The sequence below is a fragment of the Nitrospiria bacterium genome (assembly GCA_035498035.1).
Lineage (GTDB): Bacteria > Nitrospirota > Nitrospiria > JACQBZ01 > JACQBZ01 > JACQBZ01.
In genome coordinates this window covers 1-57671 of the sequence record DATKAN010000035.1, presented here as the reverse complement: position 1 = coordinate 57671, position 57671 = coordinate 1, and the positions used below count along the sequence as shown (strand labels likewise).

Sequence of the window (57671 nt, the reverse complement as noted above, 5' to 3'; positions counted from 1 at the left end):
AAGAACGGAATCGCAAACCCCGGCATATGGCCTGGCATGTTGCGTATGATGCCGAAATAATCAAAGGCGCCCCAAAGCATTCCAACGATCAGAATGGGTATGCCGGTGGCGACGAACGGAATCAAAGCCGGCTTCCCCACCCAGTAGATCTGCTCATCTTTATCTTTTACGGCGTCAAACTTGGAAGGTACGGTCGTGCTGGGCCACATGCTTGGGAGCCCCCCTTTCAACGGGCCGGAATTCCTATCGCTAAATATACCACCCAACCCGGACTCTGACAAGGAAGTCCAGGAGATGAGGTCGGTTCTCGCGAAGGGGCGACGAGGAGGGGGTGATTACCGAACCTTCCTTTGATGAATCATCAGGGAATTCCCGTCCGGGTCGGAGATCACCGCCATGTAACAAACGGGAGTCTCGGTTGGCTCTGACACGAATGGGCAGTCGTTTTCCCGGAGACGGCCCACCATGCCGCCGAAGTCGTCCAGCTCAAGCGCCGCGCAACCGCCCCCCGGCGAGGGCATAAACTGCGAGACGCCCCAGCCGATGGCGAGCGTCCCCGGGCCGATATCGTACTCGATCATGCCTTGATCTTCATCCCCGAAGAACCGAGATTGCGTGAGGCCCAAAATCCCTTCGTAGAAAGCCGTTGCGCTTTCCAAGTCGGTCACAGGATAGACGACAAATGCGATCTCGGTGACTTTCATCTTTGATCTCCGTCATCAAAATCCGGAATGGATATGCTTTTAATCCAATGACCCTCGGCATCGATGTGCCATGGCGATGAATAATTTTCTCAGTCCGCTCCCGTTTTTTCGCGATGCATCAGCCCGTATACGAGGCCGCCCAGTCCCCCGAGCAAGAATCCCAGCGGACCCGTGATGAAAATCCCGAGCAGCGGGCCTTGGTTCGCCTCCGGAGCAAAAATGATCGGCCCGAAGAAGCCCGCTGAAAAACCAATCCCGCCCACCACGACGCCCCCATAAAAAATGGACGAAACCACGCCGTGGGGTGCCTTTCCGGTTTTGACCCAGACATACCGCCCCGCGACGATGGCGCAAAGCGACGACACGACCGGGACAACCCACCGCTGTTCCCCCAGAGGGATGAACGAAAACGGCATCCAAATGACGAAGAGGCTCGTGGCGGGAACCACGAACAACACAGCCAGGATGCGAATCGCGGTCTTCATATTGGGCGTCCCTTCTTTCGGCTCATCATCTTCAATCCATGCCCGTTCCCCGCCCTCGGCACCGGCAGGGGGTTATGTCGAACTTTATAGACAAAGGATAAAAAAGTAAAGGCCGACAAAAAAAATGGCGCCCCAAAACTATTTTCTTGTTGAATAACCGGAATGGCGAGGGCTAACATAAAACTACGCAATAATCATGCTATGGGATGAACCCAAGGCAAAATGGTTATCCCATAGGGAATCGGAGGTCTATATGTCTATGCTTGAGGCTGCAAAAATTCCGATCGTTAAAATCGCGGCCATAGCCGTCATTATCTTCTGTATCGTAGCCGTCGGCTCGATGACGGGCCTGATTCACAGCGCGCTCCCGCTCGGCAAGAAATGTGTAGACTGCGGCGTGGTGGAATCGGTCAAGGCCGTCCAGGTTTCCGGCCAGGGAACCGGACTGGGCGCGGTTGCCGGAGGCGTGGTCGGCGCAGTAGTTGGAAGCAGGATCGGCGCGGGTCAGGGCCGGACGCTCGCCGAGGTTGCTGGCGCGGCCGGCGGGGCGCTTGCGGGCCACCAGATCGAGAAGAACGTGAAGAAGACCCTTCGCTACCGGATCACCGTCCAGATGAACAACGGCGCGATTCGCACCGTCACGCAGTCGACCGATAACGGCCTCAATGCGGGCGATCGTGTAAAGATCGTCAACGGCACCGTGGTCAAAGCCTGACGACGACCCGTTCCGGTTTGGGTTGCCGAAGCTGGGAAAGCGCTGAATGGCACTCGGCGACAGCGCGGGTTATGCGCTGTGGCTCTTTTTTCTTACTGGCAATCGGGCTCCGAAATTCGCACCGCATCTTGAACAGCAATCCCTAACTTCCGCAGCGGACCTGAGCAGATACTCCACGTGTGGGCTTGCCATATTCCGCGTGTAACGACCTCGACCGTGAATAAGGCGGTTTCTGGCATCGAATGCGTCCGTGACTGCCTTCCAATCAGAAACTATTTGCGGAATAGACCGGGCTTGCGGCAAGTGCCGAAGCCCGTCACGCCAAAAATCTTTGTAACGTTCAAGACCATAAACCTTTTCAAGATCGAGCCGAATTTCCCTGTTTGTTCGGTTACTCAATAGGATACACAACAGGAGGAGGGCGCGATGAACCGTCCATTCGAAATGAGCTGCGGAAACGAGGAGGGCTATCGACGGTTCCTTGTCGAGCCAACACCTAATTTTCGCCTTACGAAATTTCGGTGGTTCGAGCGCCAGGAACACTCCAAGCCTCCACAGCAGCGGGGACAAGAGTTCGGCTGTTACGCTTGTATGCTATACGCCTTCGGCGCCGGCGCGGGTAAGCAATATCATAATTCAAGTCCTCGCTCCGGGACTTTCTTCGGCCAATCCATTTTTTCAGGCAATTCTTTAATATGTTGATAAATTATACTGTCTTCAGAAACGTCAATTTATGAGAGGAAAAGTAGGGTTGAAGTAAAACCAAAGCTCAGAACACGTGGTAGAATTGCCGGAGTCGTCAAAGATGCAATATGCCATATAACCATTGGGTCTCTACTGCTCAATGCTGCATTCCTCACCTTTGTTTTTAACAAATCAAGAAGTATTTTTTTCCCCGCATCGTAAAGAGCGTCAGGATTGTCAGTCACAATATACGAATCCGTTTTTATCTTTTCCAAAACAATCCAGTCCAATGAAAAAGCAATAAGCCCGTTAACACAGCTTTTTTTAATTTGCTTTTTTGCTTCGGAAAATCTAGCGTCGAGCTTTAGTTCACCCCTGATCCGTTTAGCTGCAACCGAATATGCGGAACCTTTATATACAAATTTAAAATATAGATACAGAACGAATATTATGCTCCATTTCATGCGCTCACGGGTTATTTCCAGACGAGAATCTCCGGCTCCTTTCGGGAGGTGGGCGGCGTTTCCCCGGTCGGATGGCCGACGATGACCGGGGCGACGGCCGTGAAATCGGCCGGGATCCCGATCTCTTTTTTTACCCCGCCGTCGTTCAGGGCCGGAAGCGCCGAACCGATGACGCAGCTTCCGAGTTTAATCGCGGCGGCAGCGAGCATCAGGTTCTCGGCGGCCAGCCAGCAATCGGCCGCGATGAACGGGCCGGTCGTAGTGGCGCCAATGACGATGAGGGTGCTGGCATTGTAAAATATGTTGAAGTCCGGCCGCCGAAAAATCTCGAGCGCATGGCCGCCCCGGTCGAGATGGGCGCGGTGCACCTCCTCCGCGAAGAGGGGCTTGGCCCGATCCGAGATGCGCTTCAGGGCATTGGTGTCCTGGACGATCACAAAGGCCCAGGGCTCCTCATGCACCGCTGTGGGCGCGCACACCGCGGCCGCGAGCAGCGTGCGGACGGTCGCCCGGTCAAGGTTCCGGGGCGAATAGTCGCGCACGGACCGGCGGTGACGGATCACCTCCATGACACTCATGACGGTAATGGATCGGGCCATGATATCCTCCCTTCATCGATAAATCGTTTCAGTCTGGGGTCTGTGATCGAATGCAAGAGGAGCGCGTGAGCATAAAATGGACCTCCGGAACCCAGGTCGAGAATTGGCGGTAACTTAGTCGAGAATATACCGGAAATGGGAGAGCGGGTCAAGAAACGGGAGGGACTGTTACTTCGCCCGGCCAGCGCGTTCGGCGATCTTCCGACGTAGGCGGGCCTTTTCCAGGCTGATCTGGGCTTCTTTGAGCTCGGAGGGGAGGCCGCCCACCTGGAGACGCTGCTCGGCCCGCTCGACGGCGGCTTGCGCCCGTTCGACGTCGATGTCCTCCGCCTTTTCGGCGATCTCGGCCAGGATCGTGACCTTTGTAGGCGTCACCTCGGCAAAACCCCACAACACCGACATGTAGTGGGTCTGATCGCCCACTCGGTAGCGCAATTCGCCGATCTTCAGCATCGACAGAAAATGGGCGTGCCCGGGGAGTACGCCGAATTCGCCCTCGCTGCCGGGGGCGATCACTTCGTCCACTTCCCGGCTGAGAAGGAGGTGATCGGGCGTTGCGACTTCAAGAAGGAGTTTTTTCGTCGGCAATTATTTCTTCCCTCCCAGTCTCTCGGCCTTGGCGACGACTTCCTCAATTGTGCCCACCATATAAAACGCCTGTTCGGGAAGATCGTCGTACTTCCCTTCGACAAGCTCCTTGAAGCCCCGGACGGTGTCTTTGAGCTTAACATACCGTCCCGGGGTCCCGGTGAACACTTCCGCCACGTGGAAGGGCTGGGAGAGAAACCGCTGGATCTTCCGGGCTCTCGACACCGTCAGTTTGTCGTCCTCGGAGAGTTCGTCCATCCCCAGGATCGCGATGATATCCTGAAGGTCTTTGTAGCGCTGGAGGATCGACTGGACCGATCGCGCGACCCCGTAGTGCTCTTCCCCGATGACTTGGGGGTCCAAAATCCGGGAGGTCGAGTCGAGCGGGTCCACGGCGGGATAAATCCCGAGCTCCGCCTGCTGGCGTGAAAGCACGGTGGTCGCGTCCAGGTGCCCGAAAGCCGTGGCCGGCGCCGGGTCGGTCAGATCATCCGCGGGAACATAAATGGCCTGGACCGACGTGACGGATCCTTTCTTCGTGGAGGTGATGCGCTCCTGGAGCGCACCCATCTCGGTGCCCAATGTCGGCTGATAACCCACGGCGGAGGGCATGCGGCCCAGCAAGGCGGACACCTCCGAACCGGCCTGGGTAAATCGGAAAATATTATCGATGAACAGAAGCACGTCCTGGTTTTCTTCGTCCCGAAAGTACTCGGCGATCGTCAGGCCCGTGAGTCCGACGCGGAGCCGGGCGCCAGGCGGTTCGTTCATCTGTCCAAAAACCAGCGCGGCTTTAGACTTGGTGTAATCGCCGGGATCGATGACCTTCGACTCCTGCATCTCGTGCCAGAGGTCATTGCCCTCGCGCGTGCGCTCCCCCACGCCGGCAAAAACGGAAAAGCCACCATGGTGGAGTGCGATGTTGTTGATCAGCTCCAGGATGATGACGGTCTTTCCGACGCCCGCACCGCCGAACAGTCCGACCTTTCCGCCCTTGCTGTAGGGCTCCAGGAGATCCAGGACCTTGATTCCGGTCTCGAGGACTTCGGTCTTCGTCTCTTGTTCCTCCAACGCGGGAGCCGGCCGGTGGATGGGATAGGTCTTCTTCGCCATGATGGGTCCCTTTTCGTCCACGGGTTCGCCGAGCACGTTCAGCAACCGGCCGAGCGTTTCCCGCCCGACCGGAACCGAAATCGGAGCGCCTGTATCCTTGACCGGCATGCCTCGAACCAGGCCATCCGTCGAAGACATCGCCACGCCCCGGACGCGGTTTTCCCCGAGGTGTTGCGCGACCTCGAGTGTCAGCCGAATCTTGGGCGTCCCCGCCTTCCGATCCTCTTCTTGTTCAATACGAAGGGCATTCAGAAGGTTGGGGAGCTTCCCCGGAGGGAACTCCACATCAACCACCGGCCCGATGACTTGAATCACTGTGCCCATCTCTGTGTTCATACGGCTCCCTCTCTCGCTTATTCTGAAGTCCGAGTTTGGCGGTCCGCCGCGCGACGGGTCAGGGCTTCCTTCGCCTGGCATTCAGAACGCCCCGCTCGACACTATCCTTTCAGCGCCTCGGCGCCTCCCACTATATCCATCAACTCTTTGGTAATCGCAGCTTGCCGTGTTTTATTGTAATAGAGTGTCAGCTTCTTGATGAGTTCGCCGGCATTCCGGGTCGCCCCATCCATGGCCGACATCCGGGCGGCCTGCTCGGCGGCGGATGACTCCAAGAGGATCCGGAACGCCTGGGCATGCAGATGCTTCATCAACAAGTTGTCCAGGAGTTCACCTTCATCGGGTTCGTAGAGGTAGCTGCCGCCCAACCCACCCCCGGCGGCTCCGTCGTTCTCAAGAGATTCGAAAGGAAAGATTTGCTCCACAATGACCCGCTGTTGCATGGCCGACTTGAACTCGTTATAGATGATGTGCGCTTCGTCGAACATCCCGTTTGTATACTGCTCGCTGGCGGCCTGTGCGATCTCGATCCCATGCTCATAGCTAAGCCTCTCAAAGATATCGATGTACGGCTCATGGATTTTCCAATGGCGCCGACGAAAAAAATCCCGACCCTTGCGCCCCACTAAACCGATTTCCACCTTCACGCCACGCGCCTCACACTCGCGAATGAACTCCAGGGCTCGGCGTACAATATTGGCGTTGAAGGCTCCGCAAAGGCCCCGGTCGCTCGTTACAACGACGATCCGAACCATTTTGGTCGGGCGCTTTTGGAGTAGCGGATGCAGGTCGCGATTGACTCGACGGCTCAGACCGGCTACAACCCCGCGCATCTTCAGTCCGTAGGGCCGAAACGCCAAGATGCGGGTCTGCGACCGTTTGAGCTTGGCCGAGGCCACCATTTTCATGGCCTTGGTAATCTTCTGGGTATTTTTGACGCTGCCGATCTTGCGCCGAAGGCTCTGAAGACTGGGCATGGACGAACAAAAGAGGCCCTAGGGTTGAGCCCCGTATCCCCCTTTTTGTTTAAACGTCGTAATGATCTGCTTGAGCTGGGCGGTAAGGGCCTCGTCGATTTTGGGTTTCGCCCCCAACTCTTTCTTCATCTCGGGATGATGCTGCGCCACGTAATACAGCAGATCTTCTTCGAACTGGCTGACCTTGTTCACCGGCACGTCATCCAAAAAACCCGATACGCCCGCAAAAATAGAGAGCACTTGATCGGCCACCGCCATCGGCTTGTATTGGCCTTGCTTGAGCAGTTCCACCATGCGGACTCCACGGTTCAATTGCGCCTGTGTGGTCTTGTCGAGCTCACTGCCAAACTGGGCGAAGGCCGCCATCTCGCGATACTGCGCCAGGTCCAGACGCAGCGTACCGGCGACCTGTTTCATCGTCTTGATCTGGGCGGCTCCGCCGACACGCGACACCGACAAGCCGACGTTGATCGCAGGCCGGATGCCGGAGTAGAAGAGATCGCTTCCGAGATAAATCTGCCCGTCCGTAATTGAAATCACGTTGGTCGGGATATAGGCCGACACGTCGCCCGCCTGCGTTTCGATGATCGGAAGGGCCGTCAGGGAGCCGCCGCCCAACGCATCGCTAAGCTTGGCCGCGCGTTCCAGCAGCCGGGAGTGAAGATAGAACACATCGCCCGGGTAGGCTTCCCGGCCCGGGGGCCGCCGGAGCAACAACGAGAGCTGGCGGTAGGCCACGGCATGCTTGGAGAGGTCGTCATAGACGATCAGGGCATGCTTGCCGTTGTCCCGGAAATATTCTCCCATGGCGACGCCCGAGAACGGGGCCAGGTACTGCATGGGCGCGGCGTCGCTCGCCGTCGCCGCCACCACCAGGCTGTATTCCATCGCCCGGTGTTCTTCCAGAGTCTTGACCACCCGTGCGACGGTGGACCGCTTCTGGCCGATGGCCACGTAAATGCAGAAAACGTTCTGGCCCTTTTGATTGATTATCGTGTCCACGGCAATGGCGGTCTTCCCCGTCTGGCGGTCACCGATAATCAATTCGCGCTGGCCCCGGCCGATCGGGATCATGGCGTCGATCGCTTTGAGCCCGGTCTGCAGCGGTTCCCGCACCGACTGGCGGGTGACCACGCCCGGGGCCGACACTTCAACGCGGCGGGTCGCCGTGGCCTTGACGGGCCCTTTGCCGTCCACCGGATTTCCGATCGCATCCACGACGCGCCCGACCAAGTCTTCGCCCACCGGAACCTCCGCAATGCGGCCGGTCCGTTTGACCATATCCCCTTCTTTGATTCCGACATCCGACCCCATCAGGACCGCGCCGACATTGTCCTCTTCCAGGTTCAGGACAATCCCGTAAACCGACCCGGGAAACTCCAGAAGCTCTCCGGCCATCGCATTTTCCAGTCCGTAGATCTTCGCGATGTTATCGCCGACCTGGAGAACCGTTCCGACTTCCTGGATGTCGACGCCTTTCTCAAATTCCTTGATTTGTTTTTTGATGATCTCGCTGATTTCTTCCGCACGCATCTGCATTGTTTATGCCCCCGACCTTACTTTACCAATTCCCGGCGAAGTCTCTGAAGTTGTCCCTTCACGCTCCCATCATAAATCCGGCTTCCGGCGTAGACCACCATTCCTCCGATCAGGGCGGGATCCTCATCAACGACGAGGTCCACATCGCGCCGGGTCAAGGTTTCCAAATGTCGCTTCAATTCCGACCGCTGGTCTTTTGACAAGGGCCGGGCCACCCGCACCTGGACGTGTTCCACCCCTTGCGCTTCGTCCACGAGGATCCCAAATGCTTTTGTAATATCGGGCAACTGCGAGAGCCGGTTTTTCTTGACGAGGAGCTCCATGAAGCGCTTCAGAAGCGGCGGACTCCCGATTCGATCCGCCAGCGATGCCAAGACTCGCTTTTTCTCTTCCTGGTGATAGCGAGGGTTCTGGCAGAGATCCCGCAGCTCGTTCTGCGTGCGGATCATCTGCTCGACCTGTTCGAGCCGCTCGCGAATCGGCACCAGCTGTTTTTCCTGCTGGGCCAATTCGAAAAGCGCTTTCGCATATCGTCGTGCCGTTCCGATGTTCATGGTGTTATACCGAACCCCTCGCCTAATGTCTAAACAAAAACGTTAACCTAACATAGGGCCGCCGTGTTGTCAAGACGCAGATTTCCGGTCTTAGAGGGGGGAGGAAGCACCGATGGTCCGCTTCGCGACGTGCTCCGGATGATGCCACCGCCCAACAATTCATCGCCCCGGTAGAAGACCGCCGATTGCCCGGGAGTCACGGCACGCTGAGGGGTCCGGAGCCGAATGCGGAGGATTTCTTCCCCCAGAGGCTCAATCCGGCCCGGGGCGCAGGCGTTACGGTATCGTATTTTCACATCGACATCCAGCCCCTGTCGAAGCGGCCGCTCCACAAAAAGGTTCAGGTTGCCCGCGAACAGTTCGTCGCAATACAAATCGGATGCCTCCCCCACAACGATGGTATTCTCATCGGGACGAATGTCGACCACATACAAACGCTCCCGGGCCGAGAGGCCCAATCCCCGCCGCTGTCCGATGGTGTAGAAGGCCACGCCCCGATGCTCCCCGACGACCTTTCCTTGGGTCGTGACGATCGGTCCGGGACGAGCGGCCCGAGGCGTCTGGATGGTCAGAAACTGACGGTAGTCCTGTTGGGTCACAAAGCAGATTTCCTGGCTCTCGTGCATTTCGTCGGGCGGAAGGTCCAGGGATTCCACCCGCCGCCATACCTCGGATTTGTGCAAAGATCCAAGAGGGAAGATAACATGGGGAAGGATTTCCGGCCGAAGCCGGTAAAGAAAGTAACTCTGGTCCTTTCGATCATCGACCGCCCGTTTCAATATGTACCGGCCCGTCCTCTCATTCTTCTCCAGCCGCACATAATGCCCTGTTGCCAAATAATCCGCCCCGAGCCCCCTGGCGATTTCGAACAGTCGGCCGAACTTGATCCGCTCATTGCATCGCACACAGGGATTCGGTGTCCGGCCCCCGAGGTATCCCTCCACAAAGTCGTCGATGACGGCCCGCCGAAATTCCGGCTGGACGTCAATGACATGGTGTTCAATCCCGAGCCGTTGGGCCACATACCGCGCCACCCCCACCTTACAGCAGGACCGGTCCTGCCACCGCTTATCCGCGTTCTCCTCTTCCTTCCAGACCTTGAGGGTCACGCCGATGACCCGGTGACCCTGCTCTTTCAAAATCATCGCGGTGGCGCAACTGTCCACCCCTCCGCTCATGCCGACCACAACCGTCTTGTATTCCGTCCCGGTCATCCAGATTTCCGCTCCGCCTATCCTTCAGCGTGCTTCCTGCACCGCCTGCGCTTCCTTTCCTTGAGCCCGTTCCGCTCCTTGCAATTCCTTTTGCCCGGGCAGCGCCGTCCCGCTCATTTGACAATGGCCGTTAAATCGAACACCTTCTTCTATAATGAGCACCGGCGTTTTGATCGACCCGTCCATGACGGCGGTCGGCAGGAGCTGGATTTTTTCCAAGGCGGTGACGTTGCCGATGATTTTGCCGCCGGTGATGACCGTGCCGGCGCTGATCTCCGCCTGGATGACGGCGTCTTCGCCCACGACCAGCGTCCCCTCCGTGACAATCTCTCCTTCGACGTGGCCGTCGATCCGAATCGTGCCGTTGTAGGTGATCATGCCCTTGAATTCTGTGCCCTTCCCCAAAAAGGCAATGACCTCGTCGCCGGCTCCGTCTCTGCGGTCTTTATCGTCTTTACGCAGCATGTTCATCCTCCTTGTCGGCCCCTCGATGGCTTCAAACCGCCGCCGCTACGAACTACTTTATGATGAGTTCCAGTAACCGGTCCAAATCCGGCGGATTATGATAATGGATCGCGACCTGTCCGCCTTCCTTAGCCCCGGTGATCCGAACCCGCGAACCGAGGTATCGAATCAACCGTTCCTCCGCTTCCGTGAGCGCATTTTGGATTCCGGCCGGCCTGCTTCGACCCCCGCCGGGCGCTCGCTTGGCGGCGGCTTCGGCCGCGCGCACCGAGAGGCCTTTTTGAAGGATCCGCCGGGCCATTCGGAGCTGGGCCTGAAGTCCGGACAGGGATAAGAGGACCTTCGCATGACCTTCGGACAACCGATCCAAGGCAACGGCCTCCTGGATTTCGAGAGGAAGGTTCAATAAACGCAGGGTGTTGGCGACCGAGGAGCGTTCCTTCCCGACCCGCTTGGCCACATCCTCCTGCGTCAAGCCAAACTCGTCGACAAGGCGGTGATAGGCCTTGGCGGTCTCGATCGGATTGAGATCTTGCCGTTGAAGGTTCTCGATGAGCGCCAACTCAACGGAGTCGGTGTCCGACGCCTGCTGGAGCACGGCGGGAATTTTTTCCAGGCCGGCCAGTTTGGCCGCGCGCCACCGCCGCTCGCCGGCGATCAACTCATACCGGCCGTCTTCCGCCGTCCGGACGAGGACGGGTTGCAGGACCCCCCGCTCTTTCACGGAGGCGACCAATTCTTGAAGATCCTGCTCGCGGAAGGTCTTCCGGGGTTGATACCTATTCGGTATTATATTCCGAATATCCAGTTCGAGGAATCGACTGGAGGGTGTCGCGGAGGACCCCTCCGGGAGGGCCCGATCAAACAGGGCGTTCAATCCTCTACCGAGTGCTTTTTTCTGCATGGGCCATCACTTCCTTCGCAAGGCTCAGATAGGCCTGCGCACCCGCGGAACCAATGTTGTACAGGACGACCGGCCGACCATGACTGGGGGCTTCCGCCAAGACCACGTTCCGGGGAACGATCACCTCAAAAACCTGCTGTTTGAAATAATTTCTGACTTCCCGGACCACCTGCTGGGACAGATTGGTGCGGCTATCATACATCGTGAATAAAATTCCTTCGACTTCCAATCCCGGATTATAACTGGCCCGAACTCGTTGAACCGTCCGCAACAGTTGCTGTAATCCCTCCATGGCATAATACTCACATTGGACCGGGATCAGTACGGAATGGGCGGCGGTCAGTGCGTTGAGCGTCAGCAGGCCCAGCGAGGGCGGACAATCCAGGAGCAGATAATCATATTGTTCGACGGCGTTCCGAATGGCCTCTTTCAGGAGGGATTCTCGCTGCGGGATCTGAATCAATTCCAGCTCCGCTCCGACCAAATCGACCCGTGCCGGAACCAGATCCAGGCCCGCCAGCTCTGTCTTCAGTACAACATCCTCCAGTGTTTTATGCCCCATTAAAACGTCGTAGAGGCTGGCCGAAAGATTTTCCCGATCGACTTGCAGACCGCTCGTTGTGTTGCCCTGCGGATCAACGTCGATCAGCAATACTTTTTTATCAGCCACGGCAAGGGAAGCCGCCAAATTTATGGCCGTGGTCGTCTTTCCGACCCCACCCTTTTGATTGGCGACCGCTATAATGTTTCCCATATCCGTTATGCAATCCGAAAATTTGACAAATCGTATCACAATAGAAAACAAAACAAAAGGAATTTTTCGCGCCTCGGCTCCACGCTCAACCCGCAATCCACTTTTGTATGAAGCGCGAGGGCCAATTTTTAGGATGTTCCACGTGGAACATCGGGCGAATAAATCCAAACCCGGTTTTTTAAGATATCCGTCTAAAAATCTCCAATCTTCGTTGGATTTTTGAAAACGGGAGCTCGTACCGGATTGTTCGCTCCCACCCCTTCAAATCGCGAACCGGCGCCTGGGATGGCATGCCTCCTTGATACAAAATTAATTTTCCTTCCGGCGCCAGCAAAGGCAAGGCTTTTTCCAGTACAACCTGCGTTTTTGCGAATGCCCTTGTCACAATCAAATCGTAGTGGTTTCCACTTTTTAATAAACTCTCGACGCGCTGATTAAAAATATGAACTTCGGACAGCCTGAGTTTGCCTGTCAGATGATGAAGAAAGGCCGCTTTTTTCTGGGAGGATTCGACGAGAAATAGTCGCAGCTTGGGTGAAGCGATCTTTAATGGAAGTCCTGGAAATCCTGCCCCGGTTCCGATATCAATCAACGACTGGCCAGGGTGCTCCTCGATCGCCTTTAATCCGGCAATAGAATCCAGGAAATGTTTTTCGACGATCTCCTCATCTCCTACGATCGCCGTCAGATTGACGGCACGGTTCCATACTTTCAGTTCCTCAAGATAGGTCAGAAATTGATTGAGCTGGAGATCGTTCAATGGACAATCGAGTGATTCCGCTCCGCCTTTAAGAAGGACTGCAAGCTCAGATTGGCTCGTGCGGGACATCAGCCGGATTCCTTCGATATTCCTTGTCGCCGGTATTTCCATTTCGCCGACAACGCTCCAGAGCGACTAAAATGAGTGAAATGGCCGCAGGGGTTATCCCAGAGATCCGTGAGGCCTGGCCAACAGATATGGGATGGATAGTGTCCAGTTTCTCCCGTACTTCTTTTGAAAGACCGATAACGCCGCCATAATAAAAATTTTCAGGAATTTTAAGATGCTCCATCTTCTTAAAATGATCCACTTCCTTTAATTGTCTTTGAATGTACCCCTCATATTTAATTTCGATCTCCACCCGATTCTTAACTTCCTCCGACAGGGTTCTATCGCTTCTGGAAAGCGAATCGATCATTTCGTAATCCTGCTCCGGACGCCGAAGTAGTTGCTCGAGGGTTTGATCCGACGTTTCGCCAGTGTTCAAAAAACCACGTTCGCGCAGGATTCCCGCTTTGAACCTGGTCGTTTTTAAACGATTGATTTCTCTATTTATACTGTGTTGTTTATCCAAAAAAGATCGATAAACATTGTCAGGGACGAGCCCAAGCTCCTTCCCCTTTTCCATTAATCGGACATCCGCGTTGTCATGGCGAAGCAGTAGGCGATATTCCGCTCTTGAGGTAAACATTCGATACGGTTCCCGTGTGCCTTTCGTAACAAGGTCGTCAATTAAAACACCGATATACGCCTCCGACCGGTCTAGAATTAAAGGGGATTTACCTAAAATTTTTAAGGCTGCATTAATTCCGGCCATGAGCCCTTGTGCGGCTGCTTCTTCATACCCGGATGTTCCATTGATTTGACCTGCATGATAGAGGCCGTCCAGAGCCTTGCTCTCGAGAGTCGGTCTCAATTGGGCCGGAGGAAAGTAGTCATATTCAACCGCATAACCGGGTTTGAGCATCATCGCGTTTTGAAGTCCCGGGATAGTTTTCAAGATTGCCGCCTGAACGTCAACGGGGAGACTCGTGGAAATACCGTTTGGATAAAACTCGTCGCAATGACGGCCTTCGGGTTCGATAAACAATTGATGACGGTCCCGTGCCGAAAATCGGACCACCTTATCCTCAATGGATGGACAGTATCGTGGCCCTGTTCCTTCAATTACGCCACTATACATCGGTGAGCGGTCGATGTTGTCCATGATAATTTTGTGTGTTTCTTTATTTGTATACGTAATATGGCACGGAATCTGATTCGTTACGATTCGTTCTGTTGAATAGGAGAAAGGCGGTGGAGGCTCATCGCCATATTGCGGAACCATCGCGGAAAAATCAATTGTCCGGCGATCCAGACGAGGCGGCGTTCCTGTTTTTAGACGTCCCAACTGGAGTCCTAGTCCAAGCAAGTCCTCAGACAAGCTTTCGGATGCGGCCTCACCCGCCCTGCCGGCAGGAAAGTGGGTCATTCCAATATGAATCAATCCCCTTAGAAATGTCCCGGCAGTAAGCACAACTGCTTTGGCCTTAATTCGTATCCCAGTGTTCATTACAATTCCGGTCACTTTGTGACTTTTCGTAAGGAGCCTGGCTGCGGTTCCCTGACGGATTTCGAGACCCTTGGTCTCTTGCAACGAGGCCATCATTACGTGACGGTAAGCGGCCTTATCGGCCTGGGCACGTACTGCCTGAACAGCCGGCCCTTTTCGGGTATTGAGCATGCGAAACTGAATACCGGCCTTGTCCGTGTTTCTGCCCATTTCTCCACCAAGGGCATCTATCTCTCGAACAAGGTGTCCCTTGGCAATACCCCCTATGGCCGGATTGCACGACATCTGAGCAATTTTATCCGGCTCCATGGTTAGCAGTAGTGTGGATAGGCCCATGCGAGCGGCCGCAAGGGCCGCCTCGCATCCCGCGTGTCCGCCTCCAACGACGATGACATGGTATGACTGTTCAAATTTCCGGATCAGCATGGTGAATGTTCCACGTGGAACACTTCGGTGTGTTTATTACCGTAGCAGACGCGTCTTTATTTTCCGATGCAAAAACCCTTAAATATTTTCTCAAGAAGGTCTTCGGTGGTTGTCTCTCCGGTGATCTCTCCGAGTCGATCAATCGCTGTCCTAATGTCCACGGCAATCAATTCAGGGGGGGCTTCCTCAATCAAGGATCTATGGGCATTTTTCATTGCATGCTGTCCCTGTAATAACAATGAGTTGTGCCGTGCATTAATCATGGCTTCGCGCTCTCCACAAGTCACGATTCCGCTACGCACCTCCTTTACAATTGCCTTCCTTAGATAATCAAGGCCTTCACCTGTGCGCGTTGAAATAAAAACCACGCTATCAATATTGTCCTGCCCCAAAAGATCGACCAGTTGCCGGTTACGACTATTTTCCATTAATAAATCTATCTTCGTACAGACGATGAGTCGTTTCTTCCCCGCCGTGTCTTCGATCAACCGGCTCTCTTCATGGCCAAGTTGTTGACTGATATCCAGAACCAATAGAATCAAATCTGCTCGTTCGATGGCCTGGCGGGTTCGCAAAACCCCCTCCCGCTCCACCAGGTCCTCCGTTTCTCGAAGGCCGGCCGTATCTATGATGCGAATTGGAATTCCGTCCAGATTAAGATACTCCTCAAGGATGTCGCGCGTTGTCCCCGGAACCGGCGTCACGATTGCGCGATTTTGTAAGAGCAACGCGTTGAGCAAACTGGATTTCCCGGCATTCGGTCGTCCAACGATCGCAGTGGCAATTCCCTCTCTTATGGCTTTCCCGCTCGCGGCTGTTTTGATGAGGGCCTCAGTGCGGTTAATGAGCTCAGTAATCCGGACTTTCACTTGGTCTTGGTTCAAGAACCGGATATCTTCTTCGGTAAAATCGATTCCGGCCTCGATCTCGGCCAAGAGTTGAACGGCCGATTCGCGAAGGTGCGCTATCCGACGATTAAGTTCTCCCCCCAGTTGGGCTAGGGCGACCCGATGAGCGGCTTCCGTTTTCGAATGGATCAGATCCATCACGGCCTCGGCTTGTGTTAAATCGATCCGCCCGTTTAGAAAAGCCCATTTCGTAAACTCCCCCGGCTCCGCAAGCCGCGCGCCACGGCCAAGGAAAAGGTCCAAAATCCGGTGAAGGAGCAGCGGCCCGCCGTGACTGTAAACCTCCACGGTATCCAGGCGCGTGTACGTTCTGGGTGCGCGCATGATCGCCAGCATAACCTCGTCCAGCCGTTCCCCGTTGGATGGATTGCGAACCACCCCAAGGTGGATCGTGTGGCTGACAAGATCGTTGGCGGTCAATCCCTTTTTCGTCTCAAAAACCTCGGAGGCCATGGCTATCGCCCGCCCTCCGCTCAGTCGGATAACGCCAATCCCTCCCTCACCCACCGGTGTTGCGATTGCGCAGATGGTGTCTCCGGGAGCGGTTCTAGGACTTTTGTCGACCCGTTGCCGGCGCCTTGTCTGGTTCTTTGTTCCCAGCGTCCTTTTCACGGTGCGTCTCAATATACTTTATTGTGAAATACTGCTGGCCAACGGTCAAGACATTATTCGTGATCATGTAAAGGACCAGCCCCGACGGAAAACTCACAAACAAGAACGTCATCAAGACAGGCATCATCAGAAAAATCTTGGCCTGGGTGGGATCCATCGTTGTGGGTTGCATTTTTTGCTGGATCAGCATGGTGAGACCCATAATGATCGGAAGGACATAATAGGGGTCCTTGTCGGACAAGTCGTGTATCCAGAGAATGAACGGGGCCTGACGAATTTCGATAGTCGTGTAGAGAACGTTGAACAGCGCCACGAAAACCGGAATCTGGAGGATCATCGGCAGACAGCCTCCAACGGGATTTACCTTGTTCTTCTGATACAGCTCCATCATCTCCTTTTGAAGGCGCTGCCGGTCGTCCTTGTACTTCTTCTGAAGAACCTGCAACTGGGGCTGAAGGGCCTGCATGTCTTTCATCGACCGGTAACTCTTGTGCGTTAGGGGAATAAACAAAACGCGGACACCGACGGTCAACAGGATGATCGCCGCCCCGTAATTTCCAGTGAACCCGTGGAGGAACTGCAGGACGTGAAAAATCGGCCTGGCGATCCAACGGACGATCGCCCAGCTTCCGTAAATAAACCAGCCAAAATCAACCGTCTCTTCCAGTCCCACACCGAGGGCTTGCAAGCGCTGGTGTTCCTTCGGCCCCGCGTAGAGGACGAGATGCTTGACGGAGGGTCCGGCCCCCGGGGATTTAAATTCCACCGAGGTATTAACCTCCGTTGGAGAGGTCCGGCTTATCACCGCGGCGCTCGCCTCGGCAGGGATCGCCGCGGCGATAAAGTACTTGTCCTGCAGCGCGGTCCAGGCGATCGCCCCGTCGTGCCGAACCTCCCGTTCGATTTTTGCGGGGTTGTCCTTTATCAGTTCTCCGGCGAGATCCGTGATGGGTCCGATAAATCCGACAAACCCTCTTTTTTGCCCCCAGTCGGTAATCCCAAAGTCCCGGCCGATCGAGAAGAGATAGCGATCGGGTATGCCCTCCGTTTCAATATCCACCGAGACACGGTAGTCGTCGCTTCGGAAGGCGACCCGTTTTGTTACCCGCGCCCCGGTTTCCGGGTCTAGGTAGCGGAATGTTACCGTCCCCGTCTTGTTTTGTTCATCGAGGGTCAGGTCTCCTCCGTCGACGGCGTAGAGCCCGCGGTCCAAGCGGCTGTTCAGTCCGGCATCCGGGCTTTGGATCGAGAAGGCGGGGGTTCCGTCGAGGAGATCCTGATAAAGCCTGATTCGCGTTCGTCTGTCTGGGCCGGTGTACTTTTTTAGTTCAAATAAAACCAGTCTCCCGCCGCGGGAGCTAAAGACGGCATGGTAAAGGGGCGTATTGATTTGCACCGTTCGTTCCTCGGCCGATCCGGTGGCCGCATTAAAGGGCGCCGCAACGGCGAGACCCGAGGGTTTTTGCACCACGGCCTGCCCTTCGGATGGTTTTTCCGCAGGTCCCGGGGGTTGCGGCGGAAAAAGCCCGAGCTTCTCGACGAAATAGGGGTAGGCCATCATAATGGCAAAAGACACAATCAAAAAGAGGACGAACCGCTTTTCCATTTATTCGCTTATTTGACGGGGTCGTATCCGCCGGGGTGAAACGGCTGGCATTTCATCAGACGAACAACTGCGAGCAGAAGGCCCTTCATTACTCCACGCCGCCGTATCGCGTCGATTGCGTAACAGGAGCAGCTCGGGGTGAATCGGCATGCCCTTGGCAAGAACGGGGAAATCGTCCATTGATAGACTTTGATCAGCCCGATGAAGACGGGCCTCACGGGGACCTCTTTTCCAGGCGGGCCCGTTCAATCGCCCGCTGAAAGTCTCCACTCAAAAGAACATAGCGGTTGACAAGCATGGGCCCCTTAGGGAACAGCAAAATATCGCAAGAAGGACAGATCTGGCTTTGAAGTTCAAAAAAAATCCTTCGAGCGATTCGCTTCGCCTTGTTTCGTTTAACCGCCGGTCCAAACCTTTTGCTTACCACCGCGGCGAAACGTGAGCAGGAACGGCGGTTTTCCCGGTACAACAGCCTGAACGCGGTGGTATCGACCGCTATGCCGTTTTGGTAGATATTTCCAAATTGGGATCTTCCCTTTAATCGATTTCTGGGGTTCACCGGATATCCTACACCGTCAGTTGCTTTCTGCCTCTGGATCGCCGTCGGGCCATCACACGGCGGCCCCCTTTTGATTTCATTCGACTCAAAAATCCGTGAACCCGTTTTTTTCTTCTCTTGCTGGGTTGCCGATACGTTATGGACATTGCCCCTCCTCAAAATCCGCCAAAAAAAATCATTATAAGCAGGTTTGTTGGAAGAGTCAATCAAAAACAGAAGGTTAAATATCGCTGTTGGATTCAAAAGAACTATTGGAAATTAAATAAATAGTAGTAACAGTAGGGCCTGTTGAAACTGAGGAATAAAATGGAAACGAGCGGAAAAAAATTAGCCTTCCGTGTGGAATCGCGCGTTAATAAAACTTGCTTTGTTTATCCGATTTTGTTATCTTGGGTTGAAATTTAATCAAAGCACAAGCGTAGCAGTAAAGAGCAATAATTTAAAGATTCAAAAGCAACCACACATCATTTAAGTTATTGATTTTAATGAACTAATTTAATTATCAACAATTGTTGAAAAAGCTGTTAAAAACCAAGCAAATATGAAACCGGAAGAAATCTGGCAACAAGCCAGTGACAAGATCGAGGCACGAGTTAACAAACAGATTCACGATACATGGTTCAAGCCGCTTTCAATTGATTCCGTGGAAGGGAAAGAGGTCACCCTTGTGGCTCCGAACCGCTTTTTTTGCGAGTGGATAAGGGAACACTACTACGAAATGCTATTGGATGAAATAGGGCGCATTACAAAGATAGATGGTTTAAGGATCAACCTCGTAATAAAGAACGGACAGCAGATACAAAGCGAAAACCACTCTTCGGAAAAACCAGGGAGGTCCCGCAAGGGCGTTCAGCTAAACGCGAAATACACATTTGGCAGCTTTGTGGTCGGCTCCTGCAACCAGTTCGCCCATGCCGCCTCGCTGGCCGTTGCCGAATCCCCCGCCAGGGCGTACAATCCGTTGTTTCTTTACGGCGGGGTCGGATTAGGAAAGACCCACCTCTTGAACGCGATAGGAAATTTCACCGTTGAAAAACGCCCTGGTACGAGGATCGCCTACCTTTCTTCCGAACAGTTCACAAACGAGGTTATTAACTCCATCCGCTATGACAAGATGCTGGAGTTCAGAAATAAATACCGCAGCGTTGATATTCTCCTGATGGACGATATCCAGTTTATCGCAGGGAAAGAACGGACACAAGAAGAATTTTTTCACACCTTCAACGCCCTTTACGAGGCGCACAAACAAATCGTCTTATCAAGCGACCGCTTTCCTAAAGAGATCCCGACAATCGAGGAGCGATTGCGGTCCCGTTTTGAATGGGGGCTGATCGCGGACCTTCAAGTCCCCGATCTTGAGACCCGCATAGCCATTCTCAGAAAGAAGGCCGAGACCGAGGGCATTGATCTTCCGGATGCGGTCGCACATCTCCTGGCCGAGAACATACGAGGCAATGTTCGAGAATTGGAAGGGGCCCTGATTCGTGTGGGCGCATTTTCTTCCCTGACAGGGCAAGCCATAACGTTGGATTTGGCCAAGAAGATCCTGCGGGATTCAGTTCAAGTTAAAAAGATCATCACGGCCGAGGAAATTCAGCGGGTGGTCGCAGAACGGTATCATCTCAAGCAGGCCGAAATGAAGTCGAAGAAAAGGACAAAAACGATCGTCCAGCCCCGGCAGTTGACCATGTACCTCTGCCGGGAATTGACACCCCTTTCATTTCCCGAGATCGGACGACATTTCGGAGGCAAGGACCACACAACCGTGATCCACTCCTGCCGTCAGATAGAAAAACGGATGGAAGAGAACGGCGAGTTTAAGCAGTTGGTGGAATCGATATTGAGACAACTGCGAGAGGGGCAAGGGTCTCCCTAAAAATGAATACAAGGGCGCAAGGAGGGCTGTATGAAGCTTAAGATTTCACGCGGGGAGTTGTTGACCGGCTTCCAAAGAGTTCAGGGCGTGGTTGAGAAGCGGAATACCATGCCGATTCTTTCGAATATGTTGTTTGAGGCGAAGAAGGACCAGGTCATTTTGTTCGCAACGGATCTGGAAATTGGGATCCGGGGAACGTACAAGGCCGATGTGTCACAACCCGGAGGAGTAACCGTATCGGCCCGGAAGCTGTACGAGATCGTTCGTGAGCTGCCTGAGGGTGTTGTTACCATCACCTCCAATGATGATCACAACGTAAAAATCGAGGCTGGGAAGAGTGAATTTAAGGTGTTGGGATTACCACCCCAAGAATTTCCGGCCATGCCGACGGTCGAATCGGAGCCGCTCATGCCCATGGACCGGAAAGTCCTTTCTGATTTGATCCGCAAAACCGTTTTCGCCGCCGGCGACAACAATGCCCGGTACATCCTCAACGGGTTATTGGTCACCCATTTTATAAATGACAAGAAACATGCCCTTCGGTTCGTCGGAACGGACGGACATCGCTTGGCGGTGATCGAAAGATCGTTGGACGATGGAAAGGGAAGGAGCCTCCCGCGGGAGCAGACCGCCATTATCCCGAAGAAGGCTGCTCTGGAGATCAAGAAGCTCTTGGAAGAAAATGAAGAGGGCCTTGAACTTGGGGTGAGCAAGAACCAGATGATTTTTAGGCGCGGAGGCCTCCTGCTGCTTGCCCGGCTCATGGAAGGAAGCTATCCCGACTATCAACAGGTGATCCCCAAGGAAAACGAGAAACGGGTTTCGGTCAATAAGTCCGAGCTCGAGGGCGCCCTCCGCCGCGTATCCATTCTTTCCCGGGAAAAAACAAGCGCGATCAAGTTGGCGCTGGAAGCGGATACCGTCACGTTGTCCTCGAGCAATCCGGACATGGGGGAAGCCAAAGAGACGATCGCGGCCAAATTCGGCCGGGAAGGTTTCACGACGGGATTTAACGCCCGATACCTTTTGGATGCCTTGTCGGCGGTCGACGCGGAAGAGGCCGTCTTGGAATTTAAGGATGCGCTGAGTCCTTGCATTATCCGTCAACCGGATGATCCGGATTACTTGTGTGTGGTCATGCCAATGCGGGTTTGAATTTTCGGCGTGGCGCCGGGCGGGCCGGGTATAACCGGATCCGAACGGGGGCGTCGAGTGGATGGCGCGGCCCTGTATTTGAGGAGAACCATGGAGACTAAAACGTCCCCAAAGTACGACGCAGCACAAATCAAGGTGTTGGAAGGACTGGATGCTGTCCGGAAACGTCCGGCCATGTATATCGGCAGCACTGGCGTGGACGGGTTGCATCACCTCGTCTATGAGGTGGTGGATAACAGTGTGGACGAGTCCATGGCCGGATTCTGCGACCGCATCGAGGTGATCCTCCACAGCGATAGCAGTTGCACGGTGATCGACAACGGGCGTGGAATACCCACCGGCATGCACCCCGGGCAAAAGCGTTCGGCGGCCGAAGTGGCCTTGACCGTACTCCACGCCGGTGGAAAATTCGACCGGGACGCCTACAAAGTTTCGGGCGGTCTTCATGGTGTTGGTATCTCGGTCGTAAATGCCCTTTCGGAATGGCTGGGCCTGGAGATCTGGCAGGACGGGCAAGTCTTTCAACAACGATACAATCGCGGCAAGCCCGAAGCGCCACTGAAATCCACCGGTAAGACGAAAAAAAGAGGAACCAAGATCACATTCAAGCCCGACCCTGAAATCTTTGAGGAGAGGGAATTCAGCTTTGACACGCTCTCCCAGCGGCTGCGGGAGTTGGCCTTTCTCAATAAAGGACTCCAGATTTTCCTGGCGGACGAACGGACCGACAAGCGGCAGGAGTTTTCTTATAAAGGGGGTATCATCTCCTTTGTAGAGCACCTCAATGAAAATAAGGACCCTCTCCACAAACCGATTTATGTCACCCGAGAGAAAAGCGGGGTCTTAATGGAGGTGGCCCTCCAGTACAATGATTCCTACTCCGACAACATTTTTTCGTTTGCCAATAACATCAATACACGCGAGGGAGGGACCCATCTCGTGGGTTTCAAGGCCGCGCTGACGCGGACGGTGAACAATTACGCCACGGCCAACAATCTCTTGAAGTCCGACGACGAGGCCCTGACCGGGGATGATGTCCGTGAAGGGCTGACCGCCGTGATCAGCGTCAAGATCCCGGAGCCCCAGTTCGAGGGTCAAACCAAGGCCAAACTGGGAAACAGCGAAGTGAAGGGGATCGTCGAGGCCGCCGTCAATGAAACGCTCGGCGCCTCCTTTGATCAAAACCCAAGCGTGGCTCGAAAAATAGTGGAGAAAGCGATCAATGCCGCGCGAGCCCGCGAGGCGGCGCGGAAAGCGAAGGAGTTGATCCGCCGGAAAAATGCGTTGGATGTCGGTTCCCTTCCCGGAAAACTGGCCGACTGCCAGGAACGCGATCCGGCTCTTTCGGAGCTTTTCATCGTTGAGGGAGATTCGGCAGGTGGGTCGGCCAAGCAGGGGAGGGATCGACGCAATCAGGCGATTCTTCCGCTGAAAGGGAAGATCCTCAATGTCGAGAAGGCCCGTTTCGATAAGATGATCTCGAGCGACGAAATTCGAACCTTGATCACGGCCCTGGGCACGGGGATCGGGCCGGAGGATTTTGACATCCTCCGGGCCCGGTATCACAAGATCATTCTCATGTGCGATGCCGACGTGGACGGGTCGCACATCCGAACGCTGCTTTTGACCTTCTTTTTTAGGCAGATGTCCGAGCTGATCAAGAATGGCTACCTGTACATCGCGCAGCCGCCGCTCTTCAAGGTGAAAAAGGGGAAAGAGGAGCGGTATATCCAGAACGAAAAGGAGTTTGAGGACTATTTCTTCAAACTGGGAATGGATCGGGCCACCCTCCTAACTGAAAAGGGGAAGAAGGGCATTCCCGGAGACCTGCGGCAAAAGCTGTTTACGGATATGGGAAAGTACCGACAGCAGCTCCAGCTGCTTAAAAAGCGTGGAGTCACATCGGAACTCATTCGGGCGCTGCTCGCTATTCGCCCGGACCCGAAGGCGGAGTGGCAGACGCCCACGGCGCTCAAGCAATTTGAGGAGAACTATTTGGATATATTGAAGGAGGCTTTTCCTTCGACGGCGAAAAAAATCCGGGTGCAAAGCGACCTGATCCGCCGAGACGACGGGTTCGTCTTATCCTGCTCGTTAAGTTGGGAGGGACAAGTGATTGAACGGCGGGTGGAGTCCGTTCAGGTGGATGCCGTTCTGGAGGCGGTCGAGTACAAGGGACTTGAAACGATCTACGACCAGATCCAAAGAATCGCGGCCCCGCCCTATCTCATATCAGCCGAGAAAGAAGAACCAAAGACCGTTCAAACCGTGGAAGATGCGGTGGAACAGGTCCTCGCCATCGGTCGGAGTGGTGCAACGATACAGCGATTCAAAGGATTGGGCGAGATGAACCCCGAACAGCTCTGGGAGACGACCATGGATCCCGAAAAACGCGTCCTCCTCCAAGTTAAGCTGGAGGACCTTGTCGCGGCCGAAGAAATGTTTTCGGTCCTGATGGGAGACCAGGTCGAGCCACGGAAGGCGTTTATTGAAAAGCATGCCCTGGAAGTGAAGAACTTGGATATATGAGAGGAATCCCGTGACCCCTGAAACCCGAAAAATTGTGGTGGACATCGAAGACGAGATGAAGACCTCGTACCTCGATTACGCCATGAGCGTGATCGTGGGCCGGGCCCTTCCCGATGTTAGGGACGGCCTGAAGCCAGTTCACCGGCGGATACTGTATGGCATGCACGAGATGGGCCTGCTCCACAATCGGCCCTATCGGAAGTCGGCCAAGGTGACGGGCGAGATTATGGGAAATTTTCACCCGCACGGGGACGCCGCCATCTACGACACCTTGGTCCGAATGGCCCAGGACTTCAACATGCGGTACCCACTGATCGACGGGCAGGGCAATTTCGGCTCAATCGACGGTGACCCCCCGGCGGCCATGCGCTACACCGAGTCGCGGCTGACCCAGCTGGCGGAGGAGATGCTGGGGGACATCGACAAGGACACCGTCGATTTCGTTCCCAACTACGATGAATCCCGCACCGAACCGACCGTCCTTCCCTCCAAGGTCCCCAATCTGCTGATCAACGGATCGTCCGGGATCGCCGTGGGAATGGCCACAAACATTCCCACGCATAATCTCACCGAGGTCATCGATGCCCTGTCCTTGATGATCGAAACCCCCGAGGTCGGCCTAGATAAGGTGATGCGGATCATCAAGGGACCGGACTTCCCAACCGGCGGTTTCATCTGCGGAACGCAGGGGATCAAGGATGCCTATAAAACAGGCCGGGGCATCTTGACGTTGCGGGGGAAGGCAGCGATTGAGGTTCATCCCAAGACTGAAAAAGAGACGATCATCATTACCGAACTGCCGTATCAGGTTAACAAGGCCCGGCTGATCGAAAAAATCGCGGAGTTGGTCCGAGACAGAAAAATCGACGGCATTTCGGATGTCCGAGATGAATCGGACCGGGATGGGATGCGGATTGTCGTGGAGCTGCGCCGAGGGGAGGTGGCCGCCGTCATCCTCAATCAGCTCTACAAGCACACTCAGCTTCAGACGACCTTCGGTGTGATCATGCTCGCCCTGATCGACAATCAGCCGCGGGTTTTGAATCTGGCCGAGATCCTTCAGGCCTTTGTTCGGCATCGCCGGGATGTGGTGGTTCGCCGGACGCAGTACGAACTAAAAAAAGCCGAGGAAAAGGCGCATATCCTGGAAGGATTGAAGATCGCCTTGGATCATCTCGACCGCGTGATCGCGTTGATCCGGCAGGCGGCCTCGCCCGAGGAGGCCCGGACCGGGCTGGTTCAACAGTTCGGACTCTCGCAGGTCCAGGCCCAGGCGATTTTGGACATGAGACTCCAACGGCTGACGCAGCTTGAACGGGAAAAACTGGTAACGGAATACCAAGAAACGATTAAACGGATCGAGTACCTTCGATCGGTGCTGGGCAGCGAGGCGCTGGTTCGAAAGATCATCAAGGATGAATTGATGGAGATCCGCGAGAAATACCAGGATGCCCGGCGGACCGAAATCATGGCCGCGGCAGAGGAGATCGACCTGGAAGATCTGATCGCGGAAGAGGACATGGTGATCACGATCACGAACACCGGCTACATCAAACGTAACCCGGTCGGGATCTACCGAAGCCAGAGGCGCGGGGGGAAGGGAAAGATCGGGATGGGTGTCCGTGAGGAGGATTTTGTTGAGCATCTGTTTGTGGCCTCAACGCACGACTATCTTCTCTTCTTCACGGACGCCGGAAAAGTGTACTGGCAAAAAGTCCATCAGATCCCCGAGGCCGGTCGCGCGACCAAGGGCAAGGCGATCGTCAATCTCCTTCAGTTGGCTCAGGGTGAAAAAATCACCGCGATCCTTCCGGTCGATGAATTCCGGGAAGACCGATATGTCGTCATGGCCACTCGACGTGGAATCATCAAGAAGACACCCCTTCAGGCCTACAGCAATCCGAGAGCCGGCGGGATCATCGCATTGACCCTGGAGGCGGGAGATAAATTGGTCGCGGTGCGGCTGACGGACGGGGCGAAGGAGGTCCTGATCGGCACGAAAAAAGGATTGGTGATCCGCTTTCCGGAAATGCAGGCCCGACCGATGGGGCGCACCGCGGTGGGGGTGAAAGGAATCACTCTGGCCGAGGATAATGAGGTTATCGGGATGGAGGTCTTGGACCAAGAGGAGGGAGTCAGCGTTCTGACCGTGACCGAGCGCGGGTTCGGCAAGCGGACGGACCCGGGGGAGTACCGTTCCCAGGGTCGAGGGGGAAAGGGGATCATCAGCATTCGGACGACGCCCAAGAATGGAAATGCGGTGGCCGTTCTTCAGGTAACGGAGGACGGAGAAATCATGATGATGACGGCCGAAGGGAAAATTATTCGTCTCAAGATCAAGGACATCCGTGAAATCGGGCGCAACACCCAGGGAGTTCGGCTGATCGGTTTGGATCCAAACGATCGCGTCGTGGGGGTCGCCACGCTGGCCGAGAGGGCCGATTCGGAGGACATATCCGATGAACCGGCGTCGCCACAGGGCCAAAAGGGCGATGGCGCGTCGGCCTAAAAAAGGCCCGCATTATTGGCTCGGCCTCGGCGTGGTTATCCTGGCCGTGGTGATGGGATGTGAGCGGGCACCCAAGGCGATTCTCGCTACGGCCGAAGCCCGATGGAAAGCGGGGGACTACCTCGGCGCCGTCCAGGCGTATGAGCGCCTGGTTGATGATTACCCCAAGAGCGTTTTCGTCGACGATGCCTACTACGCCATCGGCACGCTCGAATACCTCTACCTCAACGATTATTCGAAAGCCGTCGAAGCCTTTCACAAAGTCGTCATGGAGCATCCCAACAGCCCTCTCGTCTTGCAAGCCGAGGGGGCGTTGGCCGAAATTTACCAAAAAAAATACCACGATTCCCGCCGGACCATTGCAGAGTACCAAAGGTTATTGGAGCGAACCAAGGACCGGGGCATCGCCGAAGAGGTGCAGTATCGTATCGGCGAGGTCTATTTTGATGAGGGCGATTATGATCAGGCGCGGAACGAATGGGACCAGCTTCTCAAGCAATCCCCCAGGAGCGCTTGGGCGGACAATGCGCTTTATCGGACCGGAAGCAGTTATTTCCTTCAAGGGCGATACAGCGAGGCCCTGGCCACTTATCAAGAAACGGCTAAGCGTTATCCGCTGAGCGATGTAAAGGTAGAAGTCCGTTTCTGGATGGCCAATTGCCTGGAAGAGCTCGATCGATTGGACGAAGCGTTACGTGAATATCGATCGCTGGCCAACAGCTATCCGAACCCGAAGGTGATCGAGGTCAAGATCCATAGCATCGAAAGCCGATTGAAAACACCGACGGGAAAAGAGACAAGCACAACCCGACAGCCCGTGGACACGGAATAAAGGGCGGCCGCGACTCTATTTTTTCGGACGGGTTTCCATCGTGGTATCGGGTGCGGTCGAGCTGGGCGGACCCAGTTGTAGAATGATCTCCTGAACACGGAAGCCGGCCTGGAACCGATGCAGTGCGGCATTCACCTTATCGATCAAGGTCGGTTTCAAAAAGGTCAACTCTTGCATCCAAGCTGGGCTGTCCACGGACAGATAGAGCTTGTGAAAGCGGATCCTGTCGGGCAGGGCATGTCCCGCGATCTGATTGCCAACAATTTCGGCCCAATGTTCCCGGAGACGGTACTCTGCCAGCGGCCCGGAAAGTCCATACTGAGCGATGAGACCTTGAAGAACCTGGCTTGCGGCAGTGAGTGACTGTGGTTTTGGCATGAATGTAAATCGACCTGTTCTGGACCGCATCTTACTCTATATCCCGCGGCGAATCAACTTAAAGGAAACCGAATGAGATGACCGAGCCCGCCTCCTTTTTTTGTAAGGGATAAAGGCAGGTCCAGCGAATGTTAGCCGGTCGTCCATAATAGTAAGAGCCAATTTGTATGGTTCCCCATGCTTATCCAACCGATTGATATTAAATAATAATATATTATTATTGCGCGTTCGAGTTGCCGGATTTTGACAAAAATCATTAGGTGATCAATGGATTGCAAAATTTTTTTTTCTGTGATATAACATTAGCCGGCGATGTCTAACCCCCGGGTTCACAACGTGGTGTCATGGCAAATGATTCGGTGGCGGCCACCAATTCGAAAGCCTTTCATGATTACCATGTTGAGGAGAAATATGAAGCCGGGATTGTATTGGTCGGGACCGAGGTTAAGGCATTGAGAGAAGGCCGGGCGAATCTTCGAGACAGCTTTGCCCGAATCGAGAATAACGAGGTCTTTTTACACCATTGTCATATCGGTCCCTACAGTCATGGAAACATTGCGAATCAGGACCCGTTAAGAGTTCGAAAACTGCTGTTGAACCGAAACGAAATCAGCAAACTGATCGGCAAAACCCAGCAACACGGCTACACGCTGATTCCGCTGAAGATTTATTTCAAGAAGGGCCGTGCCAAAGTTGAGTTGGCCTTGGCGATCGGGAAAAAGACGGCGGATAAACGGGAAACGCTACGGCGCAAGATCGCGGAACGGGAGATTCAAAAGGCCTTCAAACAAAAACAACGGTCATGATATCAACGATCTCTTAACACGAACATATGAAAAGGAGGGGGGCGACCGGATTCGACGGGGATCAAGAGGTTTCGGGCGGCATGCCGAGGTCCCACAGGGGCTCGTTAAACACCTGTGGAAACAAGCAACTGCCAATTCAGAATTGGCCCTCGCTGCTTAATAGCGGCGCATCCAGCTAATTGTCGTCTGTGCGATTAGACCGGATGTCACGATAGCAGACTGGTTCCGCGGGTCGTCCAGGCCCGCGGAGCGAGACAAACTGGACTAGCGGCTCTTCGGGTTTGTTGCTGTACCCGAAGAGCGGCGAATCGAAAACAGCCACTATGCATGTAGTCACCTGGGGCTGAAGTTCTTCGGACGCGGGTTCAACTCCCGCCGCCTCCACCAGTTTCTTTTTAATATTTTTTATTCCTTCTTTTTTGCCTAATGCCCTGAAGAGGATCGGATCGCCGCCTCACGCAGAGGTTGTGGCGCCATCCCAGATCGTTCCATCCCAGCGCATAGTCGGCTGAAAGACACTTCGCGCTCGACATGCTATGACAATCCGGAAAAAAAGCACGTCTGCATTTCATGGGAGACGATAATGATCACTTTGGCATTCTATGAACGCCGGAACGGAAGTGTGGAGATCCCATTCCGGGAACGTCGAATCGCTTCCCGGCGGATGCGGTCGGGAGCGTATTCCCCTGAACGGAGGCGACTGATCTCGCCAGAGCGATTTCAGGGGCGGAAGACTTCCGAAACCACGGCGCCGATTCGAATAAATTTTGAACTTACACCCGACCAGAAGGCCTTGCGGGACAGCGTCAGGGCATTTACCCAAAGGGAAATTGTCCCCGTGGCCGCTTATTATGACCGAACAGGGGAATTCCCATGGGAGGTGGTCCGTAAGGCGTTTGATCTGGGCCTTTTCACGAACTACATTCCCAAGAAATACGGCGGCGGAGGGTTGGGTGTTTTTGAAACAGCCATCGCGACGGAAGAAATCGCTGCCGGATGCATGGCGATGGGAACATCGATCATGATCAATGTTCTTGGAACCGCTCCCTTGTTGTTGGCCGGAACCGAAGAGCAGAAAGGGAGAATTTTGATCCCCTACTGCCGTCAACTAACATTGGTCTCCTTCTGCTTCACGGAACCGGATGCGGGCTCTGACCCCAGCCGGATCTCGACCCATGCCGATTTCAAAGGGGATCATTACATTCTCAACGGTTCGAAATGCTTTATCACAAACGGCGGGGTGGCCGATTATTATGTCGTGTTCGCCACGTTGGATAAAAACAAGGGTACAAAGGGACTGACGGCTTTCCTAACGCCATCCGATTCCGAGGGGATCAAGACCGGCAAGATCCTGAATAAGATGGGGCAACGGGCATCGAACACCGCCGAGATATTTTTTGAGGATGTCAAGATCCCCATCGAAAATCGGATCGGGGCTGAAGGCGAAGGATACAAGATTGCGTTGCAGTCCATATCGAAATCGCGAATCAATGTTGCCGCTGGATCGGTGGGGATCGCAAGGACCGCGATGGAGCATGCCTTGCGGCATGCGCAGAAACGGGTCCAGTTTAATCAATCGCTCGCGAACTTTCAGTATGTTCAGTTCAGACTGGCCGACATGGCCACCCAGATAGAGGCCGCCCGCTTCCTGGCTTGGCGGGCAGCCTGGGCCCACGATCAAGGTTATCGTTATGGTAAGGAATCCTCCATGGCGAAGGATTTTAACGGAGACGTTGTGATGAAAGTGACAAGCGAGGCGCTGGATCTCCTGGGAGGGTACGGTTATTCCAAGGATTACCCGATGGAAAAGTTGATGAGAGACGCCAAGCTCATGCAGATATACGAAGGTCCATCGCCGATCCATAAGACCATCATCTATCGAGAGCTGGCAAAAGAATATGGATTTTGAATCATAATCCGTTTCATGGCCAACACGAAATGATAAACCAGCCCCAGCCGGAAGCTACCAAGAGGTTTCCAAAAAGCGACTATCGAGAATACTTTCGAAAAAACTGTTACCTTCCCATCATTGAACATGAACAACAGACTGAACCATTCGGCAACGTCCTCAATCTGAGTACATCGGGTTTATTTGTAGTAACCAGGGGGTCCAAGGAGCAAACCGATCCTTTAAAGGCAAAGTTTTTTGTCCCGAATGTTCCGGATCCGATCAATTTTCTGGGTGAAGTCGTTTATGTTAAAGATGAAGGGAACGGTCGGTTCCGTGGGATGGGGGTGCGGTTTTTAGAACTTCACACTGACCAAAAGAAAACCCTTAGGAGCTATGTCTTAAATCACGGTTTTAACGAGACGCTCAGTGACTTTCAAAAAAAGTCGAATTCCTCCGTACAAAATCTAAAGCCATTTTGTGATCTTGATGCCATCGCTATGATTTTCCGCGCGGCTTCCCAACGGCAGGCGCCGATTCAGATTTTTTGGTCCGGTCATTTCATGATGGTGATGGCGCGGCTTCAGGAGGTCGGAAAATACCACCTGTCATTAAAACTTCCGGATAACTCCACTCAGGGGGGGATTGGCAGATACGATCATCTCTATTTGGGGATGACGCATCAAGATATGTCGTACTTTTTCGAGGCGACCGTCAAATATACAGGGAACGATTCATTAACCATTACAAAACCGGACGTGATCTATTTTGAGGAGCGACGGGTCGAAACGCGCTATTATAGCGAATCAAACGGGAAAAACGATCGTGACAACGTTGAATTACGTTTAGGCGAAGCGGGAAATGAATGCTTGACCCATCAAATCGTTGAATTTAACTCTTCGGGGTTGTCCTTTCATGTTCCGCTCTACGGCGGTTATTTCTCACCGGGCGAAATCATCCAACAGATTAATATTATTAAGGGACAGGAAATCCAGCGACGGGAAAACGCCAAGGTGGTTCACGTCACCCCTATTAGTGAAAATCGGGTAAAAGTTGGGCTTAAATTCCATGTGGATCGCCAGCCGTTTGAACTTAAGCGGGCCGATGCCGATATTAACGATCATAATAGGGCCCCTTTTATATCACAAATTACCCAAACCGCCAAAATCGTCCTTGAAGCGGGCGAAAATGTTTTAAAGAGGGTCCTGGGTATTCACCCGCGAATCCAATTGGCGAGGTATTATAATAAAAAAGGCGAGGAAATCGTTGCCGTCGTCAACACCACGTTTGACATAAAAAAAACAGACCGGAAGGTCAGTGCTCCCGTGGTTATCATTCCACCCGCATTTGCAAGGAGGAAGGAAACCACAGGACTTTTGGCCATGACGATCGTTGAGACTTTTAAAAAATATAAACAGGATGTGGTCGTGATTCGGTTCGATGGAATAAGATGCCTAGGGGAAAGTTACAACGACAAGGAGTGTAGGACCAATGGAAAGGAGATGGTTCATTATACCTTGACACAGTTAGCCGATGACATCGGAACGACTGTGGAATATGCAAAAAAGAACCGCGCATTTTTTTCTTCCGGTATTGTTATAATTTCCTTTAGCATGGCATCGGTTGCTGCCCGAAAAGCAGTTTTATCAGATAAAGGGAAGGACATTCGCTGCTGGATCAGCTGCATGGGGGCATCCGATCCTGATGATCTAATGAAGAATTCAACAGGGGGTATCGATTATTTGACAAGGTTTAGGCAAGGGGAGAAACTGTCTGTAAAACAGGTGTTGGGTCACATGGTGAACCTTGACAATTATTGCCGTGATATTGAATTGAATAATATGGCCGATCTGGAAGATGCCCGAAGAGACATGGCAAAATTAGAAATACCGATTACATGGATTTATGGAAAGTTTGACTATTGGATCAACAAGAATAGAATTTATGACATCATGAGCATTAAATCGAGAGGCTTGCGGCAAGTTTATGAAGTTCCTTGGGGTCATATTGTAAGGACAAGCGATGAAGCGATTGAGGTGTTCAAGCTGATCACGAAGTGCGTTTGGAAACAGCTTTACCATTCTGATGTTGTTCCGAGGATTCCGTCATCAGTTCAGAGAGGAGTGCAGGAAAAGGCAGAATGGTCGCGAGTCCGACAAAAAGACATCGACTTTATGGATTACTGGCGCACTTATTTGCTTGGGCAAGAAAAAGAAGAACTGGGTTTTGACCTGATATCCTTGACTGACGAGTATATCGAACTGATGGAAAAACAGGTGGAGTTGCTCCAGATAAGGGACACCGATTTGGTCATCGATCTAGGGGGAGGAACCGGCAATTTTATACAGTGCTATCTGGAGAAGGGTCCAATCTCAGGACCGTCGGTCGATCCCCGCCGCAGTGCAAAGATAATCATGGTTGACTTCGTGAAAGAGGCCTTGCTGAAAGCCAGGCAGAAGCATAAAGAAAGCATCGGAGCCGCTGGGCGGTCTCTCTCCGATCTCGGCTACATAACGGCGGATCTCGATTCTGTCGGCAGGCCGCTGAAGTTGCCATTTAGAGATCATAGTATTGATAAGATTCTGGCGAGTCTGTTTATATCGTACATTAAAACTCCTAAAATAACACTCCGGGAATGCTTCAGAATCTTAAAACCTGGAGGCAAGATTGTTTTATCTTCGTTAAAACCGGATACAGATATGTCAAAGCCCATACATGCCTTAATCGAGAAAATTAAGACCCAAGATGATCTGCCGCATTTTAAAGATAAAAATAAAGAGGAGTTATTGATAGCCGTGCAGCATTACATAAATTCCGCTGCCTATTTAACCGACCTTGAGGAAGAAAAGACGTTCAAGTTCTACAATGCAGAGGAATTAAGCGGACTGCTAAAAGACTCCGGGTTCACACATATTCAAATGTTCGAGACCTTCGGTAATCCGCGCCAGGGATTAATTGCCATTGGGTATAAGGCTTAAGGGTGTACGGACAAGATAGTATGATTGAAAGTGATACGAAAAAAATCAGGAAAGAATTCGAGCAAGAAACCCGCTCTCTAAGTATTACACGAATAAAGATTATTTGCTCTTTGGCTGTCCCCTTTTTCCCTGCGTTTAGTGTCTTAGACTATTTCGTTGCCCCAGATCACTTCCGCTTTTTCCTGATGTTGAGAATCATCAGTGCATCCGTCAATCTCGTCGTGCTCATTTTGTGCTTTACAAAGTCGCCGGAGAATTACACCTATTATTTAGGCGCCCTTAGCATATTGCCCATGAGTTTTTTTATTTCGACGATGACTCAATACACAGGGGGCCACACCAGTACTTATTATGCCGGCCTGAACCTCATGTTTCTTGCCTTCAGTCTGCTTATGCCATGGAGCTTGGGGCGAATGGCTGGAGTGTATTTGGCCATCGATCTTTCCTACATTGTTCCCATCGTATTATTTGAGAAAATTACGTCGTGGCCGCTATTTCTGAACAACCTCTTCTTTCTTAACATGACGATGATCATTGCGGCCACTGCAACATTCTTCTCTTACAAAATGAGATATCGAGAGTTCAAAGCCCGATTTGAGCTGAAAAACACCAACGTGAATTTAGAAGAAACGAAGAACAATTTGGAGAAGGCATACGAAAAACTCAAAGAGCTGGACGCGATCAAGACGCAATTTTTTGCCAACGTCTCGCACGAGCTGCGGACGCCGTTGACCCTTGTTCTGGCGCCGCTGGAGTCGCTTCTCAAGGGGGAGCTGGGGAACGTCTCCAAGACGCAGCAGGGCCACATCCAGATCATGCACCAAAACGCCCTCCGGCTGCTCAAGATGATCAACAACCTGTTGGATCTTGCAAAGATCGACGCCGGCAAAATGACGCTTAACCTCGAGCCGGTCAATTTGGCCCATTTTGTCAAGGGAATCGTGGTTTCGGTAACGCCGATGGCCGAGAAAAAGCAGATTCGACTTTCGTACGTTGACGGTGAACGACTGCCGAAGGTGGTCTGCGACCGCGAAAAGGTCGAACGGGCGCTCCTAAACCTGATCTTCAACTCGATTAAATTTACAGAGCCCGGGGGCGCGGTGACCGTGCGTTGCGGAATGGCTCATTCGGACGAAGGTAAGGGCTCGGCGAACGGTGTCCAGATTTCCGTGGCCGACACGGGTATTGGAATTCCAAAAGAGTATAAGGAGAAGATTTTCGAGCGGTTTTCCCAGGTGGATGCCTCGGCCAGCCGCAAATATGAGGGAACCGGGATCGGACTCGCCCTGGCCAAAGAACTGGTGGAACTCCACCGCGGGCGGATTTGGGCCGACAGCGAGCCGGGCCAGGGTACCGTGATGACCTTCACGCTTCCGACGGACCTCGAGCTGCCGGTGACGAACACCGCCTCCGAGGACCGGCGTACCTCACCGCGTCGGGCGCGGGACCGGCGGGAAACTGAACGCCGTTTGACGGAGGATTGGACGCGGTCCCTGCGCTTGGCCGCGGAGTACTCCGCCAGCGATATCCTGAAAGAACCCGTGCCGATTCAGGCCCCCCTCCCATTTCCGTCGGGCCCGATCGAACAAACGGTCCTGCTGATCGAAGACAACGCGGACATGCGAAGCTTCATCGCCTTCCAGCTCCAGGACGAATTCAAGCTCCTACAGGCTCGGGATGGGATCGAGGGCGTTGGACTGGCGACCCGCCACCTCCCGGACATCATCATCTCCGATGTCATGATGCCGGGCAAGGACGGCTACCAGGTCTGCCGGGAAATTAAAAGCGATCCCCATACGAAGCATATCCCGGTGATCCTGCTCACCGCCAAGGCCGAGCTCTCCGAAAAGATATCAGGCCTGGAATTCGGCGCGGATGATTATCTCACCAAACCGTTCAATGCCCAGGAGCTCAAGGCGAAAATTCGGTCCCTGGTTCAGCTTCGTCGTTTGGAGCGCGAAATTCAAAATCGGAGCGAAGAGCTGGAGCGGACGCTGAAGATGCTTCAAGAAACCCAGACCCAGTTGGTTCATTCCGAGAAGATGGCGGCCCTGGGATTGCTCGTCGCCGGTATTGCGCACGAGGTGAACAACCCCGTGAGTTTTGCCAAGGGCAGCCTCTCCAATCTCCGACGCTACCTGGGGCAGGTTCGCGAGGCGCTGGAAAAACAGCCGGAGACGCGGCAGGTGCTCGCCCAATTCAATAAACTCCTTCAGGATATCGAGCAATCACTCAACATTGTCAAGTCTGGGCTGGAACGCACCGAGGGAATCGTGACGGACCTGAAGACCTTTGCCCGTAAAGACGAGCAGTACACAAAACGGGTCGACATTCAAGAGGGGTTGGAGGCCACGTTGAAGCTGATCCAGCACGAAATGACGGGCCGGATCACCGTTCACCGGGACTTAGGCATCCAAGAGGCAGTGGAGATCATTCCCGGGCAGATCAATCAGGTTTTCATGAATCTTCTTCAAAACGCGATCCAGGCGATTCCGGAGAAGGGCGACATCTGGATACGGACCTGGGAGGAAGGCGACCGGGTTCATATCGCGGTTCGCGACAGCGGAAAGGGTATCCAAAAGGAGCATCTTGGGCGGATTTTTGAGCCGTTTTTTACCACAAAGGAGGTCGGCCAGGGAACCGGCCTGGGTCTTTCGGTCAGTTACAGGATCATCGAGAATCACGGGGGGAAGATCACGGTCAGCAGCGAAGAAGAGAAGGGGGCCGAGTTTGTTATCACGCTGCCGAAACGTCAATTGCCGGACCGAGCGGAAACGGCCAAGCCCGGCGCCCCCATGGCCGTTAAAGGGAACAGCCGATGAAACCGTTGTTGAGTCAGGAAGAATACCGGCGTTATCCCGTACTCTATGTCGATGACGAGCCGCTGGCGCTGGAAACTTTCCGCCTCCAGTTCAAAGAGGATTTTACCCTACACACGGCCCAGAACGGCGAAGAGGCCATGCGCATCCTGCGAGAGAATGAAATCGCGGTCATCTTGACGGATCAGCGGATGCCGCGGTTGAGCGGGGTGGAACTGTTGAAGCAGGTGAAGGTGCATCATCCGGACACCGTGCGCATGCTGATGACGGCTTATTCCGACATGGATGTCGTGATCGAGGCCATCAATGAAGGAAACGTTTACCGATACCTGGCCAAGCCGTACAACGAAGACGATCTGCGGAACGTCATCCGCCAGGGGATCGAGACCTTCTACCTGATTCGGGAACGGGAGCGTCTTGAGGCCGAAAAGATCGAAACCGCAAAACGCATGGCCCGCGCCAACCGGCTGTCCGCCGTCGGCACCCTGGCGGCCGGCATGGCCCACGAGATCAACAACCCGTTGACGGCGGTGAGCGCTTTCCTCCAGATGCTCCCGCAAAAGTATAAAGAGAAGTCCAAGGACAAGGAATATTGGGACCAGTTCTACCGAAGGGTGTGCGAGGAGTTGGATCGCATTCACCACCTCATCACGCGGATGCTCCGGTATTCCCGCTTCACGGGGCAGGACGAGTACCATTTCCAGGAAACCCACCTCAACGAGCTCTTGGATGACATGGTCGCACTTTTGGTTCCGGAAGCCAAAAAAAAGTTGAATGTATTGAAGAAAGATTTTGATCCCGATCTTCCGACCGCCTGGTTGGACCAGGAACGAATGAAACAGGTCTTCATGAACCTGCTTTTGAACGCGATTCAGGCCACGGACCGGGGGACGGTCACGGTCCGCAGTCGACGAGCCGCCCACGGAAACAACGGGATGGCGCTGGAGGTGGCCGTCATCGACACGGGGTCCGGAATTGAGGAAGAACACCTCTCGAAACTCTTTGACCCCTTTTTCACGACCAAGCATCACGAGGGCAGCGGTCTGGGTCTGTTGACCTGCCATCAGATCATCGAGGCCCACCGTGGCTACATCGATGTTCAGTCCCTGCCGGGAAAAGGGGCCGCCTTTACCGTGGTCATTCCCACCAATCCCCAAGAGCATGACCGCCGACTCGGCGAGCGGCGAAAAGAGCCGGACGGGGTCTCAACCTAAGCCCGTCTCCGTCGCTCCTTGCCTTGACAGAAACCCACCGGTAGGCTATGATGAAACTCCCTTGATCAAGGGGTTCTTCAATGAGTGAAATGACCGACATTGCCATCGCCAGCGATCATGCAGGCGTTGACTTGAAAGGCAAGATCCTCCATTTTCTTCAGGACCAAGGCCTGGGGGTTACCGATATGGGGACGCATAACCATGACTCGGTCGACTACCCCGACTATGGAGTTCCCGTGGCGCAGGCCGTTTCGGAAGGGCGGGTCCGGCGGGGTATCCTGATCTGCGGAACCGGAATCGGCATGTCGATCGTGGCCAACAAGTTTCCCGGGGTGCGGGCGGCCCTGTGTTTCGACCCGTTTACGGCGAAAGTCAGCCGGCTGCACAACGATGCCAACATTCTTGTTTTGGGACAACGCGTGTTGGAGGAGAAGACGGCGCTGGAGATCGTTCGCTTGTGGCTGACGACCGGCTTTGACGGCGGACGACATGCCCGGCGATTGGCCAAGATCGAAGAAATCGAAAAGAAGGGCGTTCGAGATTAAAGGAAAGTTAATTCCCGGGCGAGCAAGGCGAGCGAGTGGGGAATGCGCAAGCCCGAATGATGAGGTGAACGGCCGTGTCTGTGTTGAAGAAAACTGATCCCGATATCTACGACGCGATTGAGGGAGAGAAAAAGCGGGAACGGGAACAGATCATCCTGATCGCGTCCGAGAATTATGCCAGTAAAGCGGTGTTGGAGGCTCAGGGAAGTCTTCTGACGAACAAATATGCCGAGGGCCTTCCCGGAAAACGATACTACGGCGGGTGCGAGTTTGTGGATGTGGCCGAGTCGCTGGCGATCGCCCGCGCGAAGGCGCTGTTCGGCGTCGACCACGTCAACGTTCAGCCCCATTCGGGTACCCAGGCCAACATGGCGGTCTACCTGGCCGTGCTCAAACCGGGCGAGGTGATCCTCTCGATGAGCCTGGCCCACGGCGGCCATCTTTCGCACGGGCATCCGGTGAACTTTTCAGGCAGCCTCTATCGCCCCGTCTTCTACGGGGTGCGCCGGGAGACCGGCCGGATCGATTACGACGAAGTCGCCCGCCTGGCCGATGAGCACCGACCGCGGATCATCGTAACCGGGGCCAGCGCCTATCCCCGCGTCTTTGACTTCAAGCGCCTGCGGGAAATCGCGGATCGAAGCGGCGCCCTCCTGATGGCCGACATCGCCCACATCGCGGGTTTGGTGGCGGCGGGCGTGCATCCCAGCCCGGTTCCGTACGCGGAATTTGTCACGACGACCACCCAGAAGACTCTTCGGGGGCCGCGGGGCGGCATGGTGATGTGCAAGACCGAATACGCGAAGGCGATCGACAAAGCCGTTTTTCCCGGTCTCCAGGGGGGGCCGCTGATGCATGTCATCGCGGCCAAGGCCGTGGCCTTTAAAGAAGCGCTGGCGCCGGAGTTCAAGGTATATCAGCGGCAGATCGTGGCCAACGCGCAGGCGCTGGCCGAGGGCCTGCTCCGGCGCGGGTTCCGACTTATCTCGGGCGGCACGGACAACCATCTGATGTTGGCGGATCTTTCCAATCGCAACGTGACCGGGAAAGAGGCCGAGGCGGCGCTGGATCGGGCCGGGATCACGGTCAATAAGAACGCGATCCCCTTCGATGAAAAACCTCCGGCGGTGGCCAGCGGGGTCCGTCTGGGGACCCCCTGCGTCACGACCCGCGGAATGAAAGAGCCCGAAATGGAGATCATCGCGGAGGCGATCGATCGGGTGACGGCCCATCCGAACGACGAGGCCGTCATCCGGGAGACTCGAAAACGGATGAAGGCGCTTTGTAAAAAATTCCCGCTCAAGGGATGAGCCCGGTTCATTAGACGATGCAGTGTCCCCATTGTGAATCGCTCGACAACAAGGTGGTCGATTCCCGGCTGAGCCAGGAAGGCGCCGTCATACGGCGCCGGCGGGAATGCCTCAAGTGCGATCGCCGCTTCACGACGTATGAGCGCGTGGAGGAGATGTCGCCGATGGTGATCAAGAAGGACGGCCGCCGGGAGCATCTCGACCGCCAAAAGATACTCGCCGGCCTGAAAAAGGCCTGCGAGAAGCGACCGATCAGCATGGATACGCTGGACGCCGTGGCCACGCGCATCGAAAAGAAGTTGCAGGAAAACGGGGAGACCGAAATATCCAGCCGGTCGATCGGCGAGGCGGTGATGGCTGAACTTTATCGTCTGGACCAGGTGGCCTATGTGCGTTTTGCCTCGGTCTACCGGGAGTTTAAGGATTTAAACCAGTTTATGTCCGAACTGAAAGGCCTCCTGGACCGGGATCCGAACAACGCGGGCGATCGCCCCGCCCGCCCCCTGACGGTCAAGGAGGGCGGCACCTCCACCAAGGCGTCGGCCTAGCGCCGTCCGACGATTGCGGCCGCCGGCGCGCTCATCCTCGGCTCCCATGAACAAAACCCATGTCGCCATTATCGGAGCCGGACGAGGCGGAACCTCCCTCATCGAGATCTTCCATCCCGACCCCTTGGTCAAGATCATCGGGGTGGCGGACCGAAGGCCCCGCGCGCCCGGGATACGGCTCGCCAAGCGCCTCTCGATTCCAACGACGAGAGACTACCAGCGGCTGCTCCGCCTTAAAAAGGTGGATCTCCTCATCGATGTGACGGGCAATCCGAAGGTGGAGCGGAGCCTCCGGAAACTCCCGCGAACAGACGTGGCCGTGATCGGCGGGCCCACCGCCAAGTTCATGTGGCAGTTGATCGAGGCCCGCATCAAGGACAAGGAGGAGATCGAGAAACACCTTCGGGAATACCAGGCGCTTTATGGATTGTACCTGCGAGAGATCCAGCATGCCATCGCGGAGGAGCGGACGCGAATCGCGCTGGACATCCACGACGGACTGGTCCAGACGCTGGTGGGGCTCAATTACAAGCTGGATCTCTGCAGCGAGCTCATGGAGAAGGATCCCGCGCAGTGCCGGGTTTTGATCCTGGACACGAGAGCCCTTTTGAGGGCCGCCATCGAAGAGGCCCGTCAGGTGGTCTTCAATCTCCGGCCCTTGCATTTCGACCGAATGGAGCTTCTTCCAGCCATCCGAAATTATCTGAAGACGTATTCTAAACAGTATCAGATCGGGACCGATTTCAAGGTCCGGGGTGACGAACACCGCATCCCGCCCCGGGTCAAGATGTTCCTGTTTCGGATAATTCAAGAGGCCCTGTCGAACGTCCAGCGGCATGCGAAGGCGACGCGGATCGGGGTGGATTTGACCATCGGCGCATCGGACCTCCGGACGACGCTCTCGGACAACGGACGGGGATTCGACCTCGAGGCGGTATCGTCGCATCCGGAAAAATGGGCCTCGTTCGGACTGAAGGGAATCATGGAGCGCGCCCGGCTTTTGGGCGGGACGGCCGTCATCGATACCAAACCCGGGCAGGGGACCAAGATCGTTCTTCGGGTTCCGCTCGAGGGAAAGGAGCAACTCCTTCGTGAACAAGATCAGAGTGCTGATCGCCGATGATCATCAGGTGGTCCGGGAAGGCCTCTCGGCCATCTTGAAGACCAAGGAAGACATTGAGGTGGTGGGGGTCGCCAAAGACGGCGTGGAGGCGGTCGAGAAGGCCCGGCAGCTGCTTCCCGACGTGGTTTTGATGGACATCAGCATGCCCCGGATGAACGGCGTGGAGGCCACCCGCGAGATCAAACGGGAAAACCCCCACATCGGCGTCGTGGTCCTGACGATGTATGCCGAGGAGGAGTATATCTTCGATCTCGTCAAGGCGGGGGCGACCGGCTACCTGCTCAAAGACGCCGATTCCGGCCAGATCGTCAAGGCCATCCGGGCCATCGCCGAGGGGGAGTCGTTGATCCATCCGTCGGTGGCGAGCAAGATCCTGAATGAATTTTCGCTCCTGGCCGAGGGCAAGGGGCGAAGGCCGGGACGCCTCGAGCACGGCCTGACCGATCGGGAGATCACGGTTCTCAAGCTGGTGGCCGAGGGAAAGACGAACAAGGAAATCGCCAACGTCCTCGAGTTGAGCGAGAAGACGGTCAAAAACCATGTCCGGAACATCTTCCATAAGCTTCACGTCTACGACCGCACCCAGGCCGCCATTCACGCCATCCGAAAGGGCCTGATCGAGCTCGATCCCAAAATGTAATCATAGGCCATATTGTCCGAAAAGGACGGGAAAGCTCGCCGCTTGCTACGCACGCGGATCCTTTGGTATGATGGACCTATCCCGAACCATTTGACAGGAGTAAACGCTTATGAGAATCCGATCCCGGTTTTTCGCGACCGCCGTGTCCTTGCTTATTGTCTCGGCTGTTTTTGTGGTCCTCATCTTCGAAACGCCGGCCCAGAGCGCCGATATCCCGTATTCCGGACAGGTGGTCAAGGTCGACGCCGCGGGGCACAACGTGATCGTGAAAAATCCCGAGACGGGAGGCCGCATCAAGTTTGTCGTGACGGACGGCACCGCAATCACTTCCGGCGCTGAAAAGAAAGGCCTCGGGGATATCAAGTCCGGCGAGTCGGTTGAGATTCAATAGGCCATGGAGGGCGGAAAGTACATGGCGCATAAAATCATGCTGAAGCCTTCCGGAGGTAAGTAAAGAGCGGTTCCCGACGGTGAAAGGAGCCATAATGGGCGATGTGATCGTGCTGGACCTGGAGACGCAGAAGAGCTTCGACGAGGTCGGGGGGAGGGAAAACCTTCACCTGCTGCGGGTATCCGTGGTGGGGATCTACTCCTACGACCAGGACCTCTTCCGGACGTTCACCGAATGGGACACCCCGTCCCTTCGCGGGATCCTGGAGGATGCGGGCCTGATCGTCGGGTTCAACCTCAAGCGGTTCGACTACCCGGTGCTCGAGCCCTATCTCAAACGGAGCCTCAAGAATCTTCCGACGCTGGATATCATGGAAGAGGTCGAGCGCTTCCTCGGCCACCGGCTGAGTCTCGACACCCTGGTCAAGGCGACGCTCGGCGAGGGCAAGACGGGACACGGGCTGGACGCGATTCGCTTTTTCCGGGAAGGCGATATGGAGAAGCTCAAGAGCTACTGCCTTTCGGATGTGCGGCTGACCCGGGACCTCTACGAGTACGGAAAGCGCCACGGGCTTCTGCGATACCAGAAGAACGGCGGGTATTACAGCATCCCCGTGAACTGGGGCAAAGCGGCGGCGGTGCCGAGCGCTCCGAAGTAGCGAGGGGCGCGCGGGCCGTTAGCGGAGTTGGTCGAGTTTTTCCGTGTGGACCGTGACCGCGTTGGCCTTGCGAAGGGTTTGGATCTCCTCCTGCAGTACGGCCCGCTTGACATCCTCCAAGACCGGCGTCGGCAGGTCCTCAAACCGCCGGGTCTCTCTCGCATCGGTCACTTTAATCAGATGATACCCGTAGGACGATTTGACCGGCTCGCTGATCGCGTTCACCGGCAGGGCGAATGCGGCAGTGGCAATTTCCGGAATCATCCGGCCCTTTGTGAAATAGCCAAGGTCTCCCCCGGCCGGGCCCGACCGGCCGTCTTTTGAAAACTTTCGCGCCAGCTCCCCGAAATCCGCCCCGGCATTGAGCTGCTGTTTGAGGGTCCGGGCCTCCTCTTCATTCTCCACCAGGATATGGCTGGCCCGCACCTCGCGAAAATCGATTCGGTGGGCCTCGTAATAATTCTTCAGGGTATTCCCGGCGACCATCCGGGCCGTCAGGCGGTCCATCATCCCCGTTACGAGCACGGAGCGACGCGCCTCGGCCAAATTTTCCTGAATCGACCGGTCCTTTTCCAGATGGCGCTTAACGGCTTCCTGATACAGCAGCTCCCGCGTGATCAGGATATCCAGGACTTCCCGGCGGCCTTCCGGGGTGTTGATCGAGTCCTTCATATTGGCCGGAAGCTCGGCCAGTTTTTGCCGGAACACCTCCGTGGTGATGGGCTTTCCGTTCACCGCGGCCAGCTCATCGGCGAACGCGGGGCCGAGCATCACCCCCGCCCCGATCAGGCCGATCAGAAATCCGTAACGCATCCGGTCATCCTCCTACGGTTAAAAACGCCCGCACTCTACCATCCCCGCCGTCGAAAAGCAACTCGCCCGGGTTATCTTGTGTTTGTCCCGGAGAGTTGTTAGAATCCGCCCATGAGGGAACGATCCGTCGAGCCGAAGGATGCACGGCCCGTCGCCGAGGTGGTTCTGTTCAAACACCTCGACCGGGTCTTCCATTATTCAGTACCGGAGGTCTTCCAGGACCGGCTTGAACCCGGAATGCGCGTTCTGGTTCCGTTTCGGAATGGATGGCGGACCGGGATTGTGACCCGCCGCCTTCATCGTGGGGATCCGGCACAACTCAAACCTATCCTGAATCTTTTAGATTCAAATCCCCTTCTGGACCGGTCGATGATGGCGCTGGCCCGATGGATGGCGGAATACTACGTGACCGGCTGGGGGGTCGCGATGAAGGCGATCCTTCCGCCGGGACTGGAGGTCAAAGTTGGGCGCCATTATCGAATCAAGGAGGAGGGCCGAAAAGCGATTTCGGGGTCCTCGAGGAAAGGAGATCCCGCCAGGCGGATTCTAGCCCTCCTGGAGCAGGCGCCCCGAGGGCTGAGGCTGGAAGCTCTTCTGCAGCGAACGATGACAGGGGTCCCCTCGCGCCAAAGCGGCACGAGTCGGCTGTCCCGCACGCTCTCCGCACTCGTCCAGAAGGGCTGGATCGATGAGACCAACGTCATGCCGCGTCCCCGTCCATCCCAACCCCCCGTCGTCCCATCCGTCACGACGTTCCGATTCGCGGAGGGTCCGATGCCGACGGCGTCTTCTCTTCCGGATGATATCTATCAAGCGGTCGGTTCGGGCCGGTTCGAGACCGTTTGTCTTGAGGGCGCTCCGGAGCGATCCCGGCCGGAGGTCCTGGGCCTCATCTCGGCCACGATTCGTCGGAAGCGATCCGTGATCCTGCTCGTTCCCGAAATCGACCGCGTTCCCGATTGGGCCGAGCGGTTTGAGGCGGGACTGGCGGCCACGGTCGGGATACTCCATAGCGGGCTTCCGGACCGGGAGCGCCGGCTGCAGTGGGAACGGGCTCGTCGGGGCGACGTTTCGATCGTGATCGGGACGCGGCTCGCCGTCCTTGCGCCGGTTTTGAATCCGGGGCTGATCGTGGTGGAGGAGGAGCAGGATCCGGCCTACAAACAACCGGAGTCTCCCCGCTATCACGCGCGCGATCTGGCCGTACTCCGCGGCTCGCATCACGGCGCGCTCGTCCTTCTCACCAGCGCGTCGCCGTCGGTCGAGACCTACGCCAACATCCAGAGCGGGAAATACCGCACCGTCCGATTGGAGGGCCGGGGGTCCGGAACCGCGACGCCTCCCGCCGTGAGGATCGTCGGCATGGGCGGTCAATCGCGGGGGGCGTTGGTCTCGAAGGAACTCCTTGCGGCCGTGACGGAACGGTTGGACAAACGGGAACCGGTTGTGCTTCTCCTGAACCGACGGGGCTTCGGGGGGGCGCTTTGCTGTCGAGACTGCGGTGCCGTGGTCCGGTGCCCTCGTTGTCATGTGGCGATGGTCTATTCCAAGCAGAGCCGCCAATTAACCTGTCATTACTGTGGAACGGTCACGGCCCCGCCGCCGCGCTGTCTTCAATGCCGCGGAACCCGCCTGGAAATTGTCGGCGCCGGGACCGAACAGGCCGAGGAATTTTTCCGGGAAAAATTTCCGTCGGCGCGGATCGCGCGGCTGGACCGGGACACGGTGCGTTCAAACGAGGTGTCTTCGGCGATCGCGCGGCTGAACCGGTCCGAGATCGATCTGGTGATCGGGACGCAACTCCTGCTCACGGGCCCCCGCCCGGCCCGGCCGGGGCTGATCGGGCTGTTGCAGGCGGACGGTGCCTTTCAGCTTCCGGACTTCCGTGCCGGCGAACAGACCTTCCAGCTGGTTCGGCGGGTCCTGAACTTTTCGAGCGGGGGAGACGTGATCCTCCAGACCTTTCATCCGGCGCATGAAGCCATCGCTTGGGCGACGACGGGCGATCCGAGAGAATTTTACGAAAAGGAACTGGCTCAGCGGAGGGCCTTGGGCTATCCGCCCTTTTCGCGCCTGGCGGTCGTCACGGTGAAGTCCCTGAGCGAGTCCAAGGCCCGGGCCGTGGCCCAACGGCTGGTGGAGGCGATCAAGCGGGCGGTCCGCCTGGATGATCCGCAAACCCGGTTTCAAATTCTCGGGCCGGCCGCCGCGATGCGGCCGCGTTTGCACGGAAAATTCCGGTTCCAGGTCCTGATCAAGGCGCCGAACAGCCGCGGGCTTCATGAAGCCCTTCGGGCGAGTTTGAGCGCCGTCCGTACCGGATCGGACCGATCCGCCGTCTGGCTTGAGGTGGATGTTGATCCACAGAGGATCGGCTAGCCCGGCCGGATAAACGCGGAAAATATGATAAGATTATAGAAAGGTTCGTCCGGAGACCCGGCGTCGAAGTTTCGAGAAGGGAAGGTCATGGGTAATCCGCTTCGCATATTGATTATTGAGGATTCCGAAAAAGACGCGCGTCGGATCGTCCGTGAACTGAGAAGGGCCAATTACGATCCGATCGTTAAACGGGTGAACACGCCCGCCGCGATGGCCAAGGCCCTTGAGGATCAGGCCTGGGACATCGCCCTTTACGACGATGACGTGCAGAAACTAAACGCGCGGGCTGCCCTGGCGCTCATCCGGAAAAACGGATTGGATCTCCCGTTCATTCTCGTGTCGGGAACGGTTGGGGAAGACCTCGCCGTGTCCGCCATGAAAAGCGGCGCCCAGGACTACGTCATGAAGGATGACCTCACCCGGCTGGTCCCCGCGATTGAACGGGAGTTGCGCGAAGTCAAGGTCAGGAGAGGGCGGGAGCAGGCGGAGCGAACGATACAATATCTGGCCTATTATGACCCTCTGACCGCCCTTCCCAACCGGACCCAGCTCCTGGAACGCCTGCAACAGGCAATTGTAGACGGAAGGAACGGCCAACATGCCGTGGCCTTGCTGCTCATGGACCTGGACCGCTTCAAGCAAATTAACGACACCTTGGGTCATCATCACGGCGATATCCTGATCTTTCAAGTCGGATTACGCCTCAAGCGCGTTCTGTTTGAACCGGACTTCGTTTCCCGTCTCGGCGGAGATGAGTTTGCCGTTGTATTGCCCAGTCTGGCTGCGGCGGAGCATATCACAATGGTAGTCCAAAAGATTCTGAAATCCTTGGAAGAACCCTTTGCGATCGAAAACCTGCCCATCGCCGTTGAAGCCAGTATCGGCATCGCGCTCTACCCGGATCATGGAACGGACGCCGAGACGCTCTTCCAGCGCGCCGATGTGGCGATGTACGAGGCCAAACGGACCGGCAGCGGATACGCCGTTTATGCGGCGGAGCTGGATCAACACAGCCCCCGACGGCTGGCGCTGATGGGGGCGCTGCGCCACGCCATCGACCATAACCAATTGCTCCTGCACTACCAGCCGAAGATCAATCTGACGACCGGTCGCGTGATCGGGGTGGAGGCGCTGGTGCGCTGGCAGCATCCGGAATACGGTTTTATTTCTCCCGAACAATTTATCGGGCCGGCGGAGCAGACCGGGTTGATCGGCCCTCTCACGCATTGGGTTCTCCATGCGGCCCTGAGCGATGACGGGGTTTTGCGGCGGGCGGGAAAGCCCCTCACGGTGTCGATCAACCTGTCGGCCCGCAACCTCCATGATGCACGGCTGCCCGGCCAGCTCGCGGAATTGATGCGGGCGCGCGGGGGATCGCCGGAACGGCTGGAGCTGGAGATTACCGAAAGCGCGATCATGGCCGATCCGGCACGGGCCCTGGAGATCCTGTCCAAAGTCCACGGGACGGGCATCCGATTTTCCATCGACGACTTCGGGACCGGGTATTCATCCCTGGCCTATCTAAAAAAACTTCCGGTGGACGCGATCAAAATCGACAAGGCCTTTGTCATCAACATGGCCAAGGACCCCAACGACGCGGTGATCGTCCGTTCGACGATCGAGTTGGGGCACAACATGGGCATAAAGGTCGTGGCGGAAGGCGTGGAAAACCAGGAAACCTATCAACGACTGATCGAACTGGGTTGCGACGCCGCTCAGGGCTATTACATGGGCCGTCCTCTCCCGTTCGCCGACCTGAACCGATGGTTGGACGAATCGCCCTGGGGATTGAAGAAGGATTGAGTCGAAAACCCCTCGGCAGGCCCCTGCAAAATTGACAATAGAGCTTCGGCTTCCTATAATACCCTTTCTACGAGGAAACGGGGCCGAAGTGGCGGAATGGCAGACGCGCACGTTTGAGGGGCGTGTGGGGCAACCCGTGGGGGTTCAACTCCCCCCTTCGGCACCAATTATAATTGGGGGCCCGTGCGGCTGGGGCGATAAAGGGTCCTCCGATGCCCCCAAGCCCCGCGCCTCTCGCGGCGGAGCCGCGAACCGGCTTTATCCCGCAAGGGAAATTATCCCCAATTTACAATTTACCATTTACGTCTGTTGCGGGAAATTTTCTGGTTAATCGTGAATGGTAAATCGTAAATTGTTTTTCAACTCGTAACGTCAACCCTTCCTAATGGCCAACCGGATCACACTCCTTCGCATCGTACTGCTTTTTGTCGCGATCGGTTTTATTTATACCTATACGGTTTTGGGGGAACTGATCGCGTTCGGGATAGTCCTCGTCGTTTTCGTGTTGGACGGGTTGGACGGCGCGATCGCCCGAAGGGAGGGACGGGCCGATGAAACCGGAGCGGTCATGGATATTTTCGGCGACCGGGTCGTCGAAAACGCGCTTTGGATTGTCTTTGCGCATGTCGGGTTGATCCCGGTCTGGGTCCCGATCACGGTCATGGTCCGGGGTCTGGCGACGGACGCGGTTCGGTCGATTGCGCGGACCCGCGGGGAGACGGCCTTTGGGACGATGCTGCGCTCTCCGATCGGTCGATGGCTGGTGGCCTCGCGCGCCTCCCGGGCGGTTTATGCGACGGCCAAGCTCGTCGCCTTTGGCTATCTCCTTCTCTACCTCGCCCTGATCCAGGCCCAGGTGCGCGGATTGGATCTGGGCGAAATGGAACGCGGGTTGCCGTGGGCGTACTGGGTCGGAATGGGACTGGTCTACTTCACCGTCGCGTTCTGTCTGGTCCGGGGCCTGCCGGTCCTGATCGAGGGCCGCCGATATGTCCGCTCCGAACCGAGCTAAGGAAGGTCGTTTGACGGTCTCATCCAAGACATCCCTCGTCGCGGCCGTTTTGGATGTGGACCACACCCTGGTTCCCCGAACCTCGATCGAGCGGATGTTTGTGCGCTATCTCTGGAATCACGGGAGACTGCGTCTTCAGGATTTCCTTCGGACGATCCGCAGTCTCCTGATCGACGGCCAGGGGCCGCTTTCGATGCGTATCAAGTCCAACAAAATCTACCTGGCCGGCCGGCCGGTCCGGGCCATGGAATATCTGGCCGTGGCCTTTGTGGGCGATTGGGTGCGCCCGGCGGTGTCGCCCGGGGCCCTGGCCGTTCTGGAGGATCATCGCCGGCAGGGTCACCGTCTTCTGTTGCTGACGGGCTGTCCGGAGTTCTTGATCCGCCCTCTGGCCGAGGACCTCGGAATCGACGCCATCATCGGCTCGCGATTGGAAGAAAGAGACGGACGTTGGACCGGGAGGCTGATTCCGCCGCATCCGTACGGAGAGGCCAAACGCGGGTTGTTGGAGGCATGGGCCAAAAGGGAGACCGTTCGCCTGGATCAATCCCACGCGTACGCGGACAGTCCGGCCGATACGGCCGTCTTTGAAGCCGTCGGTTATCCGCACGTGGTGAATCCCGGACGGCGCATGAGGCGCATGGCCGCGGATCGCGGCTGGCCGGTTTTGGAATGGTAAATCGGGGTTGGACGCCGGATTTCCCCCGAAGCTTTTCCCTTGATTTGTATCGGGCCGCTTGGCATAATGAGTCGTCGTATGAAAGACCGGCCGGACCAGGTCCCGCCCCCTTGATATTTATACGATATAATATATAAAGAAGAGCCCGGGCCGAGATGTCGGTTATGATCATCAATGAAATCTATAAAAGCATCCAGGGCGAATCGACCTATGCGGGGCAGCCCTGTGTCTTTATCCGGACCACGGGTTGCAACCTTCGTTGCGACTGGTGCGATACGACCCATGCCTTCCACGAGGGCCGGGAGATGACCGTGGAGGCCGTCCTGGCCCAGGTCGAGGCGTCGGCCTGCCGGCTGGTGGAGTTGACCGGGGGAGAGCCCCTGCTCCAGAAAGAGGCCCCGTTGCTGGTGACGAAGTTATTGGATGGCGGCCACACGGTGCTGATCGAAACCAGCGGAAGCCTCGATATCCGATCGATGGATCCTCGGGCAATCGTGATCATGGATATCAAATGTCCCGGAAGCGGGATGTCCGGCGCCATGCGCTGGGAGAATATCGAGGCGCTCCGTCCCCAAGATCAGGTCAAGTTCGTGATCAAGGACCGGGCCGATTATGACTGGGCGGTGGAGGTCCTGGAAAAATACCCCGTCTTAAGCCGACTCGTCGTCCTCTTCTCGCCGGTGTTCGGAGTTCTGGACCCCCGGCCACTGGCCGACTGGATCCTTGAGGGCGGCCTTTCGGTCCACCTTCAGCTTCAAATCCACAAATACATCTGGCATCCGGAGACCCGAGGCGTTTGATGCAGAATCCGACCGAGTCATCCTCGTCCGGCGAACAGGCGGTGCTTCATGTGCGGGCCGGGAAACTGCTCAAGGGCCTGCTCACCGGCTTCACACCGACGGCCGAGACGGTGCATCTCCAGCTCGAATCGGAAGCGTCCCGGCCGCCGATCGAGGTGCGGGTCTCCGACCTGAAGGCGATATACTACGTCCGGTCCTTTTCGGGCAACAAACACTATAAAAAGAAGCGGTACTTCGGCGCGATGGAAGGAAAAGGCAAAAGGATCATGGTGCGGTTCAAGGACGGAGAGATCCTGTGCGGGTTCATCGATGGCGAGCTTCCCTGGAAGGACGGTTTCCTCACCTCGCCCGATCCGAGCCTCAAAGGGTTTTTTATGCAGCCGGCGGACCCGGAGGGAAACAACACCAAAGTCTTCGTGGTGACGACGGCCGTGGAGGACGTGCGGCGCTTGTAAACGACCCGGAAAGGAGTTCAAGAGGGAATGGACATCAAGATCAAGAAGGGAAAAATGGAGGAGGAAACGGCCGAGGCGATCGTCCTGAGCCATTTCGAGGGCGAAAAATCCCTTTCGGAGGAGGCCGCCGGCGTGGACCGCAAACTGGGGGGGCAGATCCGCGCCTTGGTCGGCGGGGGGGAATTCACGGGGAAGCTCAACCAGACTCTCCTGCTCCACCTACGGGGTGAGATTCCGGCCAGGCGGGTTCTGCTCGTCGGGCTGGGAAAGAAAAAAGAGGTCGGCACGGAGAAGCTCCGTCAGGCCATGGGAACGGCCAGCCGCCAGATTCGCGACGCCGGGATCAAGTCCTTTTCCACACCCCTTCACGGACGCGGGCAGAACAAGATCTCGACCTTTGATTCGGCCCAGGCCATCGTGGAAGGATGTCTTCTGGGCCTGTATCAATTTAACGCCTATCGCACCGAGAAGCGCGAGGAGATCAAGGAAGTGCAGCAGATCACCCTCGTCGACCGGGCCGAGGGAAAGATTGCCGAGGTGGCCGGCGGCAGCCGCACGGGTCAGGTCCTGGCCGAGGCCACTAATTTCGTGCGGGACCTGTGCAACCATCCGTCCAACGTGGTGACCCCGACCCGCCTTGCGGAGGAGGCGAAAACGATCGCGAAGGAGTTCGGCTTGATCTGCCGCGTGATCGAGAAGGACGAGGCCGAATCGCTGGGCATGGGCGCCTTCCTCGGCGTCGCGAAGGGCAGTCTTGAGCCGCCCAAGTTCATCATCCTGGAATACCACGGGGGGAAGAAGAAGGACGCGCCGGTCGTGATCGTCGGAAAGTCCATCACCTTCGATTCCGGGGGGATCTCGATCAAGCCGGCCGAGAAAATGGAGCAGATGAAGACGGACATGTCCGGCGGGGCCACCGTGCTGGGTACGTTGAAGGCCCTGGCTCAACTCAAGCTTCCCGTCTCGGTGGTCGGCCTGCTTCCCGCAACGGAGAACATGCCCTCCGGGACGGCCGTCAAGCCCGGCGATGTGGTGCGGGCCATGTCGGGGAAAACGATCGAGGTGATCAATACCGACGCGGAAGGGCGTATGATCCTGGCCGACGCCCTCTCCTACGCCGCGCGCTACAAACCGTCCGCCGTGGTCGACCTGGCCACACTGACCGGGGCCTGCGTCATCGCCCTGGGGAATCGCGCGACGGGTGTGATGGGAACGAACCCCAAATTGATCGAGCGGCTCAAGCGGGCCGGCGAACGTTGCGGCGAACGGGTCTGGGAATTGCCCCTGTGGGATGAATACCAGGATCAGATCAAGAGCGACGTGGCGGACATGAAAAACGTGGGCGGGCGCGGGGCCGGGGCCATCACGGCGGCGGCCTTCCTCCAGAAATTCGTCGACGGCTATCCCTGGGCCCATCTCGACATCGCCGGCACGTCCTGGAACGACGAACCCCGTCCTTACGCGCCCAAGGGGGCGACGGGGGTCGGCGTGCGGCTTCTGGTGCAGTGGCTGACGGACTCCACACGGGACAAGACATGACGCTCAAGGAAAAAATCGGGCAGCTCTTCATGTTGGGCTTCGAGGGCCGCAGCCCCTCCAAGGCCGTCGTTCGTCTGATCAGGGAATTTCAGATCGGCGGTGTGATCCTGTTTGCACGAAACCTCCAGTCGCCCTCTCAGGCCGCCAGGCTGTGCAACGCCCTCCAGGCCCAAGCGCCCAAGATGCCCATGCTGGTTTCCATCGATCAGGAAGGGGGGCGCGTCTCGCGGCTCCCGAAAGGATTCACGGTTTTTCCCGGCGGCGCCCAACTGGCGGCTTGCCACTCGACGGAGCTGGTCTACCGCGTGGCCCAGGCGACCGCGCGGGAGCTGCGGGCGGTCGGGATCAACATGAACATGGCCCCGGTACTCGACGTGAACACCAATCCGGCCAATCCCGTGATCGGAGACCGCGCCTTCGGCGCCAGCCCCACGCTGGTCAGCTCGATGGGCTTGACGACGATGGCCGGGCTTCAGGACAACCGCGTGATCGCCTGCGGAAAACATTTCCCGGGGCACGGGGACACCGCCGCCGATTCGCACAAGGAACTGCCCCGCGTCCCGCACGACCTTCAACGGCTTCGCGAGGTGGAGCTCCGGCCCTTCCTCCACATCATTCCGAACGGACTGGCCTCGATCATGACGGCGCACGTGCTCTATCCCAAGCTGGACCCGGACGAGCCGGCCACGCTTTCCAAAAAGATCATCACCGGCCTGCTCCGCGAAGCCATGGGATTCAAGGGCGTCGTGGTCACGGACGACCTCGAGATGGCCGCGATCTCGGATCGGCATGGACCGGGCGAAGCGGCCGTGAAGGCGATCGAGGCCGGGGCGGACCTGATACTGTTCTGCCGCGACGAGGACAAGCAACGAGAAGCGCTGGAGGCCGTGGCGAATGCCGTCAAGCACAAGAAGATCAGCGAGGCCCGGATCGAGCAGTCGTTGCTCCGGATCCTCCAGATGAAAGAAAAATTCATCCTCCCCTACCAGCCGGCCGATCTGGCGCAGATCAAGGAGATCGTCGGTTCTTCTTCTCACAAACATCTTCTCGAAGAAGTCAAAGAAAGAGCCGAGGCTCCCGAGGCCGTGAAGGCGGGCTGAAGGCTATCCTGCTTCAAAATAGACCGATATAAACATTTATCCAAATCCCGTTCAATATTTTTATTGACAGATCCCACCGAGTCATCTATACATTGCCCTTGTGTCTGAGCCTCCTCGCCTTCCTCCGCTCCGTTATAATATAGGAACGGGAAGAGGGGGTCTTGAAGCCTTGGGGGACCCTGATGGACCGACGGTTTCAACGCATTCTCCGCTATCTCCCCTCTCACCCCGTTCTTCTTCACCTGGATTTCGATTGAATCATGGGACCACTCCTTATATGACATCTTTTGACGGCAAAAAGGGCCTTCTAAGGAAAAATAATCGTATTTATTGGAAGGAATACTGAGGATAAATAATGAGTCCTTTAGGTCCGACCCGGATTAAACCGTTAAGGGGCCTATTAAGGTGCATATTATTCGAAATATCGTAGAACCAAACTTTTGGATCATTACATACGTCGTTGTTCTTTTAACTATATGTGCGATTTCTAGCTTAATCGTACGTAAGAATGCGATCATTCCTGTTTTTTTCGTACAGCAAAAGTGGACCGTTATAGATGCGGCTGTCGTCCTGATGATAGGGCAAGTTGCTGTGTTGCTACTTCAAAAAGCTGCATCCTTTTTACAAGATAACTTTCTGATGTTTACGGCATTGCATTTATTCTATGGACCAATAATGCTCACTGTGGTTTGGTTATTTTTCCACTTCAGGTTGCGGCAACCCTTAACGGTTATGGGTATTTCGAAGTGTCAATGGACGGGTAATATCTGTTTGGGATCTAAATGGATCTTTGCTCTCTATCTCCCTCTTTTTTTGCTTTTGTATCTTTTGCCAGACCAGACAGTTTCAGAAATGATAGGTCGAAGTTTAGCGGAGGTGAAAGGATCGGTCAATGCGATAGAGGAGAATCTATCATTTTGGGGCTTGTCAATATCAGTTTTACTCCTTTTCCTGATGTTACTCTTTGGAAATGCATTGGAGGAAATCTATTATCGAGGAATATTCTATAGTGTTTTAAGGAAAACATTTAATGCACCCATCGCTAATCTAATGAGTTCCGCTCTGTTTATGCTATCTCATGGAGGTGCTTCCTTAGGAACTTTTGCTGCAGGTTGTTTATTCGCTTATTTATATGAAAGATCCAAATCACTGGTTCCTTCTATATCTGCCCATATTATGAAGAATCTTATATCTTATGTCTTTCTGGGTTTTGTCATTAGAACAAATGTAGATCACCGAAATATCATAATCGTGGGAATATTAATTTTATCTATTTGTTTGGTTATCACATGGCTGCTTTCATATAAAATAAAACTAAGCAATACATCCGGTTCTGATCTTGATTTACCTAAACCATGACGTCGTAGATAGGCGCGCCGAGATCGATGGTATCTACGTATGCACGGTCTTTCCATTTCTCTTTGCAATGCAGGTTGGGGTCGGACCTAAAGAACGGTTTGATTGAAAAAGATTTTTTTAAATATAGACGCCCAGTTGAGCTCTTAAAAGGTCTTTTTTGCCGACGAAAAGCGCCGTTTAAAGAGGAAATGATGATCGCTACGACTGCACAAGATAAGCCGCGATGAAGACGATGACGAGGCCGAGGGCGAGGATGGTATCGGCAAGGATGGCCGCGGATCGGGCGGGCGGCGCCGCCTGAGGCGCGGCGGGATTGGAGGGAACGGGCGCCATCCCGACGTCGAGTATCGCGGTGAGGCCGATGACGAGGAGCACGAAGAAAAGCTTGAGCATGAGCCACGCGCCCCAGGTGGATTCCAGTCGTGCCGAGCCGCCCTCATGGAGCAGTAGGACGATCCCGGTCACAAGGAGCGTTGCCAGGCTGAGCCACCGAAGGCTTTTATAGCGGGATTCAATCCGGGCGAGGATTCCGGGGAGCAGCTCAGGTCCTTTGGCCGGCGCGGACAGGCGCGCGAGGGCGGGGTTCAAGACCAGCCGGTGAAAGAGCATGCCGCCGATCCAGGTGATGGCGGCGACGAGATGAATCCAGATGAGGAAGGTCGAGGACACGGTCTCTACAGCGTCACAGTGGCGTAATGTCGTACTGTTCGATGTGCAGGTTCGAATCGGCCTTGATGATCACCTTCTTGTGAAACTCCAGCTCCAATTCCTCGATGCTCTTGCGCTCCTCGTCGTAGAGACGGTTGGCCACGTCCGGATGGACCCCGATGATGATCTTTTTGTGCTTGGGCGAGATCCCGATCTTTCGGATCTCGCGAAACAGCTCGTGGCAAACCGTGACGGGTGATTTGGTGTAGCCGCGGCCCTCGCAATAGCTGCAGGGCTCGCACATGATGCGCAGCAGATCCTCCCGCGTGCGCTCGCGCGACATCTCGACCAGGCCGAGCTCGGAGATGCGTAGAATTCGGCTCTTCGCCCGGTCCTTGCTCAGGGCCTCCTGCAGCGCGTTATAGACCTTGTCCCGGTTCCGTTCCCGTTCCATGTCGATGAAGTCGATCACGATGATCCCGCCGATGTTCCGTAGCCGCAGCTGATAGGCGATTTCCTTTACCGCCTCCAGATTGGTCTTTAAAATGGTGTCTTCCAGGTGCCGTTTGCCCACGAAGCGTCCGGTGTTCACGTCGATCACCTTGAGGGCCTCGGTATGGTCGATCACGATATAACCGCCGGACTTGAGCCACACCTTCCGGCCGAGTGCCTTGGAGATTTCAAGTTCGATCTCCAGGTTCTCGAACAGGGGCTCTTCCCGGTCGTACAGCTCGACGCGCGAGCTCAGCGCCGGCATGAAGGTGTTGACGAACTCCTTGATCCGGTCGTATTCCGACTTGGCATCTACGATCAATCGATCCACTTTGGGGGTGAAGAGATCGCGGATCGTCCGAAACACCAGGTCGAGGTCGTTGTGGAGGATGGCCGGGGCCGAGAGCGTCTCCTTTTTCTTCAGGAGGTTTTTCCAGACGAGATCCAGGAAGGCCATATCGGCTCGGACCTCCTCCTCCGTCATGCCCTCGGTGACCGTGCGCACGATGTAACCGGTTCCGGGTTTTCGCAGCCGGTAAATCAGGTCCTTGAGCCTCCCGCGTTCCTCGTCCCGGCCGATGCGCCGCGAAACGCCCACGTGGTTCACGTTGGGCATGAAGACGAGGTAGCGCCCCGGCAGGGAGACATACATGGTCACCCGGGGCCCCTTGGTCCCCATCGGTTCTTTGGTCACCTGGACCATGATCTCCTGGCCCTCCTGAAGCAAATCCTCGATGGACTTGTTGCCGGACTTGCGCGGCCTCGGGCGGGCGGGCTCGCGGTGCTCCGTTTCCGGGGCCCCGCGTTCGGGGGCTTCCAGCTCGGCCGGCGCCCCCTCGGCTCCCTCCCCGAGACCGACGGAGGGCGCCGACTCCGACGAGGGGGTCTCTGGACCCCGGACCGGCTCGACCGGCTCCATCGCCTCGTTCATTTTGGCTTCGGCCTTTTCCTCCTCTTCCTCTTCGAGGAAGCGGGAATAGTCTTCCGCGCTGAAGGTGATGTCGTCGACATACAGAAACGCCGCCCGTTCCTGACCGATGTCCACGAAGGCGGCCTGCATCCCGGGCAGGACCTTGACGACGCGGCCCTTGTAGACGTTTCCGACGATCCCCTGGTCTTTCCGGCGGTCGATATAGAGTTCCGTGACCACGCCGTTTTCCAGCACGGCCACCCGGGTCTCTTCCCGGGCCGCGTTAATGATGATTTCGTTGGCCATGATCGAATCCTTTTCCGTTGAGGAGGCCGCGATAATCCTCCGGCCGTCATCTTCAATGTATCTTCACCCGCTTGCCCGTGGGGATTTACCCGGCGAGCCCGGCGAGCGAGAGGGGGAGGCTCCATTCCGCCTGCGGCGGATGGAGGGGGCGACGCGAGCCCCTACAAACAATCAATAAAATAGCATAAAGCGGCGCATTTTGATATTCAATAAAAGTCCCAGCCCGGCCATGGTCGTCAGGATGGCATTGCCCCCGTAACTCATCAGCGGAAGCGGTACGCCCACGACCGGGGCCACGCCCAAGGTCATGCCGATATTGACGGCCAGATAGAATACCAGCATCGAGACCACGCCCACCGCCATGAACACGCCCAATCGATCCTTGGCCTTGTAGGCCACGTCGATCCCCCACCAGATCAGAAGAAAGTAGAGGGTCAGAAGAACCAATACGCCCACGAAGCCCCACTCCTCGGCGAATACCGAAAACACAAAATCGGTGTGGCCTTCCGGAAGAAATTTTAGCTGGCTCTGAGTCCCTCCGAACAGACCTTTTCCGAAGACCCCCCCGGAGCCGATCGCGATTTTGGACTGAAGGGCGTGATAGCCGCGTCCGGTGGGATCGACGGCCGGATCCAGGAACGCGATGAGCCGATTGCGCT

The 57671-nt window shown here is 55.8% G+C and carries 53 protein-coding genes, 1 tRNA gene and 1 other RNA gene (1 of these 55 running past the window's edge); 29 read left to right on the top strand and 26 right to left on the bottom strand.

Annotation, left to right across the window (positions count from 1 at the left end; translation table 11 throughout):
- The 3 genes from VMN77_07510 to VMN77_07500 all read right to left on the bottom strand — a co-directional run.
- Positions 1–209 carry the 5' portion of a PH domain-containing protein gene (locus VMN77_07510; GenBank protein ID HTN43628.1) on the bottom strand. It extends 409 nt beyond the left edge of the window, so only the first 209 of its 618 coding nucleotides appear in the window; its start codon is at positions 207–209; the stop codon falls past the left edge of the window.
- 126 nt (positions 210–335) lie between these two features.
- Positions 336–704 (bottom strand): VOC family protein, encoded by a 369-nt coding sequence (locus tag VMN77_07505; GenBank protein HTN43627.1) that lies wholly within the window; start codon positions 702–704, stop codon positions 336–338.
- Between the two features lie 89 nt (positions 705–793).
- Positions 794–1189, bottom strand: coding sequence for a hypothetical protein (locus VMN77_07500; protein HTN43626.1), 396 nt, complete (start codon positions 1187–1189; stop codon positions 794–796).
- 253 nt (positions 1190–1442) lie between these two features.
- Between VMN77_07500 and VMN77_07495 the strand changes: the two genes are divergently transcribed.
- Positions 1443–1904: a glycine zipper 2TM domain-containing protein gene (locus tag VMN77_07495; protein HTN43625.1), complete on the top strand. Its 462-nt coding sequence runs from the start codon at positions 1443–1445 to the stop codon at positions 1902–1904.
- A gap of 731 nt (positions 1905–2635) precedes the next feature.
- Here VMN77_07495 and VMN77_07490 read toward each other — a convergent pair.
- The 18 genes from VMN77_07490 to rpmH form a co-directional block, all read right to left on the bottom strand.
- Positions 2636–3052: a hypothetical protein gene (locus VMN77_07490; protein HTN43624.1), complete on the bottom strand. Its 417-nt coding sequence runs from the start codon at positions 3050–3052 to the stop codon at positions 2636–2638.
- An 11-nt stretch (positions 3053–3063) separates the two neighbouring features.
- Positions 3064–3651 carry a nitroreductase family protein gene (locus tag VMN77_07485; GenBank protein ID HTN43623.1) on the bottom strand — a complete coding sequence of 196 codons (588 nt, stop codon included), beginning with the start codon at positions 3649–3651 and terminating at the stop codon, positions 3064–3066.
- A gap of 168 nt (positions 3652–3819) precedes the next feature.
- Positions 3820–4239 carry a F0F1 ATP synthase subunit epsilon gene (locus VMN77_07480; protein ID HTN43622.1) on the bottom strand — a complete coding sequence of 140 codons (420 nt, stop codon included), beginning with the start codon at positions 4237–4239 and terminating at the stop codon, positions 3820–3822.
- Positions 4240–5688 (bottom strand): F0F1 ATP synthase subunit beta, encoded by a 1449-nt coding sequence (gene atpD / locus VMN77_07475; GenBank protein HTN43621.1) that lies wholly within the window; start codon positions 5686–5688, stop codon positions 4240–4242.
- 101 nt (positions 5689–5789) lie between these two features.
- Positions 5790–6665: an ATP synthase F1 subunit gamma gene (gene atpG / locus VMN77_07470; GenBank protein HTN43620.1), complete on the bottom strand. Its 876-nt coding sequence runs from the start codon at positions 6663–6665 to the stop codon at positions 5790–5792.
- A gap of 18 nt (positions 6666–6683) precedes the next feature.
- A complete protein-coding gene (gene atpA, locus VMN77_07465; GenBank protein ID HTN43619.1) occupies positions 6684–8204 on the bottom strand; it encodes a F0F1 ATP synthase subunit alpha in 1521 nt (506 codons plus the stop codon).
- Positions 8205–8221: 17 nt separating this feature from the next.
- Positions 8222–8758 carry an ATP synthase F1 subunit delta gene (atpH, locus tag VMN77_07460; protein HTN43618.1) on the bottom strand — a complete coding sequence of 179 codons (537 nt, stop codon included), beginning with the start codon at positions 8756–8758 and terminating at the stop codon, positions 8222–8224.
- A 47-nt stretch (positions 8759–8805) separates the two neighbouring features.
- Entirely contained in the window at positions 8806–9972 is a 1167-nt protein-coding gene (gene mnmA / locus VMN77_07455) for a tRNA 2-thiouridine(34) synthase MnmA (GenBank protein ID HTN43617.1), read from the bottom strand.
- A 24-nt stretch (positions 9973–9996) separates the two neighbouring features.
- Entirely contained in the window at positions 9997–10437 is a 441-nt protein-coding gene (locus tag VMN77_07450) for a polymer-forming cytoskeletal protein (GenBank protein ID HTN43616.1), read from the bottom strand.
- Positions 10438–10489: 52 nt separating this feature from the next.
- Positions 10490–11341, bottom strand: a complete 852-nt coding sequence (locus VMN77_07445; GenBank protein HTN43615.1) for a ParB/RepB/Spo0J family partition protein — start codon at positions 11339–11341, stop codon at positions 10490–10492.
- Positions 11319–12095 carry an AAA family ATPase gene (locus VMN77_07440; GenBank protein HTN43614.1) on the bottom strand — a complete coding sequence of 259 codons (777 nt, stop codon included), beginning with the start codon at positions 12093–12095 and terminating at the stop codon, positions 11319–11321. Before VMN77_07440 ends, VMN77_07445 begins: the two co-directional genes overlap by 23 nt.
- A gap of 178 nt (positions 12096–12273) precedes the next feature.
- Positions 12274–12924: a 16S rRNA (guanine(527)-N(7))-methyltransferase RsmG gene (gene rsmG, locus VMN77_07435; protein HTN43613.1), complete on the bottom strand. Its 651-nt coding sequence runs from the start codon at positions 12922–12924 to the stop codon at positions 12274–12276.
- Entirely contained in the window at positions 12902–14833 is a 1932-nt protein-coding gene (gene mnmG / locus VMN77_07430; GenBank protein ID HTN43612.1) for a tRNA uridine-5-carboxymethylaminomethyl(34) synthesis enzyme MnmG, read from the bottom strand. Before mnmG ends, rsmG begins: the two co-directional genes overlap by 23 nt.
- Before the next feature lie 56 nt (positions 14834–14889).
- The gene (mnmE, locus tag VMN77_07425; protein ID HTN43611.1) at positions 14890–16269 is read right to left on the bottom strand and encodes a tRNA uridine-5-carboxymethylaminomethyl(34) synthesis GTPase MnmE; all 1380 of its coding nucleotides are present in this window, start codon (positions 16267–16269) and stop codon (positions 14890–14892) included.
- A 19-nt stretch (positions 16270–16288) separates the two neighbouring features.
- Positions 16289–17959, bottom strand: coding sequence for a membrane protein insertase YidC (gene yidC / locus VMN77_07420; GenBank protein HTN43610.1), 1671 nt, complete (start codon positions 17957–17959; stop codon positions 16289–16291).
- An 8-nt stretch (positions 17960–17967) separates the two neighbouring features.
- On the bottom strand, positions 17968–18177 hold the full coding sequence (gene yidD, locus VMN77_07415; protein ID HTN43609.1) for a membrane protein insertion efficiency factor YidD: 210 nt from the start codon (positions 18175–18177) through the stop codon (positions 17968–17970).
- On the bottom strand, positions 18174–18518 hold the full coding sequence (gene rnpA / locus VMN77_07410) for a ribonuclease P protein component (protein ID HTN43608.1): 345 nt from the start codon (positions 18516–18518) through the stop codon (positions 18174–18176). Before rnpA ends, yidD begins: the two co-directional genes overlap by 4 nt.
- A gap of 8 nt (positions 18519–18526) precedes the next feature.
- The gene (gene rpmH / locus VMN77_07405) at positions 18527–18664 is read right to left on the bottom strand and encodes a 50S ribosomal protein L34 (protein ID HTN43607.1); all 138 of its coding nucleotides are present in this window, start codon (positions 18662–18664) and stop codon (positions 18527–18529) included.
- Positions 18665–19059: 395 nt separating this feature from the next.
- Here rpmH and dnaA point away from each other — a divergent pair, with 395 nt between their 5' ends.
- The 5 genes from dnaA (at position 19060) to VMN77_07380 (ending at position 27419) form a co-directional block, all read left to right on the top strand.
- Positions 19060–20394: a chromosomal replication initiator protein DnaA gene (dnaA, locus tag VMN77_07400; GenBank protein HTN43606.1), complete on the top strand. Its 1335-nt coding sequence runs from the start codon at positions 19060–19062 to the stop codon at positions 20392–20394.
- 30 nt (positions 20395–20424) lie between these two features.
- Positions 20425–21549 carry a DNA polymerase III subunit beta gene (gene dnaN / locus VMN77_07395; GenBank protein ID HTN43605.1) on the top strand — a complete coding sequence of 375 codons (1125 nt, stop codon included), beginning with the start codon at positions 20425–20427 and terminating at the stop codon, positions 21547–21549.
- A gap of 90 nt (positions 21550–21639) precedes the next feature.
- Positions 21640–24078 (top strand): DNA topoisomerase (ATP-hydrolyzing) subunit B, encoded by a 2439-nt coding sequence (gene gyrB, locus VMN77_07390; protein HTN43604.1) that lies wholly within the window; start codon positions 21640–21642, stop codon positions 24076–24078.
- Between the two features lie 10 nt (positions 24079–24088).
- The gene (gyrA, locus tag VMN77_07385) at positions 24089–26587 is read left to right on the top strand and encodes a DNA gyrase subunit A (GenBank protein HTN43603.1); all 2499 of its coding nucleotides are present in this window, start codon (positions 24089–24091) and stop codon (positions 26585–26587) included.
- On the top strand, positions 26538–27419 hold the full coding sequence (locus VMN77_07380) for a tetratricopeptide repeat protein (GenBank protein HTN43602.1): 882 nt from the start codon (positions 26538–26540) through the stop codon (positions 27417–27419). The genes gyrA and VMN77_07380 overlap by 50 nt, the downstream gene beginning before the upstream one ends.
- 15 nt (positions 27420–27434) lie before the next feature.
- On the opposite strand, the gene VMN77_07375 is transcribed toward VMN77_07380, so the two are convergent.
- Entirely contained in the window at positions 27435–27797 is a 363-nt protein-coding gene (locus tag VMN77_07375) for a DUF721 domain-containing protein (protein HTN43601.1), read from the bottom strand.
- A 344-nt stretch (positions 27798–28141) separates the two neighbouring features.
- Here VMN77_07375 and smpB point away from each other — a divergent pair, with 344 nt between their 5' ends.
- From smpB to VMN77_07310, 13 genes are all read left to right on the top strand, one after another.
- On the top strand, positions 28142–28603 hold the full coding sequence (smpB, locus tag VMN77_07370) for an SsrA-binding protein SmpB (GenBank protein HTN43600.1): 462 nt from the start codon (positions 28142–28144) through the stop codon (positions 28601–28603).
- A 37-nt stretch (positions 28604–28640) separates the two neighbouring features.
- Positions 28641–28990, top strand: a transfer-messenger RNA (tmRNA) gene (ssrA, locus tag VMN77_07365).
- 196 nt (positions 28991–29186) lie between these two features.
- Positions 29187–30512 carry an acyl-CoA dehydrogenase family protein gene (locus VMN77_07360; GenBank protein HTN43599.1) on the top strand — a complete coding sequence of 442 codons (1326 nt, stop codon included), beginning with the start codon at positions 29187–29189 and terminating at the stop codon, positions 30510–30512.
- Complete coding sequence (locus tag VMN77_07355; GenBank protein HTN43598.1) at positions 30509–33469, top strand: PilZ domain-containing protein; 2961 nt, start codon at positions 30509–30511, stop codon at positions 33467–33469. Before VMN77_07360 ends, VMN77_07355 begins: the two co-directional genes overlap by 4 nt.
- Before the next feature lie 413 nt (positions 33470–33882).
- Positions 33883–36291 carry an ATP-binding protein gene (locus tag VMN77_07350; GenBank protein ID HTN43597.1) on the top strand — a complete coding sequence of 803 codons (2409 nt, stop codon included), beginning with the start codon at positions 33883–33885 and terminating at the stop codon, positions 36289–36291.
- On the top strand, positions 36288–37502 hold the full coding sequence (locus VMN77_07345; GenBank protein ID HTN43596.1) for an ATP-binding protein: 1215 nt from the start codon (positions 36288–36290) through the stop codon (positions 37500–37502). Before VMN77_07350 ends, VMN77_07345 begins: the two co-directional genes overlap by 4 nt.
- Positions 37503–37591: 89 nt before the next feature.
- The gene (gene rpiB / locus VMN77_07340) at positions 37592–38047 is read left to right on the top strand and encodes a ribose 5-phosphate isomerase B (protein ID HTN43595.1); all 456 of its coding nucleotides are present in this window, start codon (positions 37592–37594) and stop codon (positions 38045–38047) included.
- Between the two features lie 74 nt (positions 38048–38121).
- Positions 38122–39357, top strand: coding sequence for a serine hydroxymethyltransferase (gene glyA / locus VMN77_07335; protein ID HTN43594.1), 1236 nt, complete (start codon positions 38122–38124; stop codon positions 39355–39357).
- 17 nt (positions 39358–39374) lie between these two features.
- Complete coding sequence (gene nrdR / locus VMN77_07330; protein ID HTN43593.1) at positions 39375–39905, top strand: transcriptional regulator NrdR; 531 nt, start codon at positions 39375–39377, stop codon at positions 39903–39905.
- Between the two features lie 46 nt (positions 39906–39951).
- Positions 39952–41028 (top strand): sensor histidine kinase, encoded by a 1077-nt coding sequence (locus VMN77_07325; GenBank protein HTN43592.1) that lies wholly within the window; start codon positions 39952–39954, stop codon positions 41026–41028.
- Entirely contained in the window at positions 40997–41668 is a 672-nt protein-coding gene (locus VMN77_07320) for a response regulator transcription factor (GenBank protein ID HTN43591.1), read from the top strand. The genes VMN77_07325 and VMN77_07320 overlap by 32 nt, the downstream gene beginning before the upstream one ends.
- 109 nt (positions 41669–41777) lie before the next feature.
- Positions 41778–42059: a hypothetical protein gene (locus tag VMN77_07315; GenBank protein HTN43590.1), complete on the top strand. Its 282-nt coding sequence runs from the start codon at positions 41778–41780 to the stop codon at positions 42057–42059.
- Positions 42060–42153: 94 nt separating this feature from the next.
- Positions 42154–42717, top strand: coding sequence for a ribonuclease H-like domain-containing protein (locus VMN77_07310; GenBank protein ID HTN43589.1), 564 nt, complete (start codon positions 42154–42156; stop codon positions 42715–42717).
- Between the two features lie 18 nt (positions 42718–42735).
- Here the strand turns inward: VMN77_07310 and VMN77_07305 are convergent, their stop codons facing one another.
- Positions 42736–43530, bottom strand: coding sequence for a peptidylprolyl isomerase (locus VMN77_07305; GenBank protein ID HTN43588.1), 795 nt, complete (start codon positions 43528–43530; stop codon positions 42736–42738).
- A gap of 111 nt (positions 43531–43641) precedes the next feature.
- Between VMN77_07305 and priA the strand changes: the two genes are divergently transcribed.
- The 10 genes from priA (at position 43642) to VMN77_07255 (ending at position 54656) form a co-directional block, all read left to right on the top strand.
- On the top strand, positions 43642–45909 hold the full coding sequence (gene priA / locus VMN77_07300; protein HTN43587.1) for a primosomal protein N': 2268 nt from the start codon (positions 43642–43644) through the stop codon (positions 45907–45909).
- Between the two features lie 87 nt (positions 45910–45996).
- Positions 45997–47712 carry an EAL domain-containing protein gene (locus VMN77_07295; GenBank protein ID HTN43586.1) on the top strand — a complete coding sequence of 572 codons (1716 nt, stop codon included), beginning with the start codon at positions 45997–45999 and terminating at the stop codon, positions 47710–47712.
- An 82-nt stretch (positions 47713–47794) separates the two neighbouring features.
- Positions 47795–47878 (top strand) — tRNA-Leu (locus VMN77_07290).
- 219 nt (positions 47879–48097) lie between these two features.
- Complete coding sequence (locus tag VMN77_07285) at positions 48098–48724, top strand: CDP-alcohol phosphatidyltransferase family protein (protein HTN43585.1); 627 nt, start codon at positions 48098–48100, stop codon at positions 48722–48724.
- Between the two features lie 10 nt (positions 48725–48734).
- Complete coding sequence (locus VMN77_07280; protein HTN43584.1) at positions 48735–49403, top strand: HAD-IB family hydrolase; 669 nt, start codon at positions 48735–48737, stop codon at positions 49401–49403.
- Between the two features lie 155 nt (positions 49404–49558).
- Complete coding sequence (locus tag VMN77_07275; protein ID HTN43583.1) at positions 49559–50203, top strand: radical SAM protein; 645 nt, start codon at positions 49559–49561, stop codon at positions 50201–50203.
- Positions 50203–50658 carry a hypothetical protein gene (locus tag VMN77_07270; GenBank protein HTN43582.1) on the top strand — a complete coding sequence of 152 codons (456 nt, stop codon included), beginning with the start codon at positions 50203–50205 and terminating at the stop codon, positions 50656–50658. The genes VMN77_07275 and VMN77_07270 overlap by 1 nt, the downstream gene beginning before the upstream one ends.
- A gap of 27 nt (positions 50659–50685) precedes the next feature.
- The gene (locus VMN77_07265) at positions 50686–52197 is read left to right on the top strand and encodes a leucyl aminopeptidase (protein HTN43581.1); all 1512 of its coding nucleotides are present in this window, start codon (positions 50686–50688) and stop codon (positions 52195–52197) included.
- A complete protein-coding gene (gene nagZ, locus VMN77_07260) occupies positions 52194–53297 on the top strand; it encodes a beta-N-acetylhexosaminidase (GenBank protein HTN43580.1) in 1104 nt (367 codons plus the stop codon). The genes VMN77_07265 and nagZ overlap by 4 nt, the downstream gene beginning before the upstream one ends.
- Positions 53298–53702: 405 nt before the next feature.
- The gene (locus VMN77_07255; protein ID HTN43579.1) at positions 53703–54656 is read left to right on the top strand and encodes a CPBP family intramembrane glutamic endopeptidase; all 954 of its coding nucleotides are present in this window, start codon (positions 53703–53705) and stop codon (positions 54654–54656) included.
- A 198-nt stretch (positions 54657–54854) separates the two neighbouring features.
- Here the strand turns inward: VMN77_07255 and VMN77_07250 are convergent, their stop codons facing one another.
- From VMN77_07250 to VMN77_07240, 3 genes are all read right to left on the bottom strand, one after another.
- The gene (locus VMN77_07250) at positions 54855–55325 is read right to left on the bottom strand and encodes a CopD family protein (protein HTN43578.1); all 471 of its coding nucleotides are present in this window, start codon (positions 55323–55325) and stop codon (positions 54855–54857) included.
- Positions 55326–55338: 13 nt separating this feature from the next.
- The gene (locus VMN77_07245; GenBank protein ID HTN43577.1) at positions 55339–57012 is read right to left on the bottom strand and encodes an Rne/Rng family ribonuclease; all 1674 of its coding nucleotides are present in this window, start codon (positions 57010–57012) and stop codon (positions 55339–55341) included.
- Positions 57013–57183: 171 nt separating this feature from the next.
- Positions 57184–57671: FtsW/RodA/SpoVE family cell cycle protein (locus VMN77_07240; protein ID HTN43576.1), on the bottom strand; the 488-nt coding region annotated here is incomplete at its 5' end.

Bases quoted from the DNA above. Each gene is read 5' to 3' on its own strand.
- VMN77_07505 (HTN43627.1), bottom strand. From the start codon at position 704: ATGAAAGTCACCGAGATCGCATTTGTCGTCTATCCTGTGACCGACTTG.
- VMN77_07500 (HTN43626.1), bottom strand. From the start codon at position 1,189: ATGAAGACCGCGATTCGCATCCTGGCTGTGTTGTTCGTGGTTCCCGCC.
- VMN77_07495 (HTN43625.1), top strand. From the start codon at position 1,443: ATGTCTATGCTTGAGGCTGCAAAAATTCCGATCGTTAAAATCGCGGCC.
- VMN77_07490 (HTN43624.1), bottom strand. From the start codon at position 3,052: ATGAAATGGAGCATAATATTCGTTCTGTATCTATATTTTAAATTTGTA.
- VMN77_07485 (HTN43623.1), bottom strand. From the start codon at position 3,651: ATGGCCCGATCCATTACCGTCATGAGTGTCATGGAGGTGATCCGTCAC.
- atpD (HTN43621.1), bottom strand. From the start codon at position 5,688: ATGAACACAGAGATGGGCACAGTGATTCAAGTCATCGGGCCGGTGGTT.
- atpG (HTN43620.1), bottom strand. From the start codon at position 6,665: ATGCCCAGTCTTCAGAGCCTTCGGCGCAAGATCGGCAGCGTCAAAAAT.
- atpA (HTN43619.1), bottom strand. From the start codon at position 8,204: ATGCAGATGCGTGCGGAAGAAATCAGCGAGATCATCAAAAAACAAATC.
- atpH (HTN43618.1), bottom strand. From the start codon at position 8,758: ATGAACATCGGAACGGCACGACGATATGCGAAAGCGCTTTTCGAATTG.
- mnmA (HTN43617.1), bottom strand. From the start codon at position 9,972: ATGACCGGGACGGAATACAAGACGGTTGTGGTCGGCATGAGCGGAGGG.
- VMN77_07450 (HTN43616.1), bottom strand. From the start codon at position 10,437: ATGCTGCGTAAAGACGATAAAGACCGCAGAGACGGAGCCGGCGACGAG.
- VMN77_07445 (HTN43615.1), bottom strand. From the start codon at position 11,341: ATGCAGAAAAAAGCACTCGGTAGAGGATTGAACGCCCTGTTTGATCGG.
- VMN77_07440 (HTN43614.1), bottom strand. From the start codon at position 12,095: ATGGGAAACATTATAGCGGTCGCCAATCAAAAGGGTGGGGTCGGAAAG.
- rsmG (HTN43613.1), bottom strand. From the start codon at position 12,924: ATGTCCCGCACGAGCCAATCTGAGCTTGCAGTCCTTCTTAAAGGCGGA.
- mnmG (HTN43612.1), bottom strand. From the start codon at position 14,833: ATGCTGATCCGGAAATTTGAACAGTCATACCATGTCATCGTCGTTGGA.
- yidC (HTN43610.1), bottom strand. From the start codon at position 17,959: ATGGAAAAGCGGTTCGTCCTCTTTTTGATTGTGTCTTTTGCCATTATG.
- rpmH (HTN43607.1), bottom strand. From the start codon at position 18,664: ATGTCCATAACGTATCGGCAACCCAGCAAGAGAAGAAAAAAACGGGTT.
- dnaA (HTN43606.1), top strand. From the start codon at position 19,060: ATGAAACCGGAAGAAATCTGGCAACAAGCCAGTGACAAGATCGAGGCA.
- dnaN (HTN43605.1), top strand. From the start codon at position 20,425: ATGAAGCTTAAGATTTCACGCGGGGAGTTGTTGACCGGCTTCCAAAGA.
- gyrB (HTN43604.1), top strand. From the start codon at position 21,640: ATGGAGACTAAAACGTCCCCAAAGTACGACGCAGCACAAATCAAGGTG.
- VMN77_07380 (HTN43602.1), top strand. From the start codon at position 26,538: ATGAACCGGCGTCGCCACAGGGCCAAAAGGGCGATGGCGCGTCGGCCT.
- VMN77_07375 (HTN43601.1), bottom strand. From the start codon at position 27,797: ATGCCAAAACCACAGTCACTCACTGCCGCAAGCCAGGTTCTTCAAGGT.
- smpB (HTN43600.1), top strand. From the start codon at position 28,142: ATGGCAAATGATTCGGTGGCGGCCACCAATTCGAAAGCCTTTCATGAT.
- VMN77_07360 (HTN43599.1), top strand. From the start codon at position 29,187: ATGATCACTTTGGCATTCTATGAACGCCGGAACGGAAGTGTGGAGATC.
- VMN77_07350 (HTN43597.1), top strand. From the start codon at position 33,883: ATGGCTGGAGTGTATTTGGCCATCGATCTTTCCTACATTGTTCCCATC.
- VMN77_07345 (HTN43596.1), top strand. From the start codon at position 36,288: ATGAAACCGTTGTTGAGTCAGGAAGAATACCGGCGTTATCCCGTACTC.
- rpiB (HTN43595.1), top strand. From the start codon at position 37,592: ATGACCGACATTGCCATCGCCAGCGATCATGCAGGCGTTGACTTGAAA.
- nrdR (HTN43593.1), top strand. From the start codon at position 39,375: ATGCAGTGTCCCCATTGTGAATCGCTCGACAACAAGGTGGTCGATTCC.
- VMN77_07325 (HTN43592.1), top strand. From the start codon at position 39,952: ATGAACAAAACCCATGTCGCCATTATCGGAGCCGGACGAGGCGGAACC.
- VMN77_07315 (HTN43590.1), top strand. From the start codon at position 41,778: ATGAGAATCCGATCCCGGTTTTTCGCGACCGCCGTGTCCTTGCTTATT.
- VMN77_07310 (HTN43589.1), top strand. From the start codon at position 42,154: ATGGGCGATGTGATCGTGCTGGACCTGGAGACGCAGAAGAGCTTCGAC.
- VMN77_07305 (HTN43588.1), bottom strand. From the start codon at position 43,530: ATGCGTTACGGATTTCTGATCGGCCTGATCGGGGCGGGGGTGATGCTC.
- priA (HTN43587.1), top strand. From the start codon at position 43,642: ATGAGGGAACGATCCGTCGAGCCGAAGGATGCACGGCCCGTCGCCGAG.
- VMN77_07295 (HTN43586.1), top strand. From the start codon at position 45,997: ATGGGTAATCCGCTTCGCATATTGATTATTGAGGATTCCGAAAAAGAC.
- VMN77_07285 (HTN43585.1), top strand. From the start codon at position 48,098: ATGGCCAACCGGATCACACTCCTTCGCATCGTACTGCTTTTTGTCGCG.
- VMN77_07275 (HTN43583.1), top strand. From the start codon at position 49,559: ATGTCGGTTATGATCATCAATGAAATCTATAAAAGCATCCAGGGCGAA.
- VMN77_07270 (HTN43582.1), top strand. From the start codon at position 50,203: ATGCAGAATCCGACCGAGTCATCCTCGTCCGGCGAACAGGCGGTGCTT.
- VMN77_07265 (HTN43581.1), top strand. From the start codon at position 50,686: ATGGACATCAAGATCAAGAAGGGAAAAATGGAGGAGGAAACGGCCGAG.
- nagZ (HTN43580.1), top strand. From the start codon at position 52,194: ATGACGCTCAAGGAAAAAATCGGGCAGCTCTTCATGTTGGGCTTCGAG.
- VMN77_07245 (HTN43577.1), bottom strand. From the start codon at position 57,012: ATGGCCAACGAAATCATCATTAACGCGGCCCGGGAAGAGACCCGGGTG.